This window comes from Olivibacter sp. CPCC 100613 (assembly GCF_036959255.1).
Classification (GTDB): domain Bacteria; phylum Bacteroidota; class Bacteroidia; order Sphingobacteriales; family Sphingobacteriaceae; genus Olivibacter.
The window spans coordinates 1-57,671 of sequence record NZ_JAWMTI010000006.1; the positions used below are offsets into that span (position 1 = coordinate 1).

Annotated in this window: 57 protein-coding genes (1 of these 57 running past the window's edge); 21 read left to right on the forward strand and 36 right to left on the reverse strand. The window is 39.9% G+C overall.

Going from position 1 to position 57,671, the window contains the following annotated elements; genetic code table 11:
• A partial coding sequence (locus tag RYH73_RS18195) for a hypothetical protein (protein WP_335314892.1) occupies nucleotides 1-249 on the reverse strand: 249 nt, incomplete at its 3' end.
• A 403-nt stretch (nucleotides 250-652) separates the two neighbouring features.
• On the opposite strand from RYH73_RS18195, the gene RYH73_RS18200 reads away from it, so the two are divergent.
• On the forward strand, nucleotides 653-2,545 hold the full coding sequence (locus RYH73_RS18200; RefSeq protein WP_335314893.1) for an AAA domain-containing protein: 1,893 nt from the start codon (nucleotides 653-655) through the stop codon (nucleotides 2,543-2,545).
• 30 nt (nucleotides 2,546-2,575) lie between these two features.
• Here RYH73_RS18200 and RYH73_RS18205 read toward each other — a convergent pair whose 3' ends face one another.
• Entirely contained in the window at nucleotides 2,576-3,181 is a 606-nt protein-coding gene (locus RYH73_RS18205; protein ID WP_335314894.1) for a DNA-3-methyladenine glycosylase, read from the reverse strand.
• Between the two features lie 76 nt (nucleotides 3,182-3,257).
• Between RYH73_RS18205 and RYH73_RS18210 the strand changes: the two genes are divergently transcribed.
• The 4 genes from RYH73_RS18210 to RYH73_RS18225 all read left to right on the forward strand — a co-directional run bounded on the left by RYH73_RS18210 (nucleotide 3,258) and on the right by RYH73_RS18225 (nucleotide 8,521).
• A complete protein-coding gene (locus RYH73_RS18210; protein ID WP_335314895.1) occupies nucleotides 3,258-3,545 on the forward strand; it encodes a hypothetical protein in 288 nt (95 codons plus the stop codon).
• Nucleotides 3,546-3,649: 104 nt separating this feature from the next.
• The gene (locus RYH73_RS18215) at nucleotides 3,650-4,549 is read left to right on the forward strand and encodes a hypothetical protein (protein ID WP_335314896.1); all 900 of its coding nucleotides are present in this window, start codon (nucleotides 3,650-3,652) and stop codon (nucleotides 4,547-4,549) included.
• Between the two features lie 132 nt (nucleotides 4,550-4,681).
• Entirely contained in the window at nucleotides 4,682-8,005 is a 3,324-nt protein-coding gene (gene ccsB, locus RYH73_RS18220; protein WP_335314897.1) for a c-type cytochrome biogenesis protein CcsB, read from the forward strand.
• 69 nt (nucleotides 8,006-8,074) lie between these two features.
• Complete coding sequence (locus tag RYH73_RS18225) at nucleotides 8,075-8,521, forward strand: pyridoxamine 5'-phosphate oxidase family protein (RefSeq protein ID WP_335314898.1); 447 nt, start codon at nucleotides 8,075-8,077, stop codon at nucleotides 8,519-8,521.
• Between the two features lie 59 nt (nucleotides 8,522-8,580).
• Here RYH73_RS18225 and RYH73_RS18230 read toward each other — a convergent pair whose 3' ends face one another.
• The 8 genes from RYH73_RS18230 to ppk2 form a co-directional block, all read right to left on the reverse strand.
• Nucleotides 8,581-9,582, reverse strand: a complete 1,002-nt coding sequence (locus RYH73_RS18230; protein ID WP_335314899.1) for an ABC transporter permease — start codon at nucleotides 9,580-9,582, stop codon at nucleotides 8,581-8,583.
• Complete coding sequence (locus RYH73_RS18235; RefSeq protein WP_335314900.1) at nucleotides 9,575-10,531, reverse strand: ABC transporter ATP-binding protein; 957 nt, start codon at nucleotides 10,529-10,531, stop codon at nucleotides 9,575-9,577. Before RYH73_RS18235 ends, RYH73_RS18230 begins: the two co-directional genes overlap by 8 nt.
• A 3-nt stretch (nucleotides 10,532-10,534) precedes the next feature.
• Complete coding sequence (locus RYH73_RS18240) at nucleotides 10,535-11,695, reverse strand: COG1470 family protein (RefSeq protein WP_335314901.1); 1,161 nt, start codon at nucleotides 11,693-11,695, stop codon at nucleotides 10,535-10,537.
• Nucleotides 11,696-11,886: 191 nt separating this feature from the next.
• Nucleotides 11,887-12,270 (reverse strand): (deoxy)nucleoside triphosphate pyrophosphohydrolase, encoded by a 384-nt coding sequence (locus tag RYH73_RS18245; RefSeq protein WP_335314902.1) that lies wholly within the window; start codon nucleotides 12,268-12,270, stop codon nucleotides 11,887-11,889.
• 34 nt (nucleotides 12,271-12,304) lie between these two features.
• The gene (locus tag RYH73_RS18250; protein ID WP_335314903.1) at nucleotides 12,305-13,036 is read right to left on the reverse strand and encodes a class I SAM-dependent methyltransferase; all 732 of its coding nucleotides are present in this window, start codon (nucleotides 13,034-13,036) and stop codon (nucleotides 12,305-12,307) included.
• A 111-nt stretch (nucleotides 13,037-13,147) separates the two neighbouring features.
• A complete protein-coding gene (locus RYH73_RS18255) occupies nucleotides 13,148-14,365 on the reverse strand; it encodes an MFS transporter (protein WP_335314904.1) in 1,218 nt (405 codons plus the stop codon).
• A 177-nt stretch (nucleotides 14,366-14,542) separates the two neighbouring features.
• Nucleotides 14,543-15,688, reverse strand: coding sequence for an FAD-dependent monooxygenase (locus RYH73_RS18260; protein ID WP_335314905.1), 1,146 nt, complete (start codon nucleotides 15,686-15,688; stop codon nucleotides 14,543-14,545).
• Between the two features lie 33 nt (nucleotides 15,689-15,721).
• The gene (ppk2, locus tag RYH73_RS18265; protein WP_335314906.1) at nucleotides 15,722-16,543 is read right to left on the reverse strand and encodes a polyphosphate kinase 2; all 822 of its coding nucleotides are present in this window, start codon (nucleotides 16,541-16,543) and stop codon (nucleotides 15,722-15,724) included.
• Between the two features lie 146 nt (nucleotides 16,544-16,689).
• Here ppk2 and pxpB point away from each other — a divergent pair, with 146 nt between their 5' ends.
• The 7 genes from pxpB (at nucleotide 16,690) to RYH73_RS18300 (ending at nucleotide 22,331) form a co-directional block, all read left to right on the forward strand.
• Nucleotides 16,690-17,445: a 5-oxoprolinase subunit PxpB gene (gene pxpB / locus RYH73_RS18270; RefSeq protein ID WP_335314907.1), complete on the forward strand. Its 756-nt coding sequence runs from the start codon at nucleotides 16,690-16,692 to the stop codon at nucleotides 17,443-17,445.
• The gene (locus RYH73_RS18275) at nucleotides 17,442-18,434 is read left to right on the forward strand and encodes a biotin-dependent carboxyltransferase family protein (protein ID WP_335314908.1); all 993 of its coding nucleotides are present in this window, start codon (nucleotides 17,442-17,444) and stop codon (nucleotides 18,432-18,434) included. The genes pxpB and RYH73_RS18275 overlap by 4 nt, the downstream gene beginning before the upstream one ends.
• 140 nt (nucleotides 18,435-18,574) lie before the next feature.
• On the forward strand, nucleotides 18,575-19,345 hold the full coding sequence (locus tag RYH73_RS18280) for a LamB/YcsF family protein (protein ID WP_335314909.1): 771 nt from the start codon (nucleotides 18,575-18,577) through the stop codon (nucleotides 19,343-19,345).
• Nucleotides 19,332-20,507, forward strand: a complete 1,176-nt coding sequence (locus tag RYH73_RS18285; protein ID WP_335314910.1) for an NRAMP family divalent metal transporter — start codon at nucleotides 19,332-19,334, stop codon at nucleotides 20,505-20,507. The genes RYH73_RS18280 and RYH73_RS18285 overlap by 14 nt, the downstream gene beginning before the upstream one ends.
• A gap of 340 nt (nucleotides 20,508-20,847) precedes the next feature.
• Nucleotides 20,848-21,342 carry a hypothetical protein gene (locus RYH73_RS18290; RefSeq protein ID WP_335314911.1) on the forward strand — a complete coding sequence of 165 codons (495 nt, stop codon included), beginning with the start codon at nucleotides 20,848-20,850 and terminating at the stop codon, nucleotides 21,340-21,342.
• A gap of 17 nt (nucleotides 21,343-21,359) precedes the next feature.
• Nucleotides 21,360-21,836, forward strand: coding sequence for a hypothetical protein (locus RYH73_RS18295; RefSeq protein WP_335314912.1), 477 nt, complete (start codon nucleotides 21,360-21,362; stop codon nucleotides 21,834-21,836).
• Between the two features lie 78 nt (nucleotides 21,837-21,914).
• On the forward strand, nucleotides 21,915-22,331 hold the full coding sequence (locus tag RYH73_RS18300) for a putative signal transducing protein (protein WP_335314913.1): 417 nt from the start codon (nucleotides 21,915-21,917) through the stop codon (nucleotides 22,329-22,331).
• Nucleotides 22,332-22,333: 2 nt separating this feature from the next.
• Here RYH73_RS18300 and RYH73_RS18305 read toward each other — a convergent pair whose 3' ends face one another.
• Entirely contained in the window at nucleotides 22,334-22,873 is a 540-nt protein-coding gene (locus RYH73_RS18305; protein WP_335314914.1) for an SRPBCC family protein, read from the reverse strand.
• A gap of 232 nt (nucleotides 22,874-23,105) precedes the next feature.
• On the opposite strand from RYH73_RS18305, the gene RYH73_RS18310 reads away from it, so the two are divergent.
• A complete protein-coding gene (locus RYH73_RS18310; RefSeq protein ID WP_335314915.1) occupies nucleotides 23,106-24,233 on the forward strand; it encodes a glycoside hydrolase family 88/105 protein in 1,128 nt (375 codons plus the stop codon).
• A gap of 59 nt (nucleotides 24,234-24,292) precedes the next feature.
• Here RYH73_RS18310 and RYH73_RS18315 read toward each other — a convergent pair whose 3' ends face one another.
• The 3 genes from RYH73_RS18315 to RYH73_RS18325 form a co-directional block, all read right to left on the reverse strand.
• Nucleotides 24,293-25,762, reverse strand: a complete 1,470-nt coding sequence (locus tag RYH73_RS18315) for a RagB/SusD family nutrient uptake outer membrane protein (protein WP_335314916.1) — start codon at nucleotides 25,760-25,762, stop codon at nucleotides 24,293-24,295.
• Between the two features lie 18 nt (nucleotides 25,763-25,780).
• Nucleotides 25,781-28,921 (reverse strand): SusC/RagA family TonB-linked outer membrane protein, encoded by a 3,141-nt coding sequence (locus RYH73_RS18320; RefSeq protein ID WP_335314917.1) that lies wholly within the window; start codon nucleotides 28,919-28,921, stop codon nucleotides 25,781-25,783.
• A 148-nt stretch (nucleotides 28,922-29,069) separates the two neighbouring features.
• A complete protein-coding gene (locus RYH73_RS18325) occupies nucleotides 29,070-29,951 on the reverse strand; it encodes an AraC family transcriptional regulator (protein WP_335314918.1) in 882 nt (293 codons plus the stop codon).
• A gap of 216 nt (nucleotides 29,952-30,167) precedes the next feature.
• Here RYH73_RS18325 and RYH73_RS18330 point away from each other — a divergent pair, with 216 nt between their 5' ends.
• Complete coding sequence (locus RYH73_RS18330) at nucleotides 30,168-30,983, forward strand: universal stress protein (RefSeq protein ID WP_335314919.1); 816 nt, start codon at nucleotides 30,168-30,170, stop codon at nucleotides 30,981-30,983.
• Nucleotides 30,984-30,995: 12 nt separating this feature from the next.
• Nucleotides 30,996-31,781, forward strand: coding sequence for an SDR family oxidoreductase (locus tag RYH73_RS18335; protein WP_335314920.1), 786 nt, complete (start codon nucleotides 30,996-30,998; stop codon nucleotides 31,779-31,781).
• A gap of 144 nt (nucleotides 31,782-31,925) precedes the next feature.
• Here the strand turns inward: RYH73_RS18335 and RYH73_RS18340 are convergent, their stop codons facing one another.
• From RYH73_RS18340 to RYH73_RS18360, 5 genes are all read right to left on the reverse strand, one after another.
• Nucleotides 31,926-32,159: a glycoside hydrolase family 16 protein gene (locus RYH73_RS18340; protein ID WP_335314921.1), complete on the reverse strand. Its 234-nt coding sequence runs from the start codon at nucleotides 32,157-32,159 to the stop codon at nucleotides 31,926-31,928.
• Between the two features lie 200 nt (nucleotides 32,160-32,359).
• On the reverse strand, nucleotides 32,360-33,892 hold the full coding sequence (locus RYH73_RS18345) for a SulP family inorganic anion transporter (protein ID WP_335314922.1): 1,533 nt from the start codon (nucleotides 33,890-33,892) through the stop codon (nucleotides 32,360-32,362).
• Nucleotides 33,893-34,075: 183 nt separating this feature from the next.
• Complete coding sequence (locus RYH73_RS18350) at nucleotides 34,076-34,462, reverse strand: DUF3037 domain-containing protein (RefSeq protein ID WP_335314923.1); 387 nt, start codon at nucleotides 34,460-34,462, stop codon at nucleotides 34,076-34,078.
• Nucleotides 34,437-35,228: a HipA family kinase gene (locus tag RYH73_RS18355; RefSeq protein WP_335314924.1), complete on the reverse strand. Its 792-nt coding sequence runs from the start codon at nucleotides 35,226-35,228 to the stop codon at nucleotides 34,437-34,439. Before RYH73_RS18355 ends, RYH73_RS18350 begins: the two co-directional genes overlap by 26 nt.
• Nucleotides 35,225-36,310, reverse strand: coding sequence for a glycoside hydrolase family 18 protein (locus RYH73_RS18360; RefSeq protein ID WP_335314925.1), 1,086 nt, complete (start codon nucleotides 36,308-36,310; stop codon nucleotides 35,225-35,227). The genes RYH73_RS18355 and RYH73_RS18360 overlap by 4 nt, the downstream gene beginning before the upstream one ends.
• A gap of 330 nt (nucleotides 36,311-36,640) precedes the next feature.
• Here RYH73_RS18360 and RYH73_RS18365 point away from each other — a divergent pair, with 330 nt between their 5' ends.
• On the forward strand, nucleotides 36,641-36,952 hold the full coding sequence (locus RYH73_RS18365) for a GNAT family N-acetyltransferase (protein WP_335314926.1): 312 nt from the start codon (nucleotides 36,641-36,643) through the stop codon (nucleotides 36,950-36,952).
• A gap of 14 nt (nucleotides 36,953-36,966) precedes the next feature.
• On the opposite strand, the gene RYH73_RS18370 is transcribed toward RYH73_RS18365, so the two are convergent.
• From RYH73_RS18370 to mobA, 12 genes are all read right to left on the reverse strand, one after another.
• Complete coding sequence (locus RYH73_RS18370) at nucleotides 36,967-37,230, reverse strand: hypothetical protein (RefSeq protein WP_335314927.1); 264 nt, start codon at nucleotides 37,228-37,230, stop codon at nucleotides 36,967-36,969.
• 10 nt (nucleotides 37,231-37,240) lie between these two features.
• Nucleotides 37,241-37,759 carry a QcrA and Rieske domain-containing protein gene (locus tag RYH73_RS18375; RefSeq protein ID WP_335314928.1) on the reverse strand — a complete coding sequence of 173 codons (519 nt, stop codon included), beginning with the start codon at nucleotides 37,757-37,759 and terminating at the stop codon, nucleotides 37,241-37,243.
• 2 nt (nucleotides 37,760-37,761) lie between these two features.
• Nucleotides 37,762-38,331: a 4Fe-4S dicluster domain-containing protein gene (locus tag RYH73_RS18380; protein WP_335314929.1), complete on the reverse strand. Its 570-nt coding sequence runs from the start codon at nucleotides 38,329-38,331 to the stop codon at nucleotides 37,762-37,764.
• A 44-nt stretch (nucleotides 38,332-38,375) separates the two neighbouring features.
• Nucleotides 38,376-40,595 (reverse strand): molybdopterin oxidoreductase family protein, encoded by a 2,220-nt coding sequence (locus tag RYH73_RS18385; RefSeq protein WP_335314930.1) that lies wholly within the window; start codon nucleotides 40,593-40,595, stop codon nucleotides 38,376-38,378.
• Between the two features lie 14 nt (nucleotides 40,596-40,609).
• Complete coding sequence (locus RYH73_RS18390) at nucleotides 40,610-41,611, reverse strand: MFS transporter (RefSeq protein WP_335314931.1); 1,002 nt, start codon at nucleotides 41,609-41,611, stop codon at nucleotides 40,610-40,612.
• A 145-nt stretch (nucleotides 41,612-41,756) separates the two neighbouring features.
• Nucleotides 41,757-42,830, reverse strand: coding sequence for a tellurite resistance/C4-dicarboxylate transporter family protein (locus RYH73_RS18395; RefSeq protein WP_335314932.1), 1,074 nt, complete (start codon nucleotides 42,828-42,830; stop codon nucleotides 41,757-41,759).
• A 250-nt stretch (nucleotides 42,831-43,080) separates the two neighbouring features.
• Nucleotides 43,081-43,797 carry an HAD family hydrolase gene (locus RYH73_RS18400; RefSeq protein ID WP_335314933.1) on the reverse strand — a complete coding sequence of 239 codons (717 nt, stop codon included), beginning with the start codon at nucleotides 43,795-43,797 and terminating at the stop codon, nucleotides 43,081-43,083.
• 2 nt (nucleotides 43,798-43,799) lie between these two features.
• On the reverse strand, nucleotides 43,800-44,837 hold the full coding sequence (locus RYH73_RS18405) for a lysylphosphatidylglycerol synthase transmembrane domain-containing protein (RefSeq protein ID WP_335314934.1): 1,038 nt from the start codon (nucleotides 44,835-44,837) through the stop codon (nucleotides 43,800-43,802).
• Complete coding sequence (locus RYH73_RS18410; protein ID WP_335314935.1) at nucleotides 44,838-45,782, reverse strand: CDP-alcohol phosphatidyltransferase family protein; 945 nt, start codon at nucleotides 45,780-45,782, stop codon at nucleotides 44,838-44,840.
• Entirely contained in the window at nucleotides 45,757-46,653 is an 897-nt protein-coding gene (locus tag RYH73_RS18415; RefSeq protein WP_335314936.1) for a hypothetical protein, read from the reverse strand. The genes RYH73_RS18410 and RYH73_RS18415 overlap by 26 nt, the downstream gene beginning before the upstream one ends.
• A gap of 21 nt (nucleotides 46,654-46,674) precedes the next feature.
• The gene (locus RYH73_RS18420) at nucleotides 46,675-47,379 is read right to left on the reverse strand and encodes a nucleotidyltransferase family protein (protein WP_335314937.1); all 705 of its coding nucleotides are present in this window, start codon (nucleotides 47,377-47,379) and stop codon (nucleotides 46,675-46,677) included.
• A 278-nt stretch (nucleotides 47,380-47,657) separates the two neighbouring features.
• Nucleotides 47,658-48,257 (reverse strand): molybdenum cofactor guanylyltransferase, encoded by a 600-nt coding sequence (gene mobA, locus RYH73_RS18425; RefSeq protein ID WP_335314938.1) that lies wholly within the window; start codon nucleotides 48,255-48,257, stop codon nucleotides 47,658-47,660.
• A gap of 98 nt (nucleotides 48,258-48,355) precedes the next feature.
• Between mobA and RYH73_RS18430 the strand changes: the two genes are divergently transcribed.
• A complete protein-coding gene (locus RYH73_RS18430; protein WP_335314939.1) occupies nucleotides 48,356-49,573 on the forward strand; it encodes an MFS transporter in 1,218 nt (405 codons plus the stop codon).
• A gap of 45 nt (nucleotides 49,574-49,618) precedes the next feature.
• Here the strand turns inward: RYH73_RS18430 and RYH73_RS18435 are convergent, their stop codons facing one another.
• From RYH73_RS18435 to RYH73_RS18445, 3 genes are all read right to left on the reverse strand, one after another.
• Nucleotides 49,619-49,819 (reverse strand): hypothetical protein, encoded by a 201-nt coding sequence (locus RYH73_RS18435; RefSeq protein WP_335314940.1) that lies wholly within the window; start codon nucleotides 49,817-49,819, stop codon nucleotides 49,619-49,621.
• A gap of 262 nt (nucleotides 49,820-50,081) precedes the next feature.
• Nucleotides 50,082-52,535: a TonB-dependent receptor gene (locus RYH73_RS18440; RefSeq protein ID WP_335314941.1), complete on the reverse strand. Its 2,454-nt coding sequence runs from the start codon at nucleotides 52,533-52,535 to the stop codon at nucleotides 50,082-50,084.
• A 120-nt stretch (nucleotides 52,536-52,655) separates the two neighbouring features.
• Complete coding sequence (locus tag RYH73_RS18445) at nucleotides 52,656-53,078, reverse strand: hypothetical protein (protein ID WP_335314942.1); 423 nt, start codon at nucleotides 53,076-53,078, stop codon at nucleotides 52,656-52,658.
• Between the two features lie 242 nt (nucleotides 53,079-53,320).
• Between RYH73_RS18445 and RYH73_RS18450 the strand changes: the two genes are divergently transcribed.
• Nucleotides 53,321-53,965 carry an FKBP-type peptidyl-prolyl cis-trans isomerase gene (locus RYH73_RS18450; RefSeq protein WP_335314943.1) on the forward strand — a complete coding sequence of 215 codons (645 nt, stop codon included), beginning with the start codon at nucleotides 53,321-53,323 and terminating at the stop codon, nucleotides 53,963-53,965.
• A gap of 109 nt (nucleotides 53,966-54,074) precedes the next feature.
• A complete protein-coding gene (locus RYH73_RS18455) occupies nucleotides 54,075-54,341 on the forward strand; it encodes a hypothetical protein (protein WP_335314944.1) in 267 nt (88 codons plus the stop codon).
• A 196-nt stretch (nucleotides 54,342-54,537) separates the two neighbouring features.
• On the opposite strand, the gene RYH73_RS18460 is transcribed toward RYH73_RS18455, so the two are convergent.
• Entirely contained in the window at nucleotides 54,538-55,272 is a 735-nt protein-coding gene (locus tag RYH73_RS18460; RefSeq protein ID WP_335314945.1) for a hypothetical protein, read from the reverse strand.
• A gap of 42 nt (nucleotides 55,273-55,314) precedes the next feature.
• Nucleotides 55,315-55,740 carry a hypothetical protein gene (locus RYH73_RS18465; protein WP_335314946.1) on the reverse strand — a complete coding sequence of 142 codons (426 nt, stop codon included), beginning with the start codon at nucleotides 55,738-55,740 and terminating at the stop codon, nucleotides 55,315-55,317.
• Between the two features lie 815 nt (nucleotides 55,741-56,555).
• Here RYH73_RS18465 and RYH73_RS18470 point away from each other — a divergent pair.
• Both RYH73_RS18470 and RYH73_RS18475 read left to right on the forward strand, forming a co-directional pair.
• Nucleotides 56,556-57,377, forward strand: coding sequence for a helix-turn-helix domain-containing protein (locus RYH73_RS18470; RefSeq protein WP_335314947.1), 822 nt, complete (start codon nucleotides 56,556-56,558; stop codon nucleotides 57,375-57,377).
• Between the two features lie 64 nt (nucleotides 57,378-57,441).
• Nucleotides 57,442-57,671, forward strand: partial view of a TonB-dependent receptor domain-containing protein gene (locus tag RYH73_RS18475; protein WP_335314948.1) — the start only. 2,218 nt of this gene lie beyond the right edge of the window; 230 of the gene's 2,448 nt are visible here — the first part of the coding sequence; it begins with the start codon at nucleotides 57,442-57,444; its stop codon lies off the right edge, out of view.

The window sequence follows — 57,671 nt, forward strand, 5'->3', positions numbered from 1 at the left end:
ACATCCCCCGGGTCTCCCCTCGGGCGTCATTCCCTTTTCCCCCTTCGGGGCTGCAAAGGTAACAGCTTTTTCCGTATCCGCAAAATATTTCCGAAAATATTTTTCTCCCCTCTCCGGCACCTCTTCATATCCCCGCGCGGACCTTTCAGAACAACGACCGCCTCCCTCCGTCAGCGGAGTGCAAAGGTACGATTCCTCTGCGTAAACGCAAATGTTCAGCCCGAAAAAAATACGTGATATATACAACAAGCTGGAAAACAGAGCGTTTTTTTTCTGNGACCTTTCAGAACAACGACCGCCTCCCTCCGTCAGCGGAGTGCAAAGGTACGATTCCTCTGCGTAAACGCAAATGTTCAGCCCGAAAAAAATACGTGATATATACAACAAGCTGGAAAACAGAGCGTTTTTTTTCTGTGCACCGGCGGAACGGGGAAAAGAGCACCCCCGGAAATGACCTTCTTCTCCCCTGAACGGTATATTTGGCGTATACGGCCCGTTATATGCCCGTATTTTCAGTGAAAAAAACGGATGCATAACGGACGCACAGCGGACCCATTCAGCTAAAAGACCCTTTTTAATATTTACATCTTTATAAGAAAAAAACCATTATTTCTAACGCTATGATTAACTCAAGCAATTTTATCTTTGTCACATGAATTATTTTGACAACTTGTTGGCCTTACTTAAATTAGAACAAATAGAAGATAGAAACGCTTTTCAAACCTCTTTAACTACCCTATCCGTTACACAAAGAAAAATAGCCGGGAACACTTGGTTTCCAATTAATATCAAAAAAACAGCCGTTGAAAGAGGTGACTATATATCGATTGAAATAGCGCATTCAGCGGATCAAGAAGCAATGCACAACTTTAAATCCGGTGCCTCTGTTGCTATTTTCTCCAATCTTGATCCTGTTAATCACCGAATGACCGGACAGGTATCCCACATCGTTAAAAGCGATATGAAAATCATCTTACGTCTCGAAGAGCTCCCCGATTGGACGCAAAGAGGCAAACTTGGGGTCGACTTGTTGTTTGATGAGTATAGCTATAAGCAAATGCAGAAGGCGCTGCTGGAAGCTTCGAACCTAGATAAAAATACGCTTATTCAAGTATTAACAGGAAAAAAACAACCAACCTTTGTCCCTTCGCTTACCTCGATTTTTTCCGAAAAACTAAATATCGATCAACAATTAGCTGTTGAAAAAATTCAATCTGCGAATGATATAGCTATTGTTCATGGCCCTCCAGGTACCGGTAAAACCACAACACTCATCGAAGCTTGCAAACTTTTACTTAAAGAAAAGCCAAGCCAGTTATTAGTTGTTGCGCCAAGTAATACAGCAGTAGATTTGCTCACAGAGCGGCTTATTGAGGCGCAAATTAATGTCGTACGAATCGGAAGTCCTGCACGTGTAACGCCGCGTTTACTACATGCAACATTAGATGAGCAAATCGCTCAAATATCGCAAATGAGGGAGGTAAAAAAAATCAGAAAGCGTGCCAATCAATTTCGTGAAATGGCACGAAAATACAAACGTAACTTTGGCAAGGAAGAACGGATTCAACGGCAAGCATTGTTTGCGGAAGCAACAGCACTTATAAAAGAGGCAGATGCCTTGGAAAAACATGCTATACGGTTTGTCATTGAAAAAGCACAGGTGGTTACAACTACATTGATAGGAGCAAGCCATTATTCAATAGCAAATCGCAGCTTTGAAGCGACAATAATAGATGAAGCCGGGCAAGCTTTGGAGCCGGCATGTTGGATTCCGATTCTAAAAACAAAAAAATTGATACTAGCCGGCGACCACCAGCAACTTCCTCCAACAATCAAATCAACTGCGGCCGGGAATCAGGGTCTTAAGGAAACATTATTGGAGAAATGCATTCATTTGTACCCCCAATCTACAATCATGCTAAGAGAGCAATACCGGATGCATACCACTATTATGCACTTCCCCTCCCGCATCTTTTACAAAAATTTGTTAATAGCTCACAACTCCGTTGCAAATACGCTGCTGTTTAATGATGATCAGCCTTTACAATTTATTGACACGATCGGATGTGGATTTGAAGAAATGGAAGGCGAAGGAAGTATTTACAATTTAGAAGAGGCTTCCTTTGTTCTGCAATACCTTTCTATTTTGAGCGTATCACTCGACCGACATTACTTACCAAAAAATTATCCAACGATTGCTATTATTTCTCCTTATGCGGCACAAGTAGAACAACTTCGCACACTGTTTCAAAGCTCTCCCCTTTCCATACATAAAGAAAAAATCACGATCAATACGGTCGACGGCTTTCAAGGACAAGAACGAGATATTGTTATTATCAGTCTTACACGAAGCAACCAAGAACGGAAAATTGGCTTCTTAAAAGATACCCGACGCATGAATGTAGCTATGACCAGAGCAAAAAAGAAACTAATCATGATCGGCGACAGTCATACTTTATCTAAGTTCTCCTTTTATGCAGACTTAATTTCACATATGGAAAGGGAGCATGCCTACTTCAGCGCTTGGGAGTATTTGAGCAGTTAAAACTCGCTATTTTCGTATCGTCTCTACTTATCACTTTCGACTTACAAAACGATTGCCTCTTATATAATGCCGCCACGGCAATAGGGCATCCTCCTTCGCATAGTCAACGCCAATTCTAGTTGTAGCAATAATATCCTGTTCAAGAAGGACTTGTCCGACATCCTCTATCCAAATGTCACCGCAGCTCAAACTCTTCCCATTGAAGCTATTTGTAATACCTAAAGCTTTTGTCAAGGTTCCAGGCCCGGCAGAAAGTTTTGGGTTTAATTTTTCCATATTCCGCCTCCTCAACATATAATCGATTCCCTCCACCGGTTCAATACCTCTTATGAGAACCGCTTGTGGTATATCTTTAGGTCCGGTTACAACGTTAAAGAGATCATGGATCCCATAGCAGCGATAAACATAAGAAACACCTCCTTCAAGATACATAACTTTTGTCCTTCCGGTGTAACGTCGTCCATAGGCATGTGAAGCTTTATCAGTAATTCCATTGTACGCCTCTGTCTCGACAATCAGCCCTCCGGTTAACACTCCGTCAACATGCGTAAATAGAATTTTTCCCAGTAACTGTGTAGCTATTCGCTGAACATCTTCCTGTATGTAAAAATCTTTAGGTAACTTACTACTTCTCACTCAAGATCTGTCCTTCCGTTCTTATAATTTGTAAAATTATACATTTGTAACTTGTTATCAAACTTCGACTACATTCATGAGCAAAAAATCATTGCGCCTCTTTTCTATACGATATAGTTTAATTACGTTCTTCGTAATCTTTTCCTCGGTATTTTCGGGATGCGAAAAAGACAATTATGACCCGGAAAATTATTGGCCTCAACCAGGACATCGAATTGATATGGTAGAGCGGTATTGGGGGCCTCCTGATGATCGAGACACTTATTATGACGGTGATGCATTTATTATGACCTATTATTATTATAATGAAGGAATTTTCATCGAGTTCTATCAAGATCGAGTTGATTTTATCGGGGACCTATAGTTTATAACGTACGGTTAGTATAAGGGTCCGACACTTATCTTTCGTACTTTTCACCATATTTTAGTAGCTTGCCTACTTGTTCCACCTTCATTGAAAAATATACGATGAAATTCAGGGAATTGATCCATACCGAGAAAGATATCGCCTTTATAATTGGCAATGGGATTAATCGATATCCAAATAACCCAAATGCATTATCTTGGGAAGAATTGCTTCTCAAATTATGGCATCAATTTTCTCCTGAAGCATATAAATTCGTTCCTAAGGGCATTACGATCACAGAATTTTATGATTTGCTAGATTTAGCAAGTATTGACAGTACTGCCCATCCATTTCAAATTCAAAAAAAAGTTAGCCGTTTACTAAAGGACTGGCAACCACTTGATCATCATACTTCATTTGTAAAGTGGGCTGAAAGACATAATGCTCCTATATTGACAACAAACTTTGACCGAACACTTTCATCGCTACCCTCATTGAGGCAATTTCGCTTTAAAGCTCCCTTTACCGACTTTTATCCGTGGTCAACCTATTTCTCCTCTCATCAGTTAAGAAATCCCTTGGAAGGTTTTGGTATATGGTTTATCAATGGATTCGTCAGCTATCATAGAAGCATTCGCCTGGGGCTTTCTCACTATATGGGATCCATAGAAAAAGCAAGAAACTATATTTATAAAGGTGGCACACGCAATCTTTTTAACAGTAAAAATCGAATGATTTGGAACGGAGCAAACACATGGCTTCATATTCTTTTCAATAAGCAGCTCTGTATATTCGGGCTCGGCTTGGAGGAAAATGAGATTTTTATCCGATGGCTGCTGATAGAACGTGCAAAATACTATCGAAAATTCCCGAGTCGAAGAAAAAAGGCCTGGTATATTGTTCCAAAGAAAGAAAAGCCGAACGAGCAAAGCTCGGGTAAGATGCAATTTCTGCAAGGAATTGGTATTAATTTGATTGAAGCAGAAGGCTATCCCGAAATATACGAAGAGCCCTGGCAATAACTCAATCGCTATTCTATTTTTACAAAAAAATTATATTGGTGTTACTTTTCTCCCTTTAAAAAGCAAGATATTTGCCGCGGATTCCATTAAGGAGCTACTTTTTTTGTCTGCTACTCAGCTAAATATGTTTTAATGAATATCATCGGAAAGATACTTTTTTCTACCCGAACTATGGGTTTTATGTTATTGTTGTATGCCCTCTCTATGGCGGTGGCAACCTTTGTTGAAAATGATTATGGTACCCCTGTAGCCAAAGCGCTCATTTATAATAGTTGGTGGTTCGAACTAATTATGATCATACTGGTGCTTAATTTCATTGGAAATATCAAACGTTATCAGCTATTTCAGCGCAAAAAATGGCCATTATTAGTTTTCCACTTGTCTTTTATATTGATTTTCATTGGCGGGGCCATTACACGCTATATCAGTTTCGAAGGCTCGATGCATATTCGCGAAGGTGAATCGAATAATGAAATTATTTCCGATGCTTCTTTTTTTAAGGTACAGATCACGAATGGTGAAGAAGCGCTGGCTTATAATGATGTGCCGGTTATTCTAACTTCCCAACAGGTCCCCTTTTACTTAAAGCCCTTTAAAAAAGAATATGCTGCAGAATATGATTTTATGGGTCAGCGTTTGAGAATGCGCGTTTTGGATTACATTCCCAGGGCCCAAGATTCATTAGTAGCATCACCATCGGGAAAAAGCATTCTACATCTTGTTGCTTTAATTGAGGGCAAAAGAGAGAACAAGTACATCCCTTCCGGGAGCGTACAACTCATTCAAAATATGCTTGTTAGTTATAACAAAGAAACGCCGGGGGCAGTAAACATACAGGGAGAAAGAGGAAATCTGAGCATCAATTCACCCGTAGGTGGAGGTTATATGATCATGGCTTCGCAAGAGCGAGGCGAACTCCAAGCAGAACGGCAACAATCTTTTCACCTCCGAAGCCTCTATACCCTTGGCGGACTTACATTTGTTGTACCTCAACTACCGAGCTCAGGAGAAATCATGCATTTTGAAGGCGATAAACGTACCCACGAAAGTGATGCTGATTTAGTTAAATTAGAGCTCTCCACAGCTCATGCTGTCGATACGGTATTATTTTATGGTGGCAAGGGAATCACCAGCTTTCAGCACCAATCGGAAATCGGTGGATTAACCGTATCCATAGGCTATGGTTCTAAAATATATTATACCCCTTTTGAACTTAAACTTCGAAAATTTAAGATGGAAAAATATCCTGGAAGCAATAGCCCTGCATCCTATTCATCGGATCTAGCAATTGTAGAAAAAAAATCGGAGGAACCCTATACTATCTTTATGAATCATGTTTTGGACCACGGTGGCTACCGCTTCTTCCAATCAAGTTTTGATCCGGACGAAAAGGGCACCGTTTTATCTGTTAACCACGATTACTGGGGAACTACTGTAACTTATATAGGTTATACATTTCTTTTTCTGGGCATGTTTGTAACCTTATTTTGGAAAGGGACTCGTTTTTCTAAACTAAATGAGCAATTACGATCTTTGTCAAAACAAAAAGCCTTACTCCTATTCCTTTTGTTTTTACCTTTTGGTATCAGTTATGGGCAAGAAATAGATATGCATGGTCCTTCAAAAGGAGATCAGTTATTGAAAGGTGATGAGCAAGAGCACCAACATGACCATGACCATGTGCATCTACATGATTCGAGTCGACAATCAGCAACTACCACACCTCTTCCTGTGGCTCAGCCAAACAAAATACTAGATCCCGAACATTTTGCAACATCATTAAAAATCAACAAATCTCACGCGGCTAGTTTTGGGAGTCTTTTGGTCCAGAATTTTGACGGAAGAATTGAGCCTATAAATACCTTGGGTTTAGAAATTCTACGAAAGCTCTATCATAAAGATCAGTTTTATGGATTAGATGCCAATCAATTTCTTTTGTCAGTATCAACGCAACCCTTTGATTGGGCACAAATTCCTCTAATTAAAGTAAATGCAAAGGGCGGCCCGGAACTACTCCATCTTGTAAAAGCAGACGCGAACGGTTATACGTCCCTTCTTAATTTAATTACTTTGAGCGATGACAAAGCAACGTTTGTCCTCGAAGATGCTTACCAACGCGCATTCGCAAAAAAGCCTGCCGATCAAAATAGCTATGACAAAGAGCTTATCGAACTGAATGATAAACTTCAGGTTATGCAATACCTCATCAGCGGACAATATTTGCGTGTATTACCCATACCTAATGATCCGAACAATACTTGGGTTGCTTGGGGTAGCGAACATGCGAGTCATAATACTGATATTAAAAATCCTTTCGCCACCTATCTTAAGGAGGTGATTTATGCACAAACTACGCAAAATTGGCAGCAGGCGGATCAACAGTTGGAAAAATTAAAGTCGCTGCAAAAGGAAATCGGTAAAGACATCATACCCTCAGAAGCAAAGATAAAGTGGGAAATCAGATACAATTCCTGGAATATTTTCTTTAAGCTCATGATTGTATATGCTTTGTTGGGAAGTCTTATTCTCGCATTAGCATTTATTAAGCTTTTCTCAGATGCCATAATTGTGAGTCGAATAATCGCCGTTTTACTTATTATTGTAATGACAGCAGCCAGTTTACAAGCACTGGGTCTTGGCATCCGATGGTACATATCCGGCCACGAACCGTGGAGTAATGGTTATGAAGCGGTCATGTTTATTAGTTGGATAGGGATACTGTCAGGTCTCATATTATATCGTAATAGTAATGCATTTATTCCGGCCGCAGGATGTCTTATTGCTGTTATATTAATGGGTTTTGCACATGGTGGGTCACAGATGAACCCTCAAATCACCCCACTCGTACCTGTTTTAAAGTCTTATTGGCTCATGATACATGTAGCTATCATTACCTCCAGTTACGGTTTTTTCGGATTAAGTGCGCTCATTGGTATGGTGACACTTTTGTTGCATATCATCAACAACAACAAAATTGCATCAAAAGTCAGTTCATCCTTAAACGAACTGACAATCGTCAATGAAATGTCGCTTACCGTTGGACTATTTTTATTAACCGTCGGCACCTTTCTTGGAGGTATCTGGGCAAACGAAAGTTGGGGACGTTATTGGAGCTGGGATCCCAAAGAGACTTGGGCTTTCATTTCCATTATCATATATGCCTTTGTTTTACACATCCGCTTAATCCCGGGGTTAAAGGGGAAGTTTTTATTCAATTTACTTTCATTGCTCAGTTTTTCAAGTGTTATTATGACCTACTTTGGGGTTAACTATTACCTTTCCGGTTTACATTCTTACGCAAAAGGCGATCCTGTTCCCGTCCCGTCCTGGGTGTATGTTACGGTAACGTCAATTTTTGCAGTTGCCCTCATTTCATATATCAGATATAAGCAGTTTGGAAAAAGCCGCGCGCCGGAAAAAAGACTGAGTAAAAAACCGAGATTGGAACACGCATAATACAGCAAGACTTTGATTATGCCCAACATATGGAGCCATTATTTGATAAGAAAATACTAGCTTTACGATATGTTAACGGATGAGATTAAAAATGCGATTGATAAAAGCGTCTTATGTTGGCTGGCAACAGCTTCTAAGGAGGGTATTCCCAATGTTTCTCCGAAAGAGATTTTTACCCATTATGGACAACATTTATTAATTGCCGATATTGCCTCACCCCAATCTGTCAAGAACATAATCGAGAACAGCCATGTTTGTATTAGCTTCATCGATATTTTAGTGCAAAAAGGGTGGCAATTGAAAGGAAAAGCCGCTCTTATAGATGCAAGTCATATCCATTTCAATTCAATGCTGCAAAGCTTAACACAGTTAACCCAAGGTAAATTCCCAATAAAAAATATAATTTCGGTTCAAATAGAAAAAGCCAAACCGATCCTTGCCCCAAGATACCTACTGTATCCAGATACAACGGAGGAGGAGCAAATAGCAAATGCCGCCAAAGTATACAGACTTTAATTTGCCTGAAATAATTCAGGTTAAGAAATCTGCGGTGTCCATTTTATGACGATATTACATCATGATCTTATTTCCCTTCTCATAAAACTATAATAGGAGCCTGCAAAACATAATATAGTCGCGGCCAACAAACCTGTCAGCTGTGGCCACACAATAGTTAAACTCTCAAGGATCGGTAGCGGGCTCGGTATAGCACCATAAACCTGTTCCATTGTCAAAGGACCTAAACTACGAACAGAAGGCATCAGAAGGGTTGTGGTAGCGTCACTATAGAGCTGACTAGGCACAATTCGGAGCAGATCATTGATCAGTTTTTGATAATTTAAAGTTTGGTCGGTTTCAATAGCCGTTGTCGGTATAATTGCTTTAGCAATAAGGCTGACTATAATTTGATAAAACACAGTAAAAAATAGCCAAACCGCAATAGCCGTCAACGCAGAGGTCGCTGCTTGTCTAAATCGTATGGAAAAGAAAATAGCCAAATTTAACCAGAAAGCCACGTAAAATATGCTGAGAAAAATAAAGAGAAAAATCCGTAAGAGCTCTTGTGGCGTTGGTGGTACACCAATAATGATAATTCCTAAACCTATAACTGCCAATCCTAAAGCCAAAAAGAGTGTACTGATCACAATTAAAGCGCCCGCAAACTTTGCATTGATGAGATAATCGCGGTGGATAGGTTGTGCCATAACACGACTCAAGGTCCCGGCATTCTGCTCGGAATTAATTGCATCAAAGCCCAAACTAATTCCTAGAAGGGGCCCCAGAAAACCAATAAAAACGTGAAAAGGAGGTAAGGTTCCATCAGATAGTGTAAACAATTTCAGCAATAAAAAAGTATTTTCCGGATCATCCGGTTTCGCAACCGTTTTACTGATACTGCTGAGGGACGTATATAAAGAACTGATGCAAGTTAGAAGAATAAGAGCGAGTAAAATGATAAAACGCCAACTTCGGATATGGTCACTGATTTCTTTGGCTACTAAAACTCCGAAAGGATGTGAAGATTTTTCATCTTTCAGACCAGGAGCAATTGGCTTAAAATGAAACAATTTATGCATGATTATGCCCTCCCTCAAAATAAAGCTGATAAATTTCATCCAGCCCATATTGCCGCTGGAACAAATGGGTAAGATCTATACCTGAATAAACAATTGTTCGTGCTATTGTCGCTATTTCATCCATAGAACACTCGATCAATAATCGATTTTCTTCATATGCAACGCTACAGACACCATCGATGTTTCTTAAATCGGTTACCAGTTGCTCCCTCTTCTCCAACGTTCGCCAAACGACACCCGCCTCTACAGTGAACAACTTATTACCAAATAGTTGACCAGAAAGCTCCGGTATCGGGCCGTTAGCAATCAACTTACCACTGACAAAAATGCCTACACGATCACACACCTGTTGCACCTGATGTAGATGATGAGATGAAAGCAAAACAGTCAGCCCATCTGCCCTGCTTAGCTGCACAATCAAACCTAAGAACGCTTTAACACCGCTAGGGTCGATACCAAGCGTTGGTTCGTCCAAAACAATTACTTCTGGCTTTTTGATCAAAACTTCAGCTAAACCAAGTCGTTGACGCATACCCCTGGAATAGGTTCCTACCTTCTTGTTGGCCGCATCCGTTAAACCTACACGGTTTAGCAGATCGAACGCCCGATTTCTTGCCTCGGCGCTTGTTGCACGATTCAGTTTAGCAATAAAAATTAGGTTGTCCAAACCTGTTTGATTTTCATAAAATCCGACATTATCGGGTAGATAACCAACCTTCCTTTTTACCTCTACAGGATTACTAGTAGAATCGATACCACAAACCTTAATCGAACCTTCGTTCGGTTCAGTTAGGCCTAACATCATTAAGATAGTTGTTGATTTACCCGCACCATTTGGTCCGAGAAGACCATAGATCTCACCCTTCCGGATTCCGAGACTTAAGTCATCAACCGCCTTCAAAGAACCGTAACATTTGGTAACACCCTTTAATTCAATAACGTCTGCCACCTCTTACCTCCTTCCATACTTACGAATAAGGTAATATACGCAAGCAATCGCCCCAAAAATTATAAAAATCCCCATCCATCCCCATAATAGGGAAGTTTCCACAGATACACGAAACGAAGCCTTTGAAGAAATCTCCGGTGTTTTCGCTTCCAATTCCGTTACATAATCGCCCGCTATCGCTTTTTTATCTGCTTTTATGGTTGCGAAAACATCAACAGTTGCATGGGGCCTTAACAACGGAATTTTCGTGGGTTCAAAAATGACATCCCAGTTTGCCGGCGCAGAAAATTTCATCTCGATATTTTTCAGATCAGCCGATCCGCTATTTTTTAAAGCAAGCTGCACTCGCTTGTTTTCACCTGCCGTAACACGAGTACTGAGCAAACCTGTTGGCGTACCTAATTCCATTTTATAAGATCCCATGATAACCACTTCAAATTCCAAATTAGCGGACGTATTTGCCGTACTCGCTAAAACAGGAATTTTATAGGAACCTGCCTTCATTTCATCCGATGGATCTATTTCAACAGTGATATTTTGGCTTTGGTTTGCCACCATATCTATCGACGATACCTGTTTGCCATTTGCTTTAAAAGATACATTCCATCCAGGAAGCGTTTGCGCTGTCAACGCATAAACTTGATTATCGCCAGTTTGGTTTCTTAGCGTAGCATTAAAAGTGAACATCGAATTTGCCGCCCCTTCCATATTTCGTTGATCTGAAGAAAACGCGGTTTTATAGGTTCCTTGTTCCGATACAAGTACAATTAGTGGCAAAGAGGCGTAAGCCCCCGCCTGCACCCGGAAACGAAAAATCCCTTTGTTAACCTTCATCGGGACATTAACCTTCAAAGTAAAATTTTTCTTTTCCTTTGGAAGAACAGAAAGCTGAGCAACATCCCAGTTGCCTGATTTTAGGTCATAGCTCCAATCTTTTGGCAAACCCACGACGCTAATATCACTGGTTTTTATGGCACTGCTACTGTTGATCAAATCAATTGAATAATCGATCGATCCACCAGGTGGCATTGAAATTTTTGGATAGGGCGTATAAAGTGAAAGACCTTGAGCGAAACAAGTTTCGTATGTGCTATAAGGTAGCAGCCCCAATAAAAAAAACAGAATAGGATAAAACGGATAGAATCGTTTTGCACGCGCTAACATAAAAAAACATTTATAATTTTTAACAGTACAAAGTGGTTAGATTTTTAAATCACAGGCTCTTGGGGCTAGGCCAACATTCAGCCATGCTGCCAAATGAGTCCGATTTAAAATGTAAGCGCTAATTTATTAAAAAGATGCATCTTTCATAAAATGCAACAAAAAAATTATAATCAGGGCAAAAACAAGTACACTTAGAGGTATTGTAAGATAGGTTGATCGGCCGCCACCCAATCCAATGTTTTTAGCTTGTCCTTGGGCAACCATATCGCTTGAATGTGTTCCGTTAACGTAATCTTACGTGAAGTGGAACTACATTGAAAAGCAGTCAGTGTGATCATGAAGTCGGGGTATTGATAATTCACAACAGCTATTTTCCTATTCACATTGATCGTTAATGCCAACTCTTCTTCGATCTCCCTAATCAGCGCATCTTCGTCTCGTTCATCGCCTTCCACTTTTCCACCGGGAAATTCATATTTGTACCGTAAATAGTGGTGCATATGTTCACCTTTTTGGGTGCAAAGAATGGCGCCCTCATGTTCTATGACTGCAGCTACCACTTTATAATGCTTCATTGCCCTATTGTCCATTGTAAAACTCAAAACATTCTTATTTAGATACCGAAAGTAAAAGAAAAATCGGCCGCCTTAGTTCATGAACCATATCTGGATAATCTTTTAACGCCTGTGCTGACGGTTTAGGTTCACAAAGCCTATTAATTGCAAAACCAGCATCCAACAAGTTTGACAAATAGCTTTCAACGGTCCGGTGATATTTTACGACCTCTTCTTGAAGAAATTGAGTTTTCCTTAATCCTTCGCTAAAATAATGATCCACAGGCCAATGTGATCGATGCCCCTGTTCATCATAAAACCAATCTTGAGAAGCCATTGCTGTAAAAATAGGATGTTCTACGGAGAAAACAAATACGCCCCCTGGAACCAAACAATGATAAACACGCTGGCAAACCTGTTGAAAATCCTGCACGTAATGAAGGGCGAGCGAACTGATAACAACATCAAAGGTAGCTTCATCATATACGACATCCTCAATAGCCCGACACTCATATCGGATTCCGCTATGCTCTGTTAACGCTTTAGCTTTCTCAAGCATTTTCTTAGATAAATCAATTCCGATAACTTGTTTCGCTTTTTGCTCCATTGCATAACGGCAGTGCCATCCGTAACCACATCCCAAGTCTAATATACTTTTGTTGGCTAAATTCGGCAATAAAGCTCGAAAAGTTGGCCATTCCCCGGCAGCTTCAAGGCCAACGACAGAACGTGGCATCGCACTGTAATTTACAAAGAAATTGAGATCATCATATTTGTTTTCCTTCATTGCAAAATCCTTAACGATTATTGTAAAGATAAAAACGAGTATCTAAGTTTGCAATTATAAGCGTGCGAGCAGCGCAATTTGGAAATAACATTCACCATAAAAACTGACGAATTATATGGTCATTTTCCTATTTAACCGAAATACGAAGTACATAACACAGAACGACAGCCCGGTAAGAATCAGATAACTACCTGCCAGGTTACCGGCATCTTTGGCCGGTAACATATAAATAACACCGGAACTTAACATCGAAACAATGATATAACAAACACCTCCAGTTAATCCTCCCGCTATACCAGCGTTCTTAGGGAATTTCCCTAAACAATAGGTAAAATAGTTGTTATACGTATAGCCTGCACCAATATGAATCATAAATGCGAAGAACAACAATGATATTAGATGATCTAACCACAACAAGCTACATAACATCATCAATCCGAATAGAAATTGCATTGCAATATTAATATTCATCTTCTTCACAAAAGGCTTTTCGATCGTTGCTTTTCCGATGAAACCACCAACCATCCACGCGAAACCTAAGAGTAATGAACTATAGCCGGCAACAACCGGCGATTGATTAAAATGGTGCTCCACAATAAACGGCCCGGTCATATTATAAACCATTACCATACAATAGGCCAATCCCAGCATAGCAATACCTAAAGAGAAACTTGCAGTACGGACCATATGGTAATATATCGCTAAAATTTTACGCCAGTCAAAAGTCGTTCGATGCTGCAAACTTTCGTCACTGAAACCTAGTTCCAGAAAAAAAAGAAGAGCAGCAAAAAGAGCCAGAAAATAAAAATTCGATTCCCAACCAAAATGAACTTGTAAATATCCCCCGATGAACGGGGCAACAATAGGTCCCGTTGACCAGATGATTGTAAACAGACTCAGGTAATGCTTTAAGCGCTCGCCCGTATACAGATCAACGAAAAAGGCCCTTTTAGCAACTACAATAGCCGCAACAGTTAATCCATGGATCACACGCATAGCATAAATAATATATATGTTATTGGTGTTTGCAATCAGAATACAAGACAGCGAAAATAGAACCAACGAAATGAGTGAGATCCGATAACGACCAAAACTATCCAGTATACCACCTATAAAAAGCTGTGATAGGCCATAACTAATTAGAAAAAGGCTTAAGGTAAACTGTGCATTGACGTCTGTAGTTTGTAATTTTACTGCCATGGCAGGTAGAGAAGGTAAATATATATCGGTCGCAAAACCGGACAAAGGTATTAAGGCAAATGCCAAGAGCGTTGCGATTCCTAAATTGCCGTCAATAGTTTGGGTCGATGAGAGAGATCTGTTTGCCACTATGTTCCTTTCATTTTAAGGGATTCCCTATGTTATCAAGATTATAGAGGCGCCAAAAGTAGACTTTAAAATTAATAAAGCGAAAGGTTCCCGCCCCTTCTCTTTTATTTTACATCCGTAAAACATTCCAATGAAGCTACGATGACCAAAACGAATGATTCAGCCGCAGAGTGAGTATTAAAAGTCGACATCAAATAGCCAAGCTATCTGTTTTTTTGTAATGGTTTTCGGAATTGAGCGCAGCAAACTGTTACGAATAGTACACAGAAAGGGGCTTTCTAAATGTGCCATCCAACCAAGTAACCGCGACAGCAAGATGATCCGTTTTGTTCTTTTAACTCTTCTTTTTTCATATTCATCAAGTGCAGTCACAACACTTCCTTTCTTTGCAATACAGGTTGCTAAAATCACCGCATCCTCAATTGCTTGGCAAGCACCTTGCCCCATATTAGGTGTTGTTGCATGTGCTGCATCTCCTAAAAGAACGATGTTTTTCTCATAGACAAAATGCTTAAGTGGCCTAATATCAAACACATCACTCCAAATGAGTTGCTCAGGGGCCGTATTCCGAATAACCTCCGCTATTGGGGGATGTACATTGCGGAAGTAAGCGGCCAATTCGCTGGGCATCATTTTTTTCATATAGGTATTGTTCTGCTCCGCCTTCATGCAACAATACCAATAAATACGGTTGTTCGGTAAAGCGGACATCCCCACTCTGCCGACAGCTGTCCAGGTTTCAGCAGATACCGATTCATTTAAGTCGATATTTGGATTTTCTATAACAGCGCGCCAGCAAGTATAACCTGCATATCGGGGCTTGCTGTCCGGTATAAGTTGTTGCCTTATTACGGATCGAATGCCGTCTGCCGCGATCAACAAATCGGCAATTGCTTGCGAACCATCCGAGAAGTAAAGAATAAATTCTTTCTCTGCCTGCTTAAACGAAAGCAATTTTTTACCTAAATGCAGCGAATTGGGTATTAACTTACTTAATAAGACTTCATGGAGTTCTGCTCGGTGAATCACCATGTTTGCGTTTGCGAAGGCAGGTCCTAACAATTCGGTATTCTGGTTGCTGATGATTTTTCCATCCGCATCCAGCATACGAAGCGACGAAACCGGCTGTCCTCTATCATAAACCTCTTGTGCTATCCCCAACCTCTTCAGTCCCAATATAGCATTGGCGGCAAGCCCTATTCCTGCACCTAAAGGCTTAATTTGCGGTGCAGCTTCATAAACATGAACATTTAAGTCTAATTTTTGCAGGGCTACGGCAGTACATAAGCCACCTATTCCTGCTCCTACAATTGCAATCTTCATGGAGTGCCAAAGGTACTAAATGACTTGGACAATCTATTTATGGATTTTTATAAGATCTTTGTTCACTTCAGGAAGCTGTTTATCCGAGAAACCAGCTACATGCGAAAGGGCATATTTAATAACTTCCAATCGAGCTTCTTTTTTGTTATCGGTACGCACTTCAATCCATGGTAATTTCTCTGTGCCACTTTTTTTGAGCATCTTATCAATATAATGCGTGTAATCGTCCCACTTCTCTTGTGCCTTTTCGTCCAAATCGCCAACCTTCCATCGCTTCATTGGATCCTTTCTTCTATCCTCCAATCGCTCTTGTTGTTCTTCTTTGGAAATTGTCAGAAAAAATTTCATTATAAGAATGTCGTCATCCAGCAGCAGCTGCTCCACTGAGTTTACTTGTTTCATAAACAATGCATATTGCGCGTCAGAACAAAAGCCAAACACAGGCTCCACCACTGCCCGGTTATACCAGCTGCGATCAAAAAAAACCATCTCCCCCCTATTGGGCAATTGTTTTATGTATCGTTGAAAATACCACTGTCCACCTTCTTCTTCTGTTGGCTTTGGCAACGCAACCACCCTTACTTTTTTCGGATTCAACTTCGCAATCATTCGGCTGATAGCACCACCTTTGCCTGCAGCGTCTCGACCTTCGAAAATCAATAATAAACGTTTTTTATTTTCAACAATATATTGCTGCAAGCGAAGTAATTCAAACTGCAGTTTAGAAAGCTCCTTTTCGTAAGCGAGTTGCTCTCGAAATTTTTTCTCTTTGATGATACCATTTGCGACCAGAAAATCCAACACTTCTTCGCTTTTGTTGATCTTTTCTAAATCTCCAAGGTCAAATTCGGCCATATATAAACAGATTGATTCATAATAGTTTTAACATTTTTATCGAGAATAAGTTTTGATGTCATTCGAAACCTGTTAAATTACATTTTCTTCATTTTAAGGTTCTGGTTTATTACCTTCGTTTACGTGACGATTCAAAAAACTTGCACATGATAACTCCATTTGGCAAATCTCATCATTTATATACGTCATCTTTCAGCATTCATTTTTTATCGGAAAGTGCCATCACCATTGTGTTTGGACAGGGAATTGACGAAATAACATTTGATAGCGTTCATCAATTCAATGCACAATTAAATCGTCTACCCTTTGAAGGCTTTATAAGTACGGTTCCTGCCTATGCGTCTTTAACCGTTTTCTATGATCCGCTGGTGGTCATGCATGCACAAGAGCTTCAGGGCCTCAACGGTTTTGAGCGGGTATGCAATTACTTAATTGAGTTGCAGCAAAAAAGTCCCTTAATTAAAAAAAAGAAAAGAGAACAGGTCCATTTACCGGTATGTTATGACGAAGCGCTTGCTCCAGATTTGGCATATGTAGCTTCGTACCATAATATATCACCTGAAGAACTTATTAATTTACATAGCGGTGCCATCTATCAAGTTTATATGATCGGCTTCGTCCCTGGGTTCGCTTATTTAGGTGGGATGCCCTCAATATTGGAAACACCTCGAAAGGAAATCCCTCGTAAGCAAGTACCCGCTGGTTCAATTGGCATTGCAGGAAAACAGACCGGTATCTATCCCTTACAAATTTCGGGTGGTTGGCAAATCATAGGATGTACCCCCCTTCAACTCTTCAATATCGAACGTCCTTCGCCAAGCTTATTGGAGGCCGGTGATGAAGTGCTATTTGAAATCATCGATTTACAAGAGTTTAAATTTTTAAGCGGTAGCAATTCATGAAAGTTACATTCCTTAAACCCGGTATGCTGAGTACCATACAAGATATGGGACGACATCTTTATCGTGCGCAGGGTATCCCTTCTGCTGGTGCGATGGACACACTCTCTATGCGACTTGCCAACCTTAGTTTGGGTAATCCTTCAAATGCAGCAGTCATAGAAATGACTTATGCGGATGTATTAATAAAAGCCGAAACCGATCTTTTAATTGCCTATTCGGGAACGAGCTCCGTCCTCTATGTTTCAGGTAAAGCCCTACAAGACAACCGCCCTCTTTTTATCCCGGCAGGACAAAACCTGGAATTTAAACATCAGGATACCGGTTCAAGAACCTACTTAGCCGTTGCAGGTGGTTGGGATGTCCCCACGGTCTTGGGAAGCAAAAGCACCTATCTTACGGGAAAATTCGGTGGCTTAAAGGGACGCATTTTAAAAAAAGGAGATTCGCTTATAAACACAAATGATTTAACCGAGGTAAATGCGTACTTATTGTCACGCCTAAAAAGCTCACAAATCAATTTTACTAATTGGAGTATTCATAAAGAGCACTTTTCACCACCCGACAAAAACATAATCAGAATCGTTCCTGGTAACGAATTTACATGGTTTAGAGCCGATTCCTTATTGAATTTTTTATCTTCAACTTACACTTTAGGACGTAACGCAGACCGTATGGGATATCACTTTGCTGGTCCCCCGCTGATGCGTTCTCTTCAAACTGAATTACTTTCTACGGGTGTTGTTCCAGGAACCCTGCAAGTAACTCATAATGGCTCTTTAGTTTTGTTAATGGCAGACGGCCAAACAACAGGCGGCTATCCGCGCATCGGACAAGTCGCTCAGATTGATTTACCGCTTTGTGCGCAATTAAAACCCGGGGATTCTATTCAATTTTCTGCGATCAGCCGCACCGAAGCGGAAAAGCTATACTTGAAGAGGGAATACGAACTTAGAAAACTTGCGATTGCTATTCACATGATCCTTAAATAAGTTCCATAGAAAGTATATGTAACGATCGTTTCCAGTTCATGTTTACAAAAGAGAGCTAGTTTCCAAAATGATTGCTTTTACCTATTGATTTCGTAAATTGCTTGATCAAGAACGTATATTTCATGATTATCTTGTTGTCTATGTATTCTGTTGATATTAATTGTGATCTCGGGGAGAATTTCGGCTCATACATCCTTCCCAACCAAGATGTACTATTTGATTACATCAGCTCAGCCAATATTGCATGTGGGTTTCACGCAGGAGATCCGGATGTGATGCAATATACGGTAGCAAAAGCGATTGAAAAGAAAGTAGCTATTGGCGCACATCCCGGTTTTTACGATATACAAGGTTTTGGAAGACGAGCGATTTATATGACTCCAAAAGAAGTGTATAATATGGTACTTTATCAAATTGGTGCACTGTATGGGTTTGTAAAAGCGGCGGGAGGACGATTACATCATGTAAAACCTCATGGAGCTTTGTACAATATGGCTGCTCGAGATAAAAATTTGGCCACGGCTATTGCACAGGCGGTCTTCGACTTCGACCAACAACTCTATCTTTATGGCTTAGCAGGAAGTGAATTAATCGCAGCAGCAAACAAAATAGGCCTTCCCGCTGCGTCCGAAGTTTTTGCGGACCGAACGTATCAAGATAATGGAGGGCTTACCTCTAGAAGTCAAGATAATGCCGTTATTACCGATGCGTTACAAGCAATCCGGCAGGTTTCTCTTATGATCACACAACAGCAAGTAGCTTCCATCAATCAGCAACTTATTCGTATTAAAGCCGACACGCTATGTATACATGGCGATAATGCACAAGCATTATTACTAACAAAAAACATTCATAATCACCTTCTTAAAGAAGGTATTACCATCAAAGCCCCGTCCAATGAAGCCGATTAATTGGCGTCCGTTGTTAGGTGCAGCCTTCCTCATGGCTACTTCCGCTATCGGACCGGGCTTTCTAACGCAAACAGCTGTATTTACTGCTCAACTTGGCGCCAGTTTCGGTTTTATTATCCTCCTATCAATCATACTAGACACCATAGTTCAACTTAATATTTGGCGTATCATTGCCGTGACCGGTCTTCCTGCGCAACAAATTGCCAATAAGCTCTTCAAAGGCTTAGGTTATTTTATCGCCTTTTTAGTTTTTCTGGGGGGACTAGCTTTCAATATAGGAAATATAGGTGGAGCAGGACTGGGATTAGCAGCCTTATTCGGGATAGACAGCCAATATGGTGCGGTTATCAGTCTTTTAATTGCACTTGCGATCTTCATCTATAAGGAAGCTACCAAGTTAATGGATATTTTCGCTAAAAGCTTAGGGATATTAATGATCGCACTGATGTTATATGTTGCCATAACAAGTGCCCCTCCATTAAGAGAAGTGGTTATAAAAAGCCTAGCACCTACACATTTCGATTTTACCGCACTGCTAACCATTGTTGGCGGAACGGTAGGAGGATATATAACATTTGCAGGTGCCCATCGCTTGTTGGATACCGGTATTTCCGGTACGAGTCAGCTTGCTTCTGTCAACCGGGGAGCAGCTAGTGCTATCGGTATTGCTTCAATAATGCGTATACTGTTATTTTTAGCGGCTATTGGTATTGTTAATAAAGGATTCAATCTTGATGAGGGGAATCCAGCTGCTTCCGTCTTTAAGTTAGCTAGCGGTGAATTTGGACATAAGTTATTCGGATTGGTCATGTGGTCAGCAGCTATTACTTCAGTAATAGGTTCCGCTTATACATCCATCTCTTTTATCCGGAGCTTCCATCCCCTAGTGGAAAAATTTCAGCAGCATTTCATTATCGTGTTTATACTCATCTCCGGTCTCATTTTTATTCGCTTTGGCCAACCTGTAAAAACATTGATTATTGCCGGTGCACTCAACGGACTTATACTCCCTATTTCATTAAGTGTAATCTTGCTTGCTTCCTATAAACGCAAAATAGTGGGGCACTATAAGCAACCATCTTGGTTAACAATTACCGGGATTATCGTTATCTTGTTGATGAGTTGGATGGGATACAAAACAATTTCGGAATTATTAAATTAAATGACGATCAGAAATAATATCTAAAAACAACAGGATTTCACTTTTAAATCGTTCCTTTAATATAAGGACCTTCGGTGTATTAAAGTGAAATCTCAATTTTAGCAATAAAAACCGATAGTCATAAAAAATTAAGAAAATATAGGTTGACAATTTACAAATTGTGTATCTTTATCGCTGTTTATCACAACTCCTTATGTTACGAGAAGCATTCACGTGGTCCGATCTGAAAGCATTTCAAAAACCGCTTTATAATAAGCGATTGTAGCATCCTTTCTGCTATTGTTCTTGAGAACAAAGAATTATAATTCTTGACCTACAACCTATTAATATGTCATTTGAAATGCATAAAGCAATACGATATAAGACGTTCTATACTTTAGTACTTGTTGCCACGCTGCTCCTTTCCTGTAGAAAAAGGGATGATACGACGCAACAAAAAATTGTTGGCTCCTGGAAAAGCACGAATACAGTCACCCAGCTATACGAAGATGACAACCTAAGGGAATCATATACACATGAATCAGATGAATATAGCGGTAGCGTGATGGAATTTTATACCAACGGAAGCTTTAAATCGTCCGGTAAATATGCTACGACCGATGCGGACTCAATTACCATCGTAAGGCTTGAAGATCAAAAAGGCCATTATCAGGTGATCGACAACAAATTAATAACAAAAATAGAGAATATCGATAAGGAGGCAGAAATGACAGTAGAATTTAAAGGAAATGATGTCTTAATCATCACTTCAGATCCGCTGGCATTACCCCATTTAGATAAATTTAACAACAACAAATATTTCGTTTCAACCGTTACCTATGTAAGAAATCATTAGCATATTTATCGTACGTTGTGAATCAGAAAATTGCATATATCGTTATTAAAAAATCTGATGGAATTTATCTTCGTCCAGCTGACGACGTGGATCAAAGCTACTTATATGGAGGTGAGCTGAATTTAACTCCTGGCGATAGGGTGACATCCGATCAAGTGACGAAGGTGCTTCAGGCAGAATTAAATGCTAAGTGGATCAATGTCGACGGATTCCATCCACTTCTCTCCCCTTCCTTACCCTATCAAACGAGATACATTTTTTTAGACAAGCAAAAGGTATCCTCCGAAGAGCACAGCAATCCATGGATAGCCCTAAATAAGCAGATTCCCGACGAAATGCAAGAATGTTTGTTCACCAAATTTGAATACACAGAACATACGCAAACACCTGGCCCCATTATCCACGGAATACATCTTAAGAACGGTCTATTCCGACCATTACATGTTAAAGCTACTCATCTTTTTAAACCCACCCATTGGATGTCCATTCCTTAATGTTAAGCTTTCAGGTACCCCTGATTACTATTTGGTAATACAAATTCCTTAAGTCCTTCGTATTTTGTATCTTTAAGAATGGAATTTGTAACCCTTAAAGTTTTTGATAATCCCATAGAGGCTCACTTACTCAAAACAAAGCTAGAAGGTGAAGGTATCCCTTGTTTTCTACAAGACGAACATATCGTTTCGCTCAATCCTTTATATAACTACGCCGTTGGCGGTATAAAACTTGTTATCCACTCAGCCGACACAGATGCAGCCTATTCGATCATTCAAGAAATCGATAACAGTCCTTCATTAAATGAAGAAAACACAGCGATTATTTGTCCACAATGTGGGTCGTCCAATTTATACACGAATTACAAATCCATGAGGGGGTCGAAAGGTCTGTTCGCTGCGATATTGTCTTTTCTAATGGGTGTGTTCCCCATCTATTATAAAAATGTTTATAAGTGTAAGGCTTGTGGAAATGAGTTCAACGTAAATCATTAAGCCTATTGCTCAAGCACTTGCTTTAAATTGCTTAGTCCCGTCTGTAAATCATTCCCAATCATTGCTTCCATGTCCATGAACAGACACATAAGATTCATTGGGTAAGGCATTCTTCCTTTCATACCCCATTTGACTTTTGTTTGCCCATCGCTTACCTGTTCCGTTTTCATATAAATGGGTGAAGTTGACTCAATTGGTTCTTTAAACCGTACTTCAAAATCAATACGCTCTCCTTTTACGATGTTCTTGATTTCCTGCTCCCCCTTACCTACATTGTCTTGTTTACTTTCCCAAGCATAAATAAATCCAGGTGTGCCATCAGTCCCTTGATAACTTTTCTTCATACCTGGATCCAGTTGATTCCATTTGCTATAGTTGTCTTGATTTTTCAAATACTTTATGTATTCGAAAACTTCTTGTTTAGGTTTGTTGATTACCACTTCTCTTTCTGCTGAATACTCCCTTTTAACAAACAAAGCCGTAATGAGTGCAATACCTATGAGCACTAATACGGTAAACAATAAAACCTTGATAATTTTCATAACGATATTTATAATTGGTAAATAATATCTTTGAAATAGTGATTAAAAATACAACAATTATGTTACAATAAAACATAAAGCCGTGCACTTTTTACTGCGCCAAAATAGTTGATAGCTTGGCCAATTTTATCTATAAATCATACGCTTAAATTTACTCTCTTGCGATTAGCGCTAAAATTAGACAAGAATCTTTATGATCTGTGTCAAAAAATTTAACCAAAAACAGCTCGATATGAAGAAAATAGCAGCGATGCTTATTGCAGCAACTTGCTTAAGTCTGGCTTACGCCCAGAAAAATGTAGATTTAAACCAGTGGCCTGCGGAGAAATCACCGATCGAAATAGGTCGTAAGATTGCTTGGCATTTTATTGAAACACCACATCCAAATTTCGGAAAATCTACTCCCCCAAAAGTAATTACCTATCCAGAAACCTGTACCTGGTACGGTGCTTTAGCATTCGCCAAAGAAAGCGGAGATAAAAAATTATCCAAAGCATTAGCAGATAGGTTTGAGCCACTGTTTTCTACCGAGGCAACGATGATTCCTGTGCCTGACCATGTAGATTATGCGGTGTTCGGTTCCGTTCCATTGGAACTTTATCGGCTTACCAAGCAACAACGTTATTATGATTTAGGTATTCGAATAGCCAATAAACAATGGGGGCCGCCGGAAGGACCAAGAGTTACTTCGGAATCGCATCAATATTATCATATGGGATTGACCTGGCAAACCAGGCTATGGATTGACGATATGTATATGATTACCGTATTGCAAGCACAGGCCTATCGTGTTACCAAAGAAGAGAAGTACATTAATCAAGCTGCAGAAGAAATGGTATTTTATTTAGACAAGCTACAAAAACCGAACGGTCTTTTTTATCACGCACCTGACGTTCCTTTTTTTTGGGGCAGAGGAAACGGCTGGATGGCGGCAGGCATGGCAGAATTGTTACGTTCCTTACCAAAACAGAACCCCAACTTCAAACGAATTATGAAAGGTTATCAGCTTATGATGGCATCGCTATTGAAGTATCAAAGTACAGCGGGTGCTTGGCGACAATTAATTGATGATGAAGCATCTTGGCCGGAAACCTCTTCAACGGGTATGTTTACCTATGCTATGATCACCGGTATAAAAAAAGGGTGGTTGGATAAACGTATATATGTACCTGCCGTACGTAAAGCCTGGTTAACACTCATTACTTATCTCAACGACCAGCATGATATCCGCAACGTTTGTGAAGGTACGAATAAGAAAAATGATCATCAGTATTATTTAGATAGGAAACGAATTACGGGCGACATGCATGGACAAGCTCCATTATTATGGTGTGCAGCTGCTTTTTTAAGAGAAAAATAACTTTATAGATTCATGGTTTACCCTTCAAATTGAATCAACCATGAATCTATAAATTAATGTTAGTAGCCTTCGTTTTGCTGCCAAACCCCATTCATTCTATCCATCTCTGCTAGTGGGATAGGAAACAGGTATGCTTTAAATCGGCGTTTGTTACCCTGTTTATCGTATACAATTTGCGGAATCACCTCATCGGCTATTTCCCACCTGATAAGATCGTTGTAGCGTAGTCCTTCAAAAGCCAATTCAACTCTTCTTTCATTTCGGATCGCCGCACGCGTCAATTCAGTTAGTGGCGCCAAATTAACACTTGGTCTAGTCCTTATATCATTTAATGCTTTTAACGCTCTTGGATCGGCACCCTGTCCACTTTCAAACATTGCCTCTGCATACATCAGCAACAGATCCGCATATCGGATTTTAACAAAATGCTGATCGCTCAACGTAGCTCCTGATGCATTGTTAACGGTTGTATCTACATATTTTTTAAAGGCCATGGTATTGAATGGAATTTGCCCTTCTGCCGTACTTCCCGTTTGCATGAAACCTTGCGGGTTATAGGCCCAAGGATCCCCTTCCTCAAAAATCGTCATCTTCCGCCGCGGATCGCCCATTTCATACGAATCCCTCAATTCTGCTGTAGGGAACACAGACATTCTACCACCAATTACCTGGTCCATAGAATGATAATCAGTAGGTGCGGTAAATAATACAGAAAACATGATTTCCTTATTATTATTTTGTTCACCAAAGAAAATACCGGCATAATTGGAATATAAACCAAAAGGATTGTTTGGATCGCCTATCAAACTCCAAGCAGTCTCGGCGGCCTCCTGATACCTTTTACCATTGAGCAATACACGTGTCTTTAGGCCAATTGCCGAACCTTTAACAGCTCGCCCATCACTATAGGCCACCTGAGGTAGATTAGCGATCGCAACATCTAAATCTTGCAATATTTGTTCTACGACAATTGATTTTGCTGTTCGCGGTCTTTGTTGAAAATCACCATCTAATGTTTCCGGTTCCAGGTTCAACGGTACATCTCCAAACAGTTGAACTAGATCATTATAATAATACGCTCTTAAAAACGACGCTTCTCCCTTCATACGCTTACTCTCTACTTCTGACAACGCATTTACGCGGCGATCTACATTCGCCAAAAAATAATTACAGTTCGCAATTCCTTGAAAGGCAAATTGCCATGTTTTGGTCACAACACCTGCGGTTGTACTAGGATCAAAATCTCCCCGCATGATTACGTCAAAACCTTCCCATCCGGAAGTGTTTAATGCATTATCAGATAAAGCTTCCCAATACAAGCTATTTCCACTTTGGTTTGGACCTCCGGAAAATAATGGTTCTTTAAGTTTTGCATAACAGGCAATCAGTGCTTTTTGTGCTTCTATTGTGGTATTCCAATAATTAGTAGAACTTGGATTCGTGAGCGGGTCTTTGTCCAATACACTTGAGCAAGACATGAGCATAGTCATGAATATCAATAAACTATATTTTGTTTTATAAGTTTTCATTTTTCAATGTTTAGTAATTTATAAAAGTGCCTTAACTCCCATCGTATAAATTTTAGCTTGGGGATAAATAGCCATCCGAGAATTGGCGGCTAATCTTTCGGGATCGCCTCCATCAAAAAATTTCGTAAACGTAAATAGGTTGTCTCCCGAAAGGAAAATTCGCAGTCTTTGAAAACCAATTTTGTTTACAAGAGAACCTGGAAAAGTATATCCTATTTGTATATTCTTTACTCTTAAATAAGAGGCGTCCTGCAGCCACCACGTAGACACCTGGGTATTAGGAGCGTAATTTTCATTAAAAATATGTGGAATTGTATTGGATGTTCCCGGTCCGTCCCAAGCGTTCAACCAAAATGTCGGAGGAGGACCGGATTGCCTGAATGGCGCTATTCCCCATTCTTTCACATAGATCTTTCTTCCTTCCACGCCTTGTAGGAAAAAACTAAAATCGAAGTTTTTATAATCCGCACTAAAAGTTAGGCCATAATTGAAGCTGGGAAAGGCTCCATCAACCACCATGCGATCATTAGCATCAATTTTACCGTCGGGTACGCCATCAGGACCACTAATGTCCTTGTAGCGCATATCGCCTGGTTTTGTTAACGCACTGATTGGTGTTGGGCCATTCGCTATTTCTTCCTGTGTTTGATAGATACCGTCAAACACATACATAAAATAAGAATTATAAGGTAATCCTTCCTGTCGGATCAATCCGCTTCCATTGTCAATTTCGCGTGCGCCAAACTTTACTAATTTATTTTTGTAGGTTTCGAAATTTGCTTGGATCTTGTAATTAAACGAATTTAGCTTATTCTGATATCCCAGCAACACCTCCAAACCACTATTTCGCATTTCTCCGCGATTTACTGTGGGCCCGTTTAGTCCTATAAAATCCGGGACCTGTAATGTTCTCAAGATATCCGTTGTATACTTCGTATACCAATCTACAGAACCGAATACACTTGATTTAAACAAATCAAAATCAAGCCCAATATTCGTAGCTGTGGTGGTCTCCCATTTTAGATTCGAATTGTTCAGGTCCTCCAAACTCATCCCCTGCTGCAAAGCCCCACCGATATTATACTCAATCGGACTCAAGATTGCCTGGTAGGGATAATTTCCAATATTCTGATTACCGAGCTGTCCCCATGAAAAACGCATCTTTAAATTATTGATCCAGTCGGTACTGGTTAAAAAACTTTCTTCCGACAACCTCCACCCTATCGATGCGGATGGAAAGAATCCCCATCTTTTTCCTGAGGGTAATCGCGAGGTGCCATCATACCTGAAATTAGCTTCAAAAAGGTATCGTTGTTTGTAATTATAATTTAATCTACCATATATCGACCTAATCGCCCACTCATATGCCTGTCCCTCTGCAATCTGTCCAGCCGATGAATAGGCATCCAGCTCCGTCAGGTTATCAGTAGGTGCATTTCTTCTAAACCCTTGTAAACGATCATATTTGAACGTTTCTTGGTTATAACCGAGTAAGGCATTTATGTTATGAATGTCGCTGAAGCTCTTCGCGTAATTAAAATTCAAATAATAAGTCAGCTGTAACTCTCGCTCACCGCGCACCGTTAAGTTATTTTCACCAACTGTACCATTATATTGCGTATTGTATATGTATTCGCCCCTTTCATCCGGTTGATATAAATAGGCAGGAATTCCTACGACATGTACTTTTGACTGCCCATCCTGATATCTAACCGCCCCCTTCAATTCTCCTTTCAACCCAGGAAGGATATCTACATTAATATAGGAAGAAGCTAAAGCATAATAATTGTCTGAGGTTTTTCCCCCATTTTCTGCAATGGCAACTGGATTTTTATTACCTGATTCAAAAATATAGGCCTTGGAAGCATAGCGTCCGCTACCATCCGGTAATTTAGGCTTAAACGTTGGATTTGCAGCCAATGCGCTCAATATCTGATCTTCTGTGGTATTACCATCAAAGTTGCCATTCAGTGCTGTTTCGTGTCGATCCCCTTTTGAAAGCGAGATATTTGAACCAAAGGTAACCCGGCCGCCTAAATTCGTTTTGAAATTAAGTTGTGCATCGTATCGCTTATAACCAGTCGCTATCAGCATCCCGTCTTGGTTGAGATAACCCAATCCAAAATTATAAGTTGTCCCATCTTTTCCTCCATTGACACTTAGGAAATGTTGTTGCATAGGTGCCGTTCTAAAAACAGCATCCATCCAATCATAGTTGGGGAATTGCTCGGAGTTGCTGATTGTTCCTTGTCGATAAGCTTCTATTTGTTCATCCGAATAGAGTTGATTAGTACTTGTTCCCGTATGATTAATGGCTTTATTTAGCAACTCCATAAATTGAACCGAGTTAGTGACACGTTCGTACATGGAAGTTGCTTTCTGTCGACTATAGTTGTAGCTGTAATCGATGTTCAACCTTCCGGCTTTTCCACTTTTAGTGGTAACCAATATGACACCGTTGGCTGCTCTTGATCCATAGATCGATGCAGATGCAGCATCTTTTAGAACGGAGATATTCTCGATTACATTCGGGTTTAGATTATTGAGATTGCCTTCTACACCATCAATAAGAATTAATGGATTATTTCCCGCACCACTAAAGGTGCCCATTCCGCGAATCTGAATATTAGCGTTTTCAGCGCCGGGCTGGCCAGAATTCTGCGTAATCTGCACACCTGGTGCTCTACCTTGCAACAAAGAGGTCGTATTGGGTGCTTGCCGGGTAGTCAGTTCCTCCGACGAGATTGTTGCAACAGCGCCCGTTAAATTAACCTTCTTTTGCGTTCCATACCCAACAACCACCACCTCGTCCAATGCCGCAGCATCCGTTAATAGTGTAATTTCAAATGACGTTTTGTTGTTAACCGGGATTTGCTGCGTTAAATAACCTAAGTAAGACACCATCAAGACCTGGTTGGCAGTGGCCTTAATAGAAAATACGCCGTTTGCATCCGTAACAACACCTTTTTTAGTACCCACTATTTTAATGCTTACACCTCCCAGCGGCCCTCCGCTGTCCGACACCCTCCCTTTACGCACAATCTCCTCTTGTTTATCCATATTTTCGAGGGATACATTATCCAATGCCGATACATTGGTGCTAGCTAATACACCAATGAGCATTAATAAACAAGTCGTTTTTAAATAAAAAATTTTCATCTTTTTAGGTTTTTTGATCAAAAAGTATTACGTGCTATGATACCCCGTTTTGAATTGGTTAGGATAAAATTGGCTTCGCAATAAAGGAAGAAATAAGCATCTTTTTGTGAACAAAATTGGCTTAATACTAAACCACCTTTACATGACTTTATTCATTGTTTCTTGTGAAAACGAATGCTTTTCTATACGTCAACGGGCTTTTACCGGTTACTTTCCGAAAACATTTAAAAAAACTCGTAAAATTATTGAACCCACTATTATCGCATACCTGCTTAATGTCTAGCTGGTCCTCAATCAATAATTTGCATGCATGGCCTATTCTTATTTCGGTTAAAAACTGAGAGTATGTTTTTTTTGTTTGGGTTTTGAAATATCGACAAAAGGAATGGGGACTTATCTTAGCCACTTCCGCAATCTCCGTTAACCGGATTTTTTCCTTAAAATGGGCATAAGAGTAATCGTGTATTTTTTTTATTCGGTGGTCGCAAAACTCATCTTGCATAGTACTGTTAAAGCCGACGGAAGAAAGGGGCTCGAGCTTACAATATTTGGCGATTTGTACTAAGATTTGCATCAAAATAATAATCCTTTCCGAAGCCTCAGCGCTGAGCATTTCCTCCAGCAGTTTGGCGACATAATCCTTATGCTTACCCAGGACACTCACGCCTCGCTTTGCCCTTTCCATGACTAGCTTTAGCATCTTGTTCTCCGGAAGATCTAAAAATCCTCCACCCCAAATTTCTTTTTCAAAATGAGCTACATGCACATCAATGCTTCCTGTTGTTATTTTATTTCCGAAGGTATCATCAAATTTTACGTAATGAGGTAACTTCGATCCAACAAGTACCATATCGCCCGACTTAAATCGTTTGATACTATCGCCAATGAAGTTGGTACCTTCACCTTTACAGAAATATATTAATTCGAGCTCAGCATGATAATGCCACCTGGTGTTAAGTGGTTCCATATCCCGTCTTACACTGAATGATTGAGCCGGCTCCTTCATGAGCTTAAGAAGTTGTGGTTTCATTTTTTCTAATTGGTTAGGGTAAAATTCAGTAGAAAGAATGGATTAAAAAGGGTAATAACTGGTTATTTTAAGGGTAAAAATTGACTTTTGATCAGAAAAAACCTATTACGTGTTAGAACATTGTTATCGCTAAGTAATATTATAACCAATACCGTTGAAGATTCCCCTAATCAATTAGTTTAAACCGTAAATTTAGCGTTCAAACAAGTTAAATATATGAGAACCATTATTGTTGCTACTGACTTTTCAGATATAGCAGAAAATGCTGTTGAGTACGCCGCCACGGGAGCCAGTATAATAAATGCCAGGATTGTACTATTCAACGCGTTTAAACTACCACTACATGCGTCGAATACCATTCTCTCGGTAGAGAATGTTCAAAGCATGATCGACAAAAATAAGCTTAGGTTAGAAAATAGGGCCAACGATCTAATTAAACGACATGACATTGAGGTAGCGATTGAATCTAGTTTATTGAATGTTGAAGACGAAGTGGAACGCCTCATCGAGGAATACGATGCGGAGATGGTGATTATGGGTATGGCGAAACGATCGCTGGAACAAGACCTACTCGGAAATACAACCACCAATGTTATACAGAAGCTCAAATTTCCCGTACTAGCAGTACCGCAAGGAGTAAGCTTTAAACCGGTAAAACGAATTTTATATGCCTGTGATGTTGTTCGCGGTATACACAAAACGATACTGGAACGCATCAAGGATATTGCTCGATCTTGGAATGCGGAAGTAGAAGTTTTTAATGTACAGGAGAAAATAGTAGAATTACAGGAAGGATCGTTATCGACCAATGATCCGTTAAAGGAAGAAATGACAGATATTCAATATCTTTATAAAAATATTGCTTCCAATACGATCATTAAAGAAATAAGAAATGAAATTGTAAGCTACCAGCCGGACGTATTAATTATGGTTCCCAATCGGTATGGTTTTTGGTCATCTATTGTACATCGAAGTAAAACCAGAATGATGGCCGCAGGCCTGGATGTGCCGCTGCTCTCCATCCCCATTTAACAAAAGATCTTTATGGATATTTCACTGACAGGAAAAAATGCATTAATCTGTGGCAGTAGTGATGGTATAGGCTTAGCCGCAGCTCAAGTTCTAGCTCAACTAGGGGCTAACTGCATTCTTTTTGCAAGAAATGAGGTAAAGTTGAAAACAGCATTGGCAGGTCTTCAAACAACAGCCGGACAACAACATCGATATATGGTAGCCGACTTTAATAAGTTGGAGGAAGTGGAAATCGCTATCGATCGTCTAACGGAAGAATTAGACATACAAATTCTTATTAATAATAGCGGAGGACCATCACCCGGACCGCTCCTAAAAGCTTCGTCCATGAACTTCCGCGATGCTTTCAACAGACATCTTCTATGTAGTCAACTTTTAGCACAGGCAGTGATTCCAGGAATGAAGCGTGCGCTATATGGGCGTATAATCAACATTATTTCTACCTCAGTTAAAACGCCATTGGCCAATTTAGGTGTTTCTAATACCATTCGAGCAGCTGTTGCAGCCTGGGCGAAAAGTTTATCAAACGAATTAGACGCTGTTAATATTACGGTAAATAATGTGCTACCAGGGGCCACAAAAACCAATAGATTATCCGGTTTGATAAAAGACAATGCAGAAGCCCAGCAAAAGACAGTCTCCCAAGTGGAAGACGACATGCTACAGCATATTCCCATGAAGCGATTTGGAGCCGCAAAGGAAGTTGCTCATGCGATTGCATTCCTTGCCTCTCCGGCCGCCTCTTATATAACCGGAATTAATCTACCAGTTGATGGCGGTAGAACGCCATCTTTATAATGCTTTTACATTAACCACAACACAGATGGTACACAGTGATTTTTCTTGTGTACTATCTGTTTAAATGTTTTAATCAATGAGCAATAAACACTAACTCGTCATATTTCCCGGGTTTGTTACATAGCTAAACAAAATTTGCTTCTCTCAGGGGCGTGTGTAATAACGAACAAAATCTATCCTCATCGTTGCAGGAAAAACAGTGTCATCGATCCCTTTTTTCCCACCCCAATTTCCGCCAACCGCAATATTCAAAAGTAAATGAAAGCGTTGATCAAATGGCCATTCCTCACTTGTGCCTGTACCTCTATTAAACTGATAGTAACGCACATTGTCCAAAAAGAAATTGATACCCTTGAAGCTTCCATACTGATTGCCCATGCACTACCAAGAAACAAGCACACCCAAGTATTGTTAAAAATAAGACTCTAACGCTGTTCATGAGGTCTTTCATATGCAATATAATTGGCGAGCAATACGCTAACGAATATAGTCGTTTCTTCTCATATCTATTGGGCGAGCAATAAAATTTCTACCAACAAATGGCATTGATCACCCTGCCCTAAATATTCAATTAGCCGCTAGAACATATCTGAGGGAATTCGATAGGTTGGATCTTCTAAAATATTCACTTCAATCATATCTCCTGCATTTTTTAAAAGCGTCCTACAATCTTCACTCAAGTGTCTTAGATGAAGCGTCTTTCCTGCGAGCTTATACCTTTCCGTTAGTTTGTTTAGCGCATTAATACCCGACATATCGGCCACACGACTTTCTTTGAAATCCAGGATCACTTCTTTCGGATCGCTAGCTATATCAAATTTCTCCATAAAAGCCATCGTAGAGCCAAAAAACAAAGGTCCATATAACTCATAATGCTTAATGCCTCGTTCATCGACATACTTTCTTGCGCGGATACGCTTTGCACTTTCCCAGGCAAATACCAACGCAGCAATGATAACCCCAAGTAGAACCGCTAAGGCCAAATTATGCAATAGTACCGTAATTACAGCGACTAAAACACCCACCAGAATATCCGATTTCGGCATTTTATTGACAATCCGTAAGCTCATCCATTCGAAAGTTCCAATGGCAACCATCATCATCACCCCAACTAGGGCGGCCATGGGGACGCGCTCAATAATAGGTGCCCCAAAAAGAACGACTAAAAGAATAGTGAGAGATGCTATAATACCAGAGAGCCGTGCTCGGGATCCAGCAGAAAGGTTGACAAATGTCTGGGCGATCATCGCACAGCCCCCCATTCCGGAAAAAAAACCATTAAGCATATTGGCCGTCCCCTGAGCGACACTTTCCTGATTACCCCTCCCTCTATTTCCTACGATTTCATCAACCACGTTTAGCGTAAGCAATGTTTCAACAAGTCCCACACCCGCCATAACGAGCGAGTAAGGAAAAATAATTTTTACTGTTTCCCAACTAATCGGTACAGCAGGAATATGGAGAGGAGGAAATCCACCACTAATAGAGGCAATATCCCTCACCGTCTTTGTATCAATATGCAATCCGAGTACCAACAGATATATTGTTATAATAGCTACCAGAGATGCCGGAACAGCTTTCGTAAATTTAGGAAAAAACCAAACGATGGCAACAGTAAGCAATACCAGCCCTAACATAATATACAACCGGGTTCCGCTAAGCCAAACACTCTCTGCACCTTCCCCTGCCTTAAACTGCTCCAACTGCGCCATAAAAATAATAACCGCCAAACCATTTACAAAACCATACATAACCGGTTGCGGTACCAAACGAATAAATTTTGCCAACTTAAAAAGCCCCACCAGCACCTGTAGTGTACCCGCAAGAGCAACCGCTGCAAAAACATACTCCATTCCATGAGATTGCATTAAGGCAATTAATACAACGACGGTAGCACCGGCTCCTCCTGACACCATTCCAGGTCTTCCTCCAAAAATGGCAGTCACGAACCCCATAATAAAAGCCGCGTACAACCCCGTTAATGGTGAAAAACCAGCTAGTATGGCGAAAGAAAGCGACTCGGGAATCATCGTCATCGCAACGGTTAAACCTGCCAGTATTTCATTTTTATAGTTAACCTTTTGGTTAAAATCGAACAAACGTAAGAACATGAGGAAATTAAAAGGAAAAATTACAGATCACTTGAATAGGTCTTATGCTTTCTTTTAAAAACACAACGCCTTTAGAGCTCCCCGATGCTGAATCAAGGTGGTGTAATAGGGGTGTTTGTGATAAGTCTGATCATCGACTACAAAGATACATTATTTACTTACCCTTATAAAAAGTAGTTGTAATTAAAGCACTAATTGCTCAAATAACCGGTTCAGTTTAGCCTCAGGGTTTTCACATAAACCTAAGTGAACTTTTGAAGTTTGTAAGATGGTGCTTCGTGTTGCCGTTAGCCATCGAAATCGGTCAGCCTGACCAAGTTGACCGATCGCCCCCCCGGCCTTACCGCCGATACAGATTTTTTTAAATGACTCTAAATGAGCTACAACCTCATCTGCTTCGACCTTTTCGTCAACTACATACCATTTTTCTATATCAATGTGATATTGCATTTGTAGAAACTTATGTTTTGCACAATAAAGTACTAACCCGATATTCAGAAACTCCTCACGTTCTACACGCGGCACCAAACGTATCACAGCATACTCAAACACGTGCCGTTCTTGCTTCATTAACTCCATTAATAAAAATTTCAGAATTTCTCAATCGCGAATTTAAAAAGTAAGCATAAGCTTGGCGATGTTCCATAGTCGATTGAAAGTTCGGCTCGTTCTCCAACCAATCGTCCGGGATCAATGCTACAACCTCTTGTATGAACACTTCATTTAATAACTCTTTTGCGAAATGGTCAACCTCATTTAATAGAGATGCCTGCTTTAATAAAACATGGTCTTTAATCTGAACAAAGGGTTTCAACGCTTGTTCCTTCCAGTTGAGCCAACTATGATGAAAATATAAAGAAGCCCCCTGGTCGATCAGCCACAGCTCTTTATGCCACATGAGCATGTTCGTATTTTTAACGGTACGGTCGACATTCATCAACAAGGCGTCCAACCAGACAATTTTTGAAGCCAATAATGCCTCTATCGTATTAACTACAGGATCAAACGTAATCGCGCCTGACAGATAATGCACGCCGAGGTTTAGGCCTACACTAAACTTTAACAAATCTTGAATTTCTTCATCTGGTTCGAGACGACCAAAATCAGCTTCCAAATGAGCAAAAACCAGCTCAGGCACTTTCAAACCAAGCGCGCGGGCTATTTCACTTCCTATAAGTTCAGCAATCAGGGCTCTTGTGCCTTGCCCTGCTCCCCTAAATTTCAACACATATAAAAAATCGTCATCTGCCTCCACAATGGCAGGCATTGAGCCTCCCTCTCTTAATGGCGTTACATAACGAACCACATTCACATTTCTAAATTGCAACTCCTTCATTGTTTTACAAGCCCATTGATTGCATCCAACATGCCATCTTTAAAGGTATCTAAAGTAAGTTCCCAAAACATAATTCCGCCCAATTTATGGTTCAAAGCATAGTTGGTTTTCGCTCTCACAGAGCTCAGGTCGTCACCTGTGGCGAAAAGTCTTTGCTTTTTATTATACCAATAAGACGCCTGTGCTTTCTTATCCCAAAAATAGACCCATCCATTTTGTGTGGTTAAATTGGTCTCGTAGGATTTGAAATCATAACCACTTCTATGTTTCCCAGCTTGATACAGGCCGTTATTCACATCATTGACATTTTCCCAAACACGCGTGTAGAATGCTGCTCCAATAACCAGTTTATGAGCAGGAATACCCTTCCTCAATAGAAATTGTACCGCTCTATCCGTAGATTCTTCCTTACTATCCGTGCTGAACACCGGTGTATGATGCCCGGTAACCGTTGCATAGCCATTCACTAAATCATAACTCATGATATTAACACGATCAACCAGTGGCATAATTTTTTCCCATTCCACAGATTCGTCCAAGTATTTCTGAAAACCACCTGCAGCAAAACTTAATTCATGCGTCCCCAACGTTTGTCTCAATTCTTGAATCAAGGCTGTAAAGTTTTGTTTATCCTGCGCTTGGTACAAATGGCCTGGATGTCCTTCTATGGTAGGGTATTCCCAATCAAGATCAATGCCGTCCGTCTGAAAATAATCGTTCACTTTTTTCACCGAACGTGCGAATTTTGTCCGGCCGGCAGCCGTAGAAAAAGCTTCTGAGCATGGAGCACAACCGCCCCATCCGCCTAAAGATAACATGATCTTCAGTTTAGGATGACGTTTCTTTAACGAAACAAGATACTTGATGGTTGTCGAATCCTTTGCATTATCCACATGCAATTCACCATCCTCAAGATGACAAAAGCTGAAAATAATATGACTTAATTTAGTTACCTCAAACTGGTCTATCTGTTTATCATTTCCCGTATAATAGGCGATAACCGAAAAGTCATTGTCCACCTGAGCAGATAAATTGGTAAATAGGAAAAGAGATACGAATGCAATAAGTAATTTTCTGTACATATAAATTGATTTTAGAAAATATAAAACCAAACTTAGGTAAAATGCCTCGTATTACGAACAGAATACAACAAATTCAGCAGAGAAATCCAGTTGACATTTTGGGATAATCCACTCCAATATGCTCCTAGCTTGATAAACCAGTAAATTGTAATATTTGCTTTCAAAGACTGAGAATAATTATAAAAACAGGCTGTAAAATCGTAGCTTTGTTTAGCTGGTTTAAAGGTATAATGTTCAGTAAAGCAAGCCCGTATGTAGGCAAAACAGGGCTGAAGGAATAAGAAAGTTATTTTGCCAAAAAGTTAGTCTAGTACGTAACACACAAAATGAATGAAAGACGAATTCAGCACCCTTGAACTAATCAAAAATACGACGAATAGTCGATTTGAACTCCTTGTGGAAAATCAGAAAGCTTTTATTGATTTCAAGGAACGCAATAAGAAAATATACCTAATACATACGGAGGTCCCCGGGCAACTGGAAGGAAAGGGAGTGTCTTCTGCCCTTATCGAGAAAACGCTCCTGTACATCGAGCAAAACGGCTATAAGTTAATTGCTTTATGTCCGGCAGTAGTTGCTTTTATAAGAAGGCATCCGGAATGGAAACGCTTGCTTGATCTGGAACAAAGTGACATTGTTTAAATTCTTCGTTTCGCCTATTTATTTTTCTTCTTGCTTGTTTGCTTTAATGGATCCGGTAGATAACGTAATATCAGGAAAGAGGCCACCGCTAACAAAAGCGAGCCCACAAAAGTAGTAATAGCAAAATAAATGTTATCTTGAAGGGCATTATTCAATGCGCCAAATAGAAACCATATTTGTAAGCTTACAAAAAAGATCAACAATAAAATGATCCCTAACATCAAGGTGTTGGTTTTATTAGGATGCGCCTCATTCTGAGAAGTTCTAAAATCACTCATAGTTTAAAAATTAAGTAAGACGTTGTTTCACATACACTTTTCCTTCCCGTACAACAACCTCTAATTGAGGTAGCGGACGTGGAGGCGGCCCCTGCAGCACTTCGCCGGTATCTGCACTGAAAAAACCATGATGACAAGGGCATTCGATTTTTTTCAAATCATCACGATAGCGTACAGCGCAAGTAAGATGAGTACATTTTTGTTCAAAAGCGCGCCATTCATTGGCGGCTAAATGAATTAATATGTAAGGAACAATACGATTTCCCTCAATTTCAAACTGAAACATTTCACCTAACGGAACATCCTGCTCTTGACAAACAAAATGCTCCCCTTCTAAGGGCTTAGCAGGAAAAAGCAAAGACCGAATAACGATAATGCCATTCGCCAATGCAAGTGTACCGGAAAACAGTGCTAAAAACTTTGCAAATTCCCTTCGACTGACATGGGTTGCTTTTTTTTGTTGAATAGGAAAATCACTTTTCCAATTGGGTAAATTTTCTGGCTCTTGAAGTGTATTTTTTTGCGTCATAGCTATTCGACTATCAATTGACTGGTTCCCTTCGGCATCATCACATAAACCTTCGTTGTTACTTCCTGATTTCCAAACTTAAATGAATTTACAGGTACACTGTTCGGTCTCATTCGCTCAATCTCTTCCCGTGTACCATAAAAAAGTGCCTGACTAGGACATACGGTAGCACACATTGGTTTCTTACCTGCACTTGTTCGATCATAACACATGTTGCACTTCATCATCAATTCTGCTTCTTCGATCTTCTTGGGAACCCCGAAAGGACAAGCCAACACGCAATTCGAACAACCGATGCAACGCGGTGTATTTGCGGAGTGAACAACCCCAAAATCATCTTGATGAATCGCATCAGCAGGGCAAACATTCGCACAAGCCGGATTTTCACAATGCATACAAACTTGTACCGTTGTCTGTACACTTACGGCCCGATCTACATAATTGACGTGTATCATACTTTCCTGCCCATTGGTTTCGCATTCCGCACAAGCCATTTCACAAGCATGGCAACCAATACAGCGCTGCATATCTACAAAGAACGCCATATCCATATTGTAATTCGTTTCCGGCATGTTAAATTCGATTTGTTTATGAATCTTCTTAATTACTTCTTATGTTATAAATGGCTTTGATAAGCCATTTCTTTTACTTTCTCAGAGGCAACCTTACCTGTTGGAATAAGCTGACAGGCACATACCTTGAATTCCGGTATCTTTGAAACGGGATCGAGATTGCCAATGGTTAGTTGATTTGCTGCGTGCTTCCCTCCCCAATGGTAGGGAATAAACACGGTATCTTCCCGAATCGTTTCTACTACTTGAGCAGGAAACTCGGCTTCGCCCCTTCTTGTTTTTACACGGATCATATCTCCATTCTGAATGCCATAGCGGAATGCCAGTTCCGGATGTATTTCCAAGAGTGGTTCCGGGTATTGGTCAACCAGCTTCCCTATTCGTCGCGTTGATGTACCACTTAGGTACTGTGATACGACCCGTCCGGTGGTCAGCACAACAGGATACTCCTTATCCGTTACTTCAGACGGTGGTTTAAAACTAACTGGGTTAAAGTGAGCTTTCCCATCCTGTGTTTTAAATTTTCTATCCTCCCATAGTCTTGGTGTACCAGGGTGATCGAGTGAAGGACACGGCCAGAATACCCCCATATTATTTACAACTTTTTCGTAAGTGATGCCAAAATAATCAGCAGTTCCACCTTTCGATGCGAGTCGTAATTCATTAAAAATTGCCTCGCTCGAATCATAGCTGAATTTATCCTTTACGTTCAACCTCGCAGCCAATTCCATTAGAATTTCACCATCCTTTCTTGCATTCCCAGGCGGAGTAACGGCGGCGTTGATCTTCACCACTCTTCCCTCCGCGGTAGTAACGGTTCCTTCTTCTTCCTCATGTAAGGATCCTGCCATAATTATATCCGCGTATCGGGCCGTTTCACTTAGAAAGCTATCAATACACATGTAAAACTCGAGCTTTTCTAAAGCTTCTCGCACATAATTATTATTCGGTAAAGACACCAATGGATTAAAACAAATAGAAATCAATCCCTTAATTTCTCCCCGATGGATAGCCTCAATTTGTTCATAAGCTGTTAAGCCCTTACCAGGCATATCGTGCTCATTAATTCCCCACACATCCGCTATGTAATTACGATGTTCAGGATTGGTAATATCTCGGTTACCAGGCAGCTGATCGCATTTATGACCGTGTTCTCGCCCCCCCTGCCCATTGCCTTGGCCCGTAATGGTTCCATAACCACAATAGGGCTTACCTATACGTCCCGTAGCCAATACCAAGTTAATACAACTCAACACATTATCTACCCCTTTAGTATGGTGTTCAATTCCACGTGCATGTAGTAAAAAACTCGTCTTCGCCTTCCCCCAAAGACGCGCGGCTTCAAAAATCTTCGCTTTGGCTACGCCGGTATGTTTTTCTGCCCAATCTAAATCATAATCCTTCACAGTCTCAATTGTTTCCTGAAAACCACTGGTATGATCGGCTATAAATTCGTGGTCCAACCAATCATTATCAACCAATACCTTAAGCATCGCTCCAAAAAGAGCAGAATCCCCTCCAGGTCTTACATCCAAGTGCAGATCTGCCGTACGGGCCAACGGAATGACCCGCGGATCAACCACAATCAATTTGGCGCCATTATCCCGTGCTCGCCAAATATAATGTGTAAGCGTAGGAAAAGTTTCGCTGATATTAGCCCCAGCAACAATGATCACTTCCGCATGGGCCAAATCGGCCCAGCTGTTCGAGCTCCTATCTAAGCCAAACGCTTTTTTGTTCCCTGCTCCTGCACTCACCATACAAAGTCGACCATTATAATCCAGATTAGCTGTTTTAAGCGCTACTCGGGCAAACTTTCCGATCATGTAGCTTTTTTCATTCGTTAGGGAAACACCGCTTAACATAGCAAAAGCATCCTTACCGTAACTTTCCTGTATACGTTTTATCTCGTTGATTGTCTTATCCATCGCCTCGTTCCACGACACCTCTTCAAAACCTCTTCCTTCTACTCGCTTTAATGGCGCTAATAACCTATCAGGATGATTATTCTGAAGATAACGCTCAACGCCTTTCGGACATAGCCGTCCTTCATTAAAAGGAAACTCCATCCACGGCTCAAACCCAACTACCTTATTTTCTTTCACTTTTAACTGAATCCCACATTGCATGCCACAATAACAGCAGTGTGTCTTCACTAAATCGTCCGGTTCGTGGGAACCATAAAAACCGGCTTGAGGGGCATATGCCTTATGTGGACCAAATTGGGCGATTAGCTCATCAACCGTTACAGGAAGTGTTGCCATAATATTATTTTAAATTAGCCAAAAAAGCGACCAGCATCCCTTCTGGCTTCAAAATGAGCTCTTGCTAAAGCAGAACGCTTTCCTTCCGGACTCAAATCCAGATGGCTCGAACCATCGGGTTTACTAAAATCAAACCCAAGTTCCTTTGTTACCTCTTTTAAATCTTCAATATGTGTTTTCGATGCAAATTCTTTTTTAGTATGGGGACATACAGCCATACCCCGGCGTGAACCCTCTATTTTATACAGATTCGCCCCCAATTGAGCAAAACGCTGGTAGATATGAAAAAATTTACCGAATGGTAGCCATAACAGAAATAAAATGACCGTGATCGCATGTGTAACCGCCATAAACTGATAGGTTTTTCCCTCCAGAAATGTGTAATCATAGGAAATTCCCAATCCTGTAACAGAAATAGCTATCAATAATATCAAGGGCAGCAAATCGTCATCAAAAGTCTGTATAGCAATTAATCCGCCGTTTGTAAATCGACGTCTCATCATAATTATAGCCCCTATCGTAACCAGAACGGAGCACCAGACCAAGCAATGAAAAGCGAAAAAAGCTAAAGGAGATCCGAGCTGAAAGGTTCCTGCTTCAAAACCAAAGAGCATAGCATGATAGGTGGTATCATCTCCCGATCCTAACTCAAAATGAATCCATCCAAAAGTAAGGGGGATCGTAACGGCAAATGCCATCAAACAACCACTAGCCAGTAGGAAATGTCCGAACCATCTAGTTTTACTTCGATAAGCGATAAACCGTTGAAAAAGAATATTCCTAAAAAATAATTGTATAGTTCGCCATAAATAAGGAAAGAAATGCACACTAAAAAGGAAACCGATGCTTCTTCGCCAATAAAGTTTAGTAGGTGGCCGTTGCACCCAAACCGCGTAACGGTAAGTAGTTCCAAAAACGGCAAAGATCGTACCCGTTAAATAAGCAATTAACGCCGGATCAAAATTCTGCAGTTTGCGCGAACCGATCCAAACGAAAACAACTACTAAAACCGTCATTGTCAAAGCTTTTAAGAAAGCACGTCGATTTAAGGTTTGGAAGAGCTTGTACATAACTTAGTAAATATTTCCGATGGTTCACCACATTGAAGCAATACGCTTCATTAACAATTCTTCCCCATAATTGTTTGCTTTATTTAAAGAATTATATAACCTCCTGTTCTTTTCCTTTTTTTCCGCCAAGCGATAAAAGATATCTGATAAATCCTAAAACGACAGCTGCCCATGCAAACAAGGCGATATATATAAAGGTAGTAGGAATGATTTTAAGGAAAGAAATGGCAAGTGCATCGCTGAGTCGGAACGTACAAACGGTATACATGCCTAAGGGAAAAACCATGGCCCAATACGTAGGGTCGTAACCTTTCGCACTAGTTGGGACAGGCACTCGCTTGATCGCATGACGCCAAAACCCTAGTAACAATAAGAGTGGTATCCACCAGGTTCCTGCCGCCCAATAGAATAACGTAAAGCCCTTTAAAAAAGGAAGGATTTGAGAAAGGAAATCAAAATCGTCCGCATGAAGAATAAGCATTGATCCCGCTAAAGTCGAAATTGCAGTTGCTCCCATATTGATCCAGTAAGGAGCGCCAAACTCAGTAGCATGCAAGGAAAAAAAAGAGAGACGGTATATAATGAGCGACATAATATACAAATAAAAAATACAGCCTAACAAGAAGAAACACAAGGCTACAAATAAACCAATGTAACTTAAACTCCCCAACCCCTCGGCAATAAAGGAAATAAGAACAGACAGGGCTTGTATTGCGACGATAAACACCAGCCAAGTACCGTTAATCCCTTCGTTTAAAGGTTTTTTATCTTCTGTCACCGTTATATGAAAAAAAAATCCGTAACCTATTAGCAGCCAAACGAGTAGCGCCAACAAAAGTATCAGACGGGCCAATGCAAAAGCTTGATAAAATAAAATAACCTGATTCCCCAGTATACACAAAGCTGCTATGATTGTAAAAAAACCAGGTCCTCTTTGATAGCTTTTAAAATCTTGCCAAACTTCTGCACGATAATAAATAATTCTGTAAATGAACAAAACGGACAAAGCCAGAAAAAAAAACAGGTTGGCGTAGAAAAGAAACCAGGCTAACGTGCTAAAACCAACTAGAAGTGCAGCAATTGAAATAATACCCGTTGCCATTACCATCGCAAAATAACCTGGCAATAAGTTTCTGACTTTCTGCTCGAGCAGGTGTTTCATCATAATCGGTATGTACTTTAGATTGTGATTTATCACAACCATGATATAAACGGACAGCCAGTTTACCAATTTATACGGTAAGCTAATCGCTATCGTAACAAATCTAGTAAATAAAAGATTTAATTGCTTCACCTATTTTCACGATAAAACGTGGAAACTACCGATTTATCATAGGAAAGACATTCAGAAAAGAGGTATTATACGAAGGACGCCGGTCTAACGTTCGTTAGACCGGCAAGGAAAATAAGATGGTTTATACTACGGATGTATTTATTTTTCGGAGTGCCTCTTGAAGCTCTATGAAATCACCAATTTGAGCATCAGCAGATTCATTCCCAACAACTGAAAGGTCTTCTTGAATACCATCTACATTAAGCCAAATGGTTTTACAACCAACTTCCTTTGCAGGAATAATATCTTTCTTGAAAGAATCGCCGATCACAGCACACTCTGCAGCTTTAAAGCCGATATGATCCACTCCAAGTTGATAAATAGCCGGATTCGGTTTGCGTACACCTACTACTGCTGATTCCACAATATATTCAAAATAGTGGGCCAACCCGAAATCCGATAACACCGATTGAATATTACCATAAAAATTGGATACGAGTACCATTGGATATTGTCCTGCCAATTCATCAAGTGTTTTTTTTGCCTCCGAAACAGTTGCAACAACGAGCTCCATACAGCGACTAACAACTTCTTCTATTTTCGGATACCAATCATCTTTCAATTTCAGATGTGAAAATTGTAACTCTATTTTCAAACGTAATACATCACTGAAAATGTGATGAGGTTTAATGATAGGATTAATAGCCAAAGATTTTTCTCCGAAGGCATAAGCTTCCATGAATTGCTCGAAGCTAGTCTCTATCCCTGTTGCTTGATACGCTTCCCAGATAACGTTTGCCCAATGTCTCCCATTCGTATCAATCGTTCCGCCATAATCAAATAATAAACCTTTAATCATAGTTACCGTATATTCATGTTGTTTACTTCTTCTAACGTTTCATTCGGTTCTGCCTTTGTCTTTGACATGCGCATCAGCGCAAGGCCTATCATAATCCAAACAACTTCACGTATGCGCATAATAATGCCAATAAAAATACCTGCCGATGCCGGCATACCTACGCTTTTTAATGCCAATGCCAAGCCCCCTTCGCGTGTCCCCAACTGCATGGGAAAGAAAAAGATAAGATTAGCAAATAACGATGAACCGGAGCTAATAATGAGGGATTGCACAATACTCATGTTCAAACCGATCGCCTTCGCTGTACAAAAAATTTCCAGGCATCCCACAACCCTGGCAATGAATTCGAAAGCCAAAGACTTAAAAAAACGTTCTCTTCGCTCTGCGTACAACTCCGTAATTTGATTGTCGATTTCTTTAAGGCTATCGTATTTTTCTGTTACAAAGGCACCCACTTTTTTCTTTAGACCAGGAATCTTTGCCAACACCTTAAATGTACTTAAGGTAAATCCTTTCTTATAAACACGTCCAAACCAATAATATAGAACAATACCCGTAATGAACATCACAGCACATCCGATCACCATAATAGCGTTGATAGGAACGTATATTAAAATCAATATAATGGATCCCAGCCAGAATAACACATGCGAGAACATGTGCATTAAGCTATAGAGCAAAACAGACGAGCTGGCCTTTTGGATTCCCAACCGTGGTTTCAGTTCCATAATGCGATACGGTTCACCACCAAGCGCAACAAAAGGTGTAATATAATTAATGGCGTAACCACTAATTGTCAGTTTGAGTACCGCTAAAAAAGAAAGATTACTTGCAGGAATTTTGGGTTCTTGAATAATTGCTTTAAAAGCGACTGCATTCAGTATGTATATAACAAGCCAACTGCCGATGACGGGTAAAAACCACCATCCTGTCTTTTTTATGTTATCCCATATGACGTCCACGCCGAGGGCATATACCATATAGCATAAGGTTGCTATTCCGATAGCAAAAAAAAGTATTTTATAAATTTTGCTTGCCATTTACTCTTTGTATTCGTTAATGCGCTCATAAAAATGTGCACTCACCTTTTCTTGTCTATTACACATATAGATCAAAATGGGATTCAGAACAAAAAGATCAAAGAAGAAGTAAATCCAGGCATAGTCTATGAATAGCCATAAGAATAGAAAAATAACCCGCGTGTTAAATTGGACAATATTGGTATACTTCATCAAGGGCTTGTTCATTTGCCTAAAGTCATGAATTAAATTAACGGGCAAACCTTCTTTAAATTCACGACGTATAACACCTAATAACCGTTGCAACTTAGGCGAAAAGCGCTCTTGCATCTTGGTATAATTCAAATAGCCTCGAGAAACAAATTTTGTCCAGGCTTGCTTCGACCAGCTCATCTGATCGTACTCTTCCTGTAAATCTTTACTATTATCCAATTCACTTCCATTGGTTCCTTTAATAAAGAAAAGATGGACATTCCTATAATAATCAGCCATGGCCGATTGAACCAGATGCGATAAACCGGCGAGAATACCAAAGATCCAAATAGCGGCAGACCAGCCCTCATTCATCGCACGTAGGCAAATTGCAATATGAATGGAGGCAAACCAGAAATCACCGGCAAAACCATCGAGGATTCTACCAAATCTACTTTTGTTATTGGTAAGGCGCGCCAATTGTCCATCCGCACTATCAAGCGAATTAGCAAACATCAGCAGCAACATCCCAACAACATTAACAGATAGTGAGGGATAATAAAAAAGAACACCTGCTCCAACGCCAAAGAAGATGCTGATAATCGTTACTGCGTTTGGTGTTAAGCCCACCTTTTGACAGAAAAAAGCAATTTGAAGGCCTATAGGTCGATAGAAATAAATGTCTATTTTTTCTTCAGTATCATTTGATTTCAATGAACTCTCAAAAATGTCTTTATTCTCTTGCTTTTTATTTTTCACTTGCAATGACTCCATCTAGCTGTTTCTGAAAGATATTTACTAATAGTTGGGCTATAGCGGATGCGGCCGGTTCCCTACAAGGAGCGAAGCTTGGCCAATCATTCAAGTCGATAACAATAATATGGCCATCAGGGTCAATTATTGCGTCTCCTCCAAAAATATGTACCTTAAGCACCTCCGCTGCATCCAACGCTATTTGTTTCAATTTATCTTCATCAAACGGATTATATACCAATTTACTATTTATCTGTTCGTAATGGGCATATTTATGATGATTATGTTCATAAGGGTAAAACCAGTAGAAGAAATCGGTTCCTCGAACACCATAGAACTTGACCAAATCACCTGCCAGATGTTTTGAAATAACGGCATCAGGAATCCCTCTCAACGCATATTCCCTCAGTATTTCCAACCCTTCCTCTCTTGACGATACAAAGGTGACATCTTCTTTATGAATAGCATGAAAATCTCCACGTTTAATCCAAACACCAGGTTGGGGAAATTCGTTGAATAGGCGCTCATCGCGACAGTCGGTAGATACAATGATACTCTTCGGGTAAGGTATCTTATTGTCTATCAGTAAGTTGGTCATGTTTGTACGAAAACAATTCTCCACGCCAAAAGCCGAATTGATAACACGGGCTCCTTTCTCCTCTAATTGTTGTAATTTCTTCACCACCGCCTTCTCACGCGCCATTGAAACGATATAAGCATCTGCAGGGATTGTATTGTCCTGTAGAAACTCCTCCTCACTATAAATAAGCACATCGCAACCTTCCCTTTTCAGCGCCTCCACACTTAACAAAAAGATGGCTTCATCGTTCCCGATATGATTTGGAGAAAATGTTCTTCCTCGTCGAACACCTATTATTTTAATATTTTTCACTTCTTTTTTATTGCGATATCTTTAATCATCAAGCCATGCTTCTGCCTGCTGCAAATCGGCCAAATGATCGATATCTATTATTTTATCAAAGGTAAAGGCCTTTACATTTAAGTGCTCCGTTAATAGCAGCCGCTGAAAATTACGCATACGTTCGACATTGCTATTAATTGCTTTCGTTACACAATCCAATGCCTTTCGTCTTAAACAATAAATTCCACCGGAAACCAAGATATCCACGTCGTCCTTTGTATCATCATTAAATGCAACAATATCCGCATGCTGATTTGTCTTCACATACAGCGGACTTTCATCCTCAACAAAAGGGGTAACCGCCATCAAGGCATCTAATTTAGTATTGCTCCTAAATGCTTCCAGATAGTGTTCGAATTCATTTTCTTTAAAAATCGTATCTACGGTTGTTGCGCACAATTCATTCACATCAGGAAGTGATTTAATTAACTCATAAAAGCTATTTAGTGAGCTTGGCGTCGTCTTTTGTACTAGGCGTATATGAACATCGCCTGTGTAAGACTGCAATAAATCGGCCAATGCCGATGATTCTTCATTAACAATTATATGAATTGTATCGGCTCCCTGGCTTGCAAAAATCGCGATCAATCTTTCCACTAGCGATACACCATTCAACCGAGCTAACGGCTTTGGATAAGGATAGCCGCTTTTCGCTAAACGAGATCCTTCACCGGCAGCAATTATTGCAAAATCCATACGTAATTGTTATTTTTTAGCGCACAAACTTAGATAAAGTTTCGTTTAATTGAAAGTTCAACGCGCGATCCCGCTAAGATTTATTTTGTCAATTTAGCCAAAAAAAATTATTCAGCACCACTGATTTACTTTTAAAATCTATCGAGAAACCCCCAATACATCCTATTCGACTATGCCGTTTATAAATTGACCGAAGCTATACTTAAACATTTTTATTTTTTTTCCAAAAAAGTCAAACCGTCAAAAACACTTATTTTTTTACACAAAAAAAACAAAGACTAGGAACGGGTAGAAGTTTCTAGTGCGATAAGGGCTGCTTGATCATTAATATTCTGAAAGCAGTGCGCCACATCTTTTGAAAATACTCTCAACACTGTCTTTTCAGATGTCTCCGCAAATCTTATCATCCTTAACTGATCGGCCATGATCTGCTTTCGAACTTCGGCTATTAACGTACGTGGGTACAATGAAAATAGCGGATTTGGTTTGTCTTCTACAACTGAAAGAACGAGATGCTCGCTGTCGACTGATGAAATTAAATAGTGTATCATCTCAATAGATATAAGCGGCATATCGCATCCTACCAACAGTACTAGATCCGCAGTTGTATTTTCCAAGGCAGTCAAAAGTCCCCCCATTGGCCCTTTCTCAACAACACTATCTTTATATAATGGAAGATTGAATTTTTTATAGGCAGGGTGATGAGCAATGATCCGTACCGGTAATCCAGCTCTTTGTAACGTCTGTATGACATAAGACACCATTGGTTTCCCTCTTAAAGGCATCAAACCTTTGTCTTGCCCCATTCGGGAACTCTGTCCCCCCGCTAACACGAACGCTTCTATAGTCGTCAAATTCCTTTTTTGGTTGGAGATCATTCACATTTTATAAGTCAGACACGTGAAGATGGATCTTCGTTCTTCAACAAATTCTAAAAACTTTCACTAATTTAGAGAAAAAAACGAATTAGACCTGCATGAATTTTTCACTTCGCTTCCAACTCTCCTTTATGATGTTTTTAGAATATTTCATAAAAGGCGCTTGGTTTGTCACCTTAGGCACTTATCTCACCAGCAATTTAAAAGCTACCGGATTGGAAACCGCTAATATATTCTCTACGCACTCTTTAGGTGCCGTGGTTGCCCCCTTTTTTGTCGGCCTAATTGCCGACAAATATTTCCGTGCAGAACGATTGCTAGGTATATTGCATCTTTCTGGTGCCTTTTTACTGTTTTTAATGTATCAGGCGAATAATGCTCATGAATTTTATCCCTATATTTTAGCGTATTTTATTGTTTACATGTCTTCTTTAGCCATTAGTAATGCGATTTCATTTCGGCATTTGCCTATGCCCCGTGAACAGTTTCCAGCTATTCGCGTATGGGGTACTATTGGCTGGATCATTGCCGGTGTAGCAATCAGTTATATCTTTCACTGGGATAAAAGCGAAGCCATCGCTTCCGGTGCCCTGAAAAACACATTCCTACTCGGTTGCTGCTCGTCCTTACTGCTGGGTATATTCAGCTTTACACTTCCTTCTACGCCACCTATCAAAACTGAAAAAAACAAAGGTTGGAGCTCATTAATAGGCCTAGATGCCCTCCAACTGTTAAAGCAGAAGGATTTTCTTATTTTTTTTGTATCGGCCATATTAATCTGTATTCCCCTAGCCTTTTATTATCAAAATGCCAATCCCTTTTTAACCGCCATCGGTTTGCCTAATCCTACGGCGAAAATGGCATTAGGACAATTTTCCGAAGCCATTTGTCTGTTATTTATCCCTTTCTTTTTCTCTAGATTGGGTTATAAAAAGACCATTCTTATAGGCATCTCGGCATGGATTATACGCTATTTGCTTTTTGCTTACGGAAATGCAGACGACTTATCCTTTATGTTATTAACAGCCATTTTACTACATGGCGTTTGTTATGATTTTCTGTTCGTTGTGGGCCAAATTTATACAGATACCATTGCCGGTGAGCGATTTAAATCGTCCGCCCAGGGATTGGTTACCATTGCCATGTATGGTGTGGGCATGTTAATTGGTTTTTGGGTTGCCGGCTTTATAGCTGAGTATTTAAAAGCGCAACAGGTGATAAACTTTTGGAAGCAATTATGGATTTCTCCGGCTATTATTGCGGCTCTTGTTTTCGTGCTGTTTCTTTTCTTTTTTAAAGATCAAAGGAACAAATAAAAGCAAAGTCGTACGCAGCAAGCCATTCGCCTGTTTATGTATATTTTATCGCTTCGTAAAGGTGTTCAACCAGGTCACAATTTCATTGTCATCAACTGAAAAAATAAAAACTAACAGGATGATGATTAGTGAAAACAGTAATATACTGGAAAAATCAACCGTATTTTGTTTTTCCAAAAAAGTAACACCGTGTCTAGGTCTTCGTTTACCATTTCGTTGATTGTGGTTTATTCTTCTCGCGTACATAATAGGTTTTTTAATACTGACAAACTAAATTACCAAAATATTAAACGAGAAGATTGAGAAAGCAACGAATGATGCGCTTTTGTAATTTTTTGCACACAATTACATATAAATTAAAAAAAGAAGAGTGGGTATCCCACTCTTCGGAAGCTATTTATTGTGCTAATTGATATACCCCCATAGCAGATGCTGTTGCGGCAGTGCCTCCAACAAGATTTGCCCAGGCAACCCCACCCGGTAATACCGACATTTTTAAATTTGCGTCCTAGAGGGTGTAACCTATCGAAACTAAATAATTCCGAGGTGCTCCAGGGAAAAGTCGATTAAAATCAAAGCCACCCACCCAATAGGTTTTATTAAATACATTATTAAAATTGGCCTGTATCTTGAATTTATCAATACGATAGTATAATGCAGCATTCGCTATCCAATAGGCTGGTAGTTGTAAAATATCACTGTCTGTATTTCTGCGCGTGGCATAATTGGTACCAAAAGCGACACCAATTCCATCCAAGGCATTACCGGTAAAATTATATTTCATCCAAAGATTTCCTTGACTCTTGGGAGCATTCGGCATCATCTTCCCGATCTCACTTACATCATCACTTTCGGTTATCTTGGCAATATTGTACGAAAAATTACCCGTAATACTGAAATTGGGTGTTACATTTCCATAGGCTTCCAGCTCCACCCCCTTAGCCTGTTGCTGTCCTATCTGTCGAAGCAGGTCCGGGTTTCCCTCCGCTCCCGCATTTACTAAAATATTATTCTGTTCAATTCTGTAAATTGCTGTAGTAACGGATAAATTCTTGTTAAAAAATTCCATTTTTGCACCGGCTTCCACCATATTGCTGATCAATGGATCAAAGGGGCCGCCATAGGTTTCCGGATCTCCTATAGTGCTAACTGTTTGTGGTTGATACCCTTCTGTATAGGTTGCATAAAAACTTACAGGCTCAATTGGCGTATAGACAACACCAATTCTTGGAATAAACGCCTTCTGCTGTACATGCCTTTCATCTGCCTTTGTGTAGTTAAGCACATCAGTATAAAATTCCTGTCTAAAACCTAATAGAATTTGTAAGGCATTCCATTTCAATTGCTCCTGTACATATAATCCATTTACAAAATATTTAGTCGGCATTTCCTCTCGCGAAACATTAATATACTGCGAAATCTCGGAGATGGAGTAATCCGGATTCGCTAGATCAAAGTAAGGTACATTGGGTACCGGAATGTTATTTATAAATTGATATCGCTCCGGGTGCTGTGGGTCATAGGTACTATAAGTCCGTGTCCCGTCGCTACTTAAAAAACCGCTGGCATTATAGGTGGAGTTTCCTTTTGGAAATGTTTCTTGAATGTGATCATAACCAAGCAATAATTTATGTTCAAAAGGGCCTGTTTTGAAGTCGAAATTAAAATAGGTACTGAGGTTATCAATATAATTCTTTCGCAAACGACGGATGGTTTGCATTCCCATTAAAGTTGGAACTTGATTACCAATTGAATCTACCGCATATTGATTGGATGTACGGTGTTCCAACAAGTCTTCATCATAAAAAGATTTAAGGTATGATGCGTTGAAGGTAATGTGGTCAGAAAACCGATGTTGCAGCGAGATTGTTGAAAAAAGATTCAGCTCATTTTGGTAATCATTTTTCCGTCCAACGGCAAAAGATACGGGTGTCGAGTAAAGATCCGTACCAGCGGATGCCCCAAAAATAGGTTGTCCGCGATCAAGTCGACCTTTATTATATTGATACACCAAATCAAAATTAACGCGCGTTCGCTCATTCGGTATAAAAGAAAAAGAAGGGGCTAATACCAATGCGGAGCCATCTTGTAGTATACGGAAAGATTCTGCGTTCTGATAGGCTAAGTTAAGCCGGTACAGCAATGTTTTACGATCGTTCATGGGCCCTGTAAAATCCATGCTTGTCCGATAAGTATTATAGCTCCCTGTTGTAAAACTGATCGATTTGCGTGCCTCGTCCAAGGGCTTTTTGGTCACGGTGTTTATCGTACCTCCCGGGTCGGTATTAGCAAAAAGAGCGGACGCGGGTCCTTTGATCACCTCAATTCGCTCCACATAAGGTAACAAATTCTGTGCCCAGCCGCGGGTGGAAATACGCAAACCATTTATCAAGGTATTACTGGCGCGGAAACCTCTTAATACAAAATCATTATTATTGTACGAATATTGGTTCACACCACTCACGTTCTTAATCGCATCACTGGTTTTAAAAGCAAGCTGATCATCGAGGGTCTCTTTGGTCACATAACTGATTGATTGCGGAACTTCTTTAATGGGTGTTGCTGTTTTTGTACCACTAAAGCTATTGGTATTCTTGTACCCGCTTTCTTTCCGTCCAATCACCTCCACTGATTGTAACGCCTCTTGGTTTGATTCAAGCTGGATATTCAGGGGTAGGTTTTCCCCTTCTTTTACGGATAGATTCATCTCGTAATGCTTATAACCAATAAAACTTAAATGTAGGCTGTGTGCGCCTGATGCTACAATAAATTGGAAACGCCCCTCTTGATCGGTTTTAGCGATAGTTGATTTACTGTCTAACCAAATGGTCACGCCGGGCAGCGGATCACCCTGTTGATCTTTGACGATCCCCTGTAGCTGCGCTTGCCGCTTATCGATTTGTGCTGTCAGTGTTGAGCAGGAGAAAAGCGTAATAAGTAGGAGGAAAAGTTGATATTTCATGCAATATTATTTAAACTGATTCTAAAGAGAACGCAAATATAAAAATATCCAGCCCTTTATTTAGAATCAGTAAAAATAATTTTCAAAACGTCGGATAAGTTAACCAATAATGGTACGGAACTACTTCACGACATACCTCTTTTTTAAGTCGCGCATTAACTTCTTCACGACCGCTTTGCCTGCATTGAATCCGTTTGTTCCATTCGGACTTGCTTTATAGGTAGTCGATTCCCAAAGCACTCCCCCTTTTTTGTCTACTATTTTTGCAGTCAATGCATAAGAGGTTCCTCCCCATGACGTGGCGGTGATGCCCTTCGATGCTTCCACATTCATCTTCAGCAGCAAATCGGCCTTGTCCGATGTGGAGACCAGTGTCCAGTAATTCCACTCCGCTAATCGGTTTGCTAGTTCTTCCGCTGTTTTCAACACTTGTTCATTTTTGGAATCCACCTCTATAAAGAGTTTTTCCTTCGAGCCATCGTCTCGGCCAAATAAGGGGCCCATGATGAATAAGAACCATATGCTGCTTATTAATAATTTCATTCGTTCCTTTTGTTTTATGATTTATCACGAAACTAAGGTCTTATTCATTCATTTTCAATCGCAGAAAACCATTAATTTTTAATCAGGCAGGTTAGATTTATCCGACGCTATCAATATCAATTTCCGCTAAAACAATTTATTGTAGCGAAAGCCTGCGCATAAACGTTAAAAGACCAATACGGCTATGCAGATATCATAAATCAAGCCGAATAATACCAAAGAAAAAATTAACATATATATAAATGAAACACACAAACAAAATTTTATTCCTCCTTTTTGGAGCAGTAATCGCCTTTTCAGCCTGTAACAAGACTGACTTTGATGAGCTACAAAGAGAACAAGAAAGACAGGATTCCATCGAAAGAGTACGTATCGAAAAACTGATTGCAGAACAGACGCCCTTATTGAAGGCATATGTGGAAGATAAATGGGAAAACCCAATTCGCGATACAACGACCGGCATTTGGTTTGAAATATTAGCTCCCGGACAACAGGATTCTTATACTTACAAACGCAATTCTATGGGCCAAATCGTTGCTCCTACCATTGAGGTCAAATACAAAGGGCAATTGTTAAACGGTACTATTTTTGGCGAGACCAGTGAAGAATCGGCAAACAATAAAACGTTGAAAATAAATTTGGCTGATCAAAGCCGAGATATTGTTGTTTTAGCGTGGCACTCGGCCTTTTTACCAAAAGAAATTCCTTACAATGGTCAAAACCATAGAACCGGTGGTTTAACTGCAAACGGACTAAAAAAAGGTTCAAAAATTCGTTTTGCGACTCCTTCACCTTGGGGCTATGACACTCGGTCAAGAGACAAAATCCCAGCCAACTCACCTTTAGTATTTGAAATTGAAGTGGTTAACATCAGCGATGAAGTATAGGTATCTAGAGGTTCACGCAAAAACATTTGTTTATTTCAAATCATTGTTGCCCGGCGAAAAATAAAAAGGAGCAGTAGAAATTAATCAAACCGCTCCGAGATTTATACTTTTGAGTTGTCACACCAAAAAGTATGAACAAAGTAATTATTTCAGTGGACAGCCACTGGTCAGTCAGCCGATAAAATATCTTGACAGGGAAGAAATTACCCTGACAGCCAAAGGAGAAGGTAGATGGGCTTTCTCCAATATCGCCTCCTTTGTAAGACACCACGCCCTCACTTATATTAATCTATTTAAGTTTCTGGATAATCCTAATATCGATTGGAATAAATTAGCTCCCCCAAATCACGAACAGTTAAATATCTTTCAGACATAACCATGCTATTAAAATTTTTCCCCAATCCGCTTCTAAATCCTGTTTGCTACAGTAAATGCTTCTGTTACAAATTTTAACCGGACACTAGTGGTTTTAAAGTTTTGGACGGTAGTGTTTGACACTTAAGAATACGTTTAGCTTAAATCAATTTTACACACTTCCTTATGCCGGTCAAGTCTTATCTCTAATCAGTCCCCTATGGAATAATAGGACCAAAATTATAACCGTATCGATACAGTCGTATACGTATAATATTCATCGTCATATGTGAATCAGAAACTGCAGTATTTCTAGGTGCGAAGCTAATGACTATATATGCTGGTTTTCCATATACGGCCTCGTCTGGATCTGGTAAAAGTCCTTGGGCACCAACACTCGCTCTGGCCATTCTAGAACCACCAGGTAAGTACTCCCAGCTCATAATTGATTTACCTTCAAAGCCTATAGATGGTTGGCCTGCCTTCTCAAATAACTGTGGAGCCGTATGCCATGGAAACCTTTCCCTAAAGATATAACATTCTATGAAAGGATCTCTATTTTGCGAAGGGTGTCCATTCCCACTGGTGCTAAGATTATCAGTAAGGGCATACTCGACTGTAATTGTATAATAGCCAGGTTTTGAAAAGAAATCATGTTTTATAACTATCGCTTGCGCCTTTTTGTTGGGAGCATAAGGGAGGGGGCTGCCGTTTCTTATATTAATGGCCTTCAATTCGACGGTTCCTCTCCACCTCGACTGAACAGGATTTCCAATACCAGCCAATTCAGATCCGTCTGGGATTGTTACGAATGACCAACCGTAAATTTCTGATGACAGATTGTTCACTGAAAACGCAGTATTTATTGTCCTTGTGTCCAGTAATTGTAACTGTGCAAAAGAATACGACGTTATCATCAATAACATAAAACTAAGTAAAAGTTTATTTTTCATTTTCTTAATTGGGTTTAATTTTGTCATTTGCACTTCCGTCAATTACTTTATTTTTTTATATACCATTTGGATTATTTCCTGATTTTCACCATTTTTAGATGTATTTCTAACAAGCATTCTGTCTTTTCCCTGTTTGGAATAGAAAAACTTCTCCTTGTTAATCGTAACAATAAATTCGTTGTCCTCGATGTGAGAAAGAGTATATTCGATGTCCGACGACGTTTGATTATTAGAGATGATACACAGTTTAGATTCATCAAACTTTATGGAAATATTGGTTTTTCCTACTATTACCGAGTCTATCGGTTCTCCTTCATTAAGTGTTACATTTTTTATACTTTCAACACTCCAAGTCCCTATAAGATTTTCATTAAACAATGGAGCATTATTCGAAATTCCTTCCTTTTTACAGCCGAAAATCACTAAAGTAAAAAATGCAAATAATTTACTTGATAAGTTTAGTTTCATAATTTATATAATTTTTTTTTCAAAAATAACATTTTTTTTAAAAAAACAACAATTATAAGTCAATTTTTGAAATTATCGAAAAATACTTTTTGAAGAATATATGATAGCGATTTTCGGAAGAAACTCCGTTAAGATTGTCTTATTATATTCTGAAATGTATAGTTACATTGATTGACCAATTGAATTATGTACCCTCCGACCTCTAATCAAGTCAATCATAAGCATTCTTTGGATCGGCGGCAAACAGAACATAGTGCCAATTCTATACGAAACTAATGGATTACCGTTATAGCGAGACTCACCAAATTGGCTGGATATCAAAACCCAGACTGCTTGTATGAGGCCCAACAGACATTTAAGACTCAATAAAAATGGTGAACTCGTGATCAGCCTCCTGGCAGTGGACGATATTACTTACCTCCGAAGTAGCTGACCTAATTCAGAGACAAGGGTTTAACATCTAGCCTATAAAACAAACGAGATACGTATTCATATTCATATGGCTGTAAAAAGCTATCAACGAGGGATCAAACGGCACTTTCACCCGACCGACAAGCTTGGAAACTCCCTATTGATCCCCATTTGATCCCTTCGATATCCTTATCCAAACGAACAAGGTACGAAGCTGGTACGACAATGGACTTAGCGTTTGACATCAAATTAAAGATGTAAAAAATATGCGTGGATATTGGAAGTAAATCTATTTTTTCGCCTCTCCTATCCGCCGCAATTAGTCTACTATTTTTATCGAGAATATTTATGTAATTAGATAGCTCCTTCTTATTTTTATAGACGAATCATATAGAAAATGAGGAATGCAGGCATTTAAGATAAAAGAGAAAATAGGTTTAGACAAAACATTTAAAATTGCACCTTTCCGAAAACACATCCGACACACCGAGCCTCACAAGCATAAAAATTATTTCGAAGTTATCTTTTTATGGAAAGGCGACGGCATCCATCAGATAGATAGTGCGAGATATCCGATCGCAGCACCGGTTATCTTCATCCTCAAGAAGGACCAGATCCACGCTTGGGATATGGTAAGTGAACCGGAGGGCTTTGTCCTGATCGTAAAAGATGAATTCATAAATCACAGTAAAGATACAGAGCTGAAAGCCTTGTTCCATCTGTTCTGGAGAATTGAACAATTGCCGCTCCAGCACGATGTACTACATACAATTCGAACACTTTTTGAAAGTCTATATAATGCCTATCTACAAGAACAACGCTTCCAAAATCTAATTATCGAGGGTTTATTAAAGAGTATTTTGGGTACGCTGTTACAAGAAGGATTTAAACAAGATCTAGATAATAGATACCTTGATCTGTATACACTCTTTATTGATCAAATCGCTGCCCATAAGGGAACAAATAGAAACATCAGCTTCTACGCTGAAAAGCTAAACATTCCATCTAAAGCACTTAATGACATCTGTAAGAATATAACAGGAAAAACTGCAAAGAAAATGATCGAAGCCTTTACCTTATCCGAAGCCAAGCGCTATTTACAATTTAGCAACCTCACCATTAGCGAGATTGCCTTCCGACTGCAATTTAATGACCCTTCTTATTTCGTGAAGTTTTTTAAGAAGCACGCTGGTGTAACCCCCCATCATTTTCGTGCTTTCCCATAAATTACCATAGATAGATCGATTTTCACCATTTTTTTCGCCATAACTGTCTTAGTTTAGCGCTGGCATGAAAAATCTGTACATATTTTCTATTTTGTTATTTTCGCTTTCTTTTTCTACAGTAGCACAAGAAGCCCGGATTTCTGGTCAGGCATACGATTCGTTAAGCCATAAGCCCATAAGCTACGCCAGTGTAAGCATTCATAAAAACGATCGTGACACGGCCTTCGTCGATGGGGTTATGACTGATGAAAGCGGCTCTTTCTCACTCGCCAACTTAAAAGCGGGGCAATATCT

Excerpts from the sequence above, each read along its gene's own strand:
- RYH73_RS18200 (WP_335314893.1), top strand. The coding sequence starts at position 653 with ATGAATTATTTTGACAACTTGTTGGCCTTACTTAAATTAGAACAAATA.
- RYH73_RS18210 (WP_335314895.1), top strand. The coding sequence starts at position 3,258 with ATGAGCAAAAAATCATTGCGCCTCTTTTCTATACGATATAGTTTAATT.
- RYH73_RS18215 (WP_335314896.1), top strand. The coding sequence starts at position 3,650 with ATGAAATTCAGGGAATTGATCCATACCGAGAAAGATATCGCCTTTATA.
- ccsB (WP_335314897.1), top strand. The coding sequence starts at position 4,682 with ATGAATATCATCGGAAAGATACTTTTTTCTACCCGAACTATGGGTTTT.
- RYH73_RS18225 (WP_335314898.1), top strand. The coding sequence starts at position 8,075 with ATGTTAACGGATGAGATTAAAAATGCGATTGATAAAAGCGTCTTATGT.
- RYH73_RS18230 (WP_335314899.1), bottom strand. The coding sequence starts at position 9,582 with ATGCATAAATTGTTTCATTTTAAGCCAATTGCTCCTGGTCTGAAAGAT.
- RYH73_RS18240 (WP_335314901.1), bottom strand. The coding sequence starts at position 11,695 with ATGTTAGCGCGTGCAAAACGATTCTATCCGTTTTATCCTATTCTGTTT.
- RYH73_RS18245 (WP_335314902.1), bottom strand. The coding sequence starts at position 12,270 with ATGAAGCATTATAAAGTGGTAGCTGCAGTCATAGAACATGAGGGCGCC.
- RYH73_RS18250 (WP_335314903.1), bottom strand. The coding sequence starts at position 13,036 with ATGAAGGAAAACAAATATGATGATCTCAATTTCTTTGTAAATTACAGT.
- RYH73_RS18260 (WP_335314905.1), bottom strand. The coding sequence starts at position 15,688 with ATGAAGATTGCAATTGTAGGAGCAGGAATAGGTGGCTTATGTACTGCC.
- ppk2 (WP_335314906.1), bottom strand. The coding sequence starts at position 16,543 with ATGGCCGAATTTGACCTTGGAGATTTAGAAAAGATCAACAAAAGCGAA.
- pxpB (WP_335314907.1), top strand. The coding sequence starts at position 16,690 with ATGATAACTCCATTTGGCAAATCTCATCATTTATATACGTCATCTTTC.
- RYH73_RS18275 (WP_335314908.1), top strand. The coding sequence starts at position 17,442 with ATGAAAGTTACATTCCTTAAACCCGGTATGCTGAGTACCATACAAGAT.
- RYH73_RS18280 (WP_335314909.1), top strand. The coding sequence starts at position 18,575 with ATGTATTCTGTTGATATTAATTGTGATCTCGGGGAGAATTTCGGCTCA.
- RYH73_RS18285 (WP_335314910.1), top strand. The coding sequence starts at position 19,332 with ATGAAGCCGATTAATTGGCGTCCGTTGTTAGGTGCAGCCTTCCTCATG.
- RYH73_RS18290 (WP_335314911.1), top strand. The coding sequence starts at position 20,848 with ATGCATAAAGCAATACGATATAAGACGTTCTATACTTTAGTACTTGTT.
- RYH73_RS18300 (WP_335314913.1), top strand. The coding sequence starts at position 21,915 with ATGGAATTTGTAACCCTTAAAGTTTTTGATAATCCCATAGAGGCTCAC.
- RYH73_RS18305 (WP_335314914.1), bottom strand. The coding sequence starts at position 22,873 with ATGAAAATTATCAAGGTTTTATTGTTTACCGTATTAGTGCTCATAGGT.
- RYH73_RS18310 (WP_335314915.1), top strand. The coding sequence starts at position 23,106 with ATGAAGAAAATAGCAGCGATGCTTATTGCAGCAACTTGCTTAAGTCTG.
- RYH73_RS18315 (WP_335314916.1), bottom strand. The coding sequence starts at position 25,762 with ATGAAAACTTATAAAACAAAATATAGTTTATTGATATTCATGACTATG.
- RYH73_RS18320 (WP_335314917.1), bottom strand. The coding sequence starts at position 28,921 with ATGAAAATTTTTTATTTAAAAACGACTTGTTTATTAATGCTCATTGGT.
- RYH73_RS18325 (WP_335314918.1), bottom strand. The coding sequence starts at position 29,951 with ATGAAACCACAACTTCTTAAGCTCATGAAGGAGCCGGCTCAATCATTC.
- RYH73_RS18330 (WP_335314919.1), top strand. The coding sequence starts at position 30,168 with ATGAGAACCATTATTGTTGCTACTGACTTTTCAGATATAGCAGAAAAT.
- RYH73_RS18335 (WP_335314920.1), top strand. The coding sequence starts at position 30,996 with ATGGATATTTCACTGACAGGAAAAAATGCATTAATCTGTGGCAGTAGT.
- RYH73_RS18340 (WP_335314921.1), bottom strand. The coding sequence starts at position 32,159 with ATGGGCAATCAGTATGGAAGCTTCAAGGGTATCAATTTCTTTTTGGAC.
- RYH73_RS18345 (WP_335314922.1), bottom strand. The coding sequence starts at position 33,892 with ATGTTCTTACGTTTGTTCGATTTTAACCAAAAGGTTAACTATAAAAAT.
- RYH73_RS18350 (WP_335314923.1), bottom strand. The coding sequence starts at position 34,462 with ATGAAGCAAGAACGGCACGTGTTTGAGTATGCTGTGATACGTTTGGTG.
- RYH73_RS18355 (WP_335314924.1), bottom strand. The coding sequence starts at position 35,228 with ATGAAGGAGTTGCAATTTAGAAATGTGAATGTGGTTCGTTATGTAACG.
- RYH73_RS18360 (WP_335314925.1), bottom strand. The coding sequence starts at position 36,310 with ATGTACAGAAAATTACTTATTGCATTCGTATCTCTTTTCCTATTTACC.
- RYH73_RS18365 (WP_335314926.1), top strand. The coding sequence starts at position 36,641 with ATGAAAGACGAATTCAGCACCCTTGAACTAATCAAAAATACGACGAAT.
- RYH73_RS18370 (WP_335314927.1), bottom strand. The coding sequence starts at position 37,230 with ATGAGTGATTTTAGAACTTCTCAGAATGAGGCGCATCCTAATAAAACC.
- RYH73_RS18375 (WP_335314928.1), bottom strand. The coding sequence starts at position 37,759 with ATGACGCAAAAAAATACACTTCAAGAGCCAGAAAATTTACCCAATTGG.
- RYH73_RS18380 (WP_335314929.1), bottom strand. The coding sequence starts at position 38,331 with ATGCCGGAAACGAATTACAATATGGATATGGCGTTCTTTGTAGATATG.
- RYH73_RS18385 (WP_335314930.1), bottom strand. The coding sequence starts at position 40,595 with ATGGCAACACTTCCTGTAACGGTTGATGAGCTAATCGCCCAATTTGGT.
- RYH73_RS18390 (WP_335314931.1), bottom strand. The coding sequence starts at position 41,611 with ATGACGGTTTTAGTAGTTGTTTTCGTTTGGATCGGTTCGCGCAAACTG.
- RYH73_RS18395 (WP_335314932.1), bottom strand. The coding sequence starts at position 42,830 with ATGATGAAACACCTGCTCGAGCAGAAAGTCAGAAACTTATTGCCAGGT.
- RYH73_RS18400 (WP_335314933.1), bottom strand. The coding sequence starts at position 43,797 with ATGATTAAAGGTTTATTATTTGATTATGGCGGAACGATTGATACGAAT.
- RYH73_RS18405 (WP_335314934.1), bottom strand. The coding sequence starts at position 44,837 with ATGGCAAGCAAAATTTATAAAATACTTTTTTTTGCTATCGGAATAGCA.
- RYH73_RS18410 (WP_335314935.1), bottom strand. The coding sequence starts at position 45,782 with ATGGAGTCATTGCAAGTGAAAAATAAAAAGCAAGAGAATAAAGACATT.
- RYH73_RS18420 (WP_335314937.1), bottom strand. The coding sequence starts at position 47,379 with ATGGATTTTGCAATAATTGCTGCCGGTGAAGGATCTCGTTTAGCGAAA.
- mobA (WP_335314938.1), bottom strand. The coding sequence starts at position 48,257 with ATGATCTCCAACCAAAAAAGGAATTTGACGACTATAGAAGCGTTCGTG.
- RYH73_RS18430 (WP_335314939.1), top strand. The coding sequence starts at position 48,356 with ATGAATTTTTCACTTCGCTTCCAACTCTCCTTTATGATGTTTTTAGAA.
- RYH73_RS18435 (WP_335314940.1), bottom strand. The coding sequence starts at position 49,819 with ATGTACGCGAGAAGAATAAACCACAATCAACGAAATGGTAAACGAAGA.
- RYH73_RS18440 (WP_335314941.1), bottom strand. The coding sequence starts at position 52,535 with ATGAAATATCAACTTTTCCTCCTACTTATTACGCTTTTCTCCTGCTCA.
- RYH73_RS18445 (WP_335314942.1), bottom strand. The coding sequence starts at position 53,078 with ATGAAATTATTAATAAGCAGCATATGGTTCTTATTCATCATGGGCCCC.
- RYH73_RS18450 (WP_335314943.1), top strand. The coding sequence starts at position 53,321 with ATGAAACACACAAACAAAATTTTATTCCTCCTTTTTGGAGCAGTAATC.
- RYH73_RS18460 (WP_335314945.1), bottom strand. The coding sequence starts at position 55,272 with ATGAAAAATAAACTTTTACTTAGTTTTATGTTATTGATGATAACGTCG.
- RYH73_RS18465 (WP_335314946.1), bottom strand. The coding sequence starts at position 55,740 with ATGAAACTAAACTTATCAAGTAAATTATTTGCATTTTTTACTTTAGTG.
- RYH73_RS18470 (WP_335314947.1), top strand. The coding sequence starts at position 56,556 with ATGCAGGCATTTAAGATAAAAGAGAAAATAGGTTTAGACAAAACATTT.